The organism is Microbacterium album (genome assembly GCF_014643695.1).
In the GTDB taxonomy this organism is placed as follows: domain Bacteria; phylum Actinomycetota; class Actinomycetes; order Actinomycetales; family Microbacteriaceae; genus Microbacterium; species Microbacterium album.
Map to the genome: position 1 here is coordinate 1 of NZ_BMJY01000022.1, position 45978 is coordinate 45978.

Consider the following 45978-nt stretch of genomic DNA (forward strand, 5'->3'; position numbering starts at 1 on the left):
CGTCTACTACGCTGACCTCGAAACGCCATCCCACCCGGTGCTGGCACCCGCATAGGAGCGGCAGAGAACCGGGGACGGTTCACAGAGCCGCCGAGTCATCGATGTCCTCGGCTGACGGGCCCCCACCCCTGCGGGGCGACGGGTTCGCTCAGGATGGATCGGCGACCACTGACACGCCCGACCCCATCCACTCTTTTTGGCCGACAAGCCTCCCACGGTGTTACCACGATGTCTGATGCACGTACGACGAAACCCCCGCGATCCCAGTGTTTCCAAGGGTTCTGCGGGGGTTTCGGATGGCGGTGACGGTGGGATTTGAACCCACGGTACGGGGTTACCGTACACACGACTTCCAATCGTGCTCCTTCGGCCGCTCGGACACGTCACCCGGGAACAACCTGGCCATCCTATCCGATGGCCGACACCCCCTCGGCACGGGACTGCGGCGAGCGATCTCCCTGAACGCAGACGCGCCGGTTGTGTCGGGCGATCGCCGCGGCTCCGACGAGGACGAGCGCGACGAGGACAACCGCCCCCCAGTATCCGAACTCGCGCGCGCCGTAAGCCGCCCCGAAGACCAGCGCGCCGGCGCCCGCGGCGCGCAGCGCCACCGAGCCGCGGGGGATCGTCGGGGCGTTCCTCCAGAACGGGACGGTCGCATCCGCGTTCGCGCGAAGCGTCATGATGAGCGACGCCGCCTGCAAGCCGGCTCCGAGGAAGATCAGGACCGCGCAGAGGATTGCCACGCGGACAGTCGAACAGGTTCCTGACGCTTCGTCAACCGCATCCACGCCACCCGACCGAGCGGACCGGCTTGCCTACCCCGGTTACCTATCTTCATCGGGACTTTTGTCACGGAGTGCAACAGGATGTGCGGGCCGCCCGCGCACCTCTCTAGCGTGAACGGCGCACCCATCCGACAGAGGAGAGCCCGTGACGGAGATCCAGACCACGACATCCGGCAGCCTGCCCCGCACCGCGGCACTCATCGAGGCGAACGCGGCCCGTCCGCTCGCGGAGGACGGCTTCACGCTCGGATCGACGCCGGAGTTCGACGCACTGGTCGGGGAAGCCGTCGCCGAGCTGGTGGAGCGCCAGCGTGAGGCGGGCATCACCCTGCCGGGCGATGGCGAGTTCGGCAAGGCCATGTCGAGTGCGGTCGACTACGGAGCGTGGTGGAGCTACTCGTTCCAGCGCGTGAACGGGCTGTCGCTCACCGAGGTCAACGTGTTCAACGAGCCGCCTCGACGCTCCGAGCCGGGCAAGCCCGTGCTGACGAGCTTCCTGGACCGTCGTGACCGCCACCTGTTCGCCGACGCGTACTCCGACCCGGACTCGGGCATCGCGACCGGACGCACCGCGACCGCGTTCCCCACGACGACCGGACCCCTCGCGTACCGCGGGCAGGATGCCGTCGCCTCCGACATCGCGCACCTCACCGCCGCGCTGCGCGACGGCGAGCAGGGCTTCCTCACCGCGATCGCGCCCGGATCGGCCGCGCGCGTGCGCAACGAGTTCTACGCGGACGACGAGGAGCACATCGACGCATGGGCGGATGCTCTGCGGGAGGAGTATCGCGCGATCGTCGACGCGGGCCTCATCGTGCAGCTCGACGACCCGTCGCTGGCGGAGAACTGGGATCAGATCAATCCCGAGCCGACGATCGAGGAGTACCAGGAGTTCACACGGATCCGCGTGGAGGCGATCAACCGGGCGATCGAGGGCCTGCCGAAGGAGCGGCTGCGCCTGCACCTGTGCTGGGGCTCGTGGCACGGGCCACACGTCACGGACATCGAGGTGAGGCACATCCTGCCCGTCGTGCTGCAGGCTCGAGTCGGCTCCATCTCGTTCGAGGCCGCGAACGCGCGGCACGAGCACGAGTGGGAGCAGTGGGCGGACGCGGCCGAGCGCGGGCTGATCCCCGATGACCTGGTGCTGGTTCCCGGGGTCGTGGGCCACTCGACGAACCTGGTCGAGCATCCCGATCTCGTCGCGCAGCGCATCGAGCGCTTCGCGCGCATCGTGGGCCCCGACCGCGTCATCGCCTCGACGGACTGCGGCCTCGGGGGCCGCGTCCACCCCCAGATCGCGTGGGCGAAGCTCGAAGCCCTCGGCGAGGGCGCCCGCCGCGCGGCTCGGCGCGTGTAGCCCCGCGGGATAGCGTGAGGACATGTCCTTCTCGCCTCGACGCGTCCTCTCCGACCTCGCCGATTCCCGCACCGTCGCGCACGGCGCGACGATCACCGCCCTCAGCGCGGCGCTCACACTCGTCGACCACCGGAGCCTGCGGCCGGGCGCGCGTTTCGCGTACCGCGCGGCGAGCGCCGTGGTCGCGGCGTGGATCCTGTGGGCGGATCTGCGCACCACCTCGCGGGAGACGGTCGCACCCGCCACGCGCGCAGGGCTGACAGCGGCTGCGGCCGGCCTGACGCTCGGCGTCGCGGAGGCCGCCGAGACCGTGGACGGCCGCATGCAGGATGCTCTGCAGCGCAACGGCCTGCGCCGGCCGCGCCTGCTCATGGCGGCGGCCGGGGCGGCCCTTACCGCCGGGTCGTGGTGGCTCGGACGTCGCGCGGCTGGATCCGACGCTGCCCCCGACGGACCGGCAGACGAGGAGTACGCGGAGGAGATCATCGACCTGCCCGACGATGTCCGTGCCCTCACTGCCGCGTTGCTGACGGCCACCGACGCATACGGCGCGCCGGAGCTGCGCGCCCAGCTGGAGCAGGCGCGGGCGGTGCTGTACGAGGGGCCGGTGGAAGGCAGCTTCTGGCCCGGCATCGGGTTCCACGTGCCGGAGGATCTGCCGCGCGCCGTACCGGGAGACGCGAACTTCCCGGTGCTGGGCCGCTACTCGGCGCTCGGCGGACGCACTTTCGACGTCTACCTGTCCGTCCTGGAGGGGCGTCTCGGAAGCCTGTCGATCAGCGAGGCGAGCGACTGGAGCGAAGCCGATCACGTCGCCTGGTTCGACGCCGGCCGAGGCGTCCACGAGCTGCCGGGATGGCCGGATGTTACGGAGCTGACGCTCCTGCAGGAAACACCCGCCGGCCTGCAGCCCGCCGCCTCACCCCGCGACTGACGCGCCACAGCGTAGGAGACATCCACGAATTCGGAGCGTTTCCGCGACGGTCCTCCGAATCCGTGGATTCCTCCGCGCGGCATGGTTCGAGGCACGCAGACGCAGCGCGCGGCGGCCCTCTAACCGGCGTCGGCGCGGCGACCGGCAGCCCGGTCGAAGTCCTCCGTCACGAGGGCCATGTTGACCTCGATGCCGGTCGTCGCGCCGAAGCTGACGCAGGCGGGGACGTTCGCCGCCGGGCGCACGACGTTGCCCACGGCCCAGATGCGATCGACGCTCGTCCTGCCCGCGGTGTCGACGGCGAGGAAGCTCCCCATGCGCGTCTGGGCGCGCTCGATGCCGAGGTGGGACAAGAAACCGTCGTGCGGCTCGGCGTGCGGGATCGTGAAGATCGCCTCCACGGTTTCCTCGGCCCCGTCCGCGGTCCGCACGGTCGCGATGTCGTCGCCCTCGCCGGCGACCTCGACGACGGGCGACGTGACGACGTCGACGCCCCGCGCGCGCAGCCGGCGTTCCACGTCGGGCTCCAGGGTGCCGAGCTCCGCGGCGAAGAAGACCACGCGATCGCTCCACTGCCGCACGAGCTCCGCCTGATGGAGCGCGAGCTCGGACGTCGCTAGCACGCCGATGCGCCGGTCCCGCACCTCCCAGCCGTGGCAGTACGGGCAGTGCAGCACGCTCTTGCCCCAGCGGCTTCCGAGGCCATCCACCTCGGGCAGACGGTCGGTCATGCCCGAGGCCACGACGACGGCCCGGGCCGGCAGGGCGTCCCCGTCCTCGGTCCGCACCGTCGCCGTGTCGCGGTCGACGTCGACCCGTTCCACCCGGCCGGCTCGGAACCGCGCCCCGTACTTCGCCGCCTCGGCGCGTCCGCGCCGTCGCAGCTCGTCCGGCGCCGTGCCCTCCGCACCGAGCACGCCGTGCATGTGCGCGGCGAACCGGTTCCGGGGCTGTCCCGCATCGACGACCAGCACGGCGCGCCGTGCCCTGCCCAGCATGAGCGCGGCCGACAGTCCCGCCATCCCGCCGCCGATCACGATCGCATCCCACCGCTCCCCCATGTCCCCAGTCCACGTGGGCGGGCCGGGCGCGGCAAGGCGGTTGCGGAATCCCGCGCGGGATGGAGAATCAGCCCAGCCGGGCGTAGTGGTTCGCCGCCTCGGCGACCTGCAGGTTGTACTCGATCGTGTCGTTGTAGGCGGCGATGGCGGCGATCCATCGGCTCGGCACGGTGAGGTCGCCGCCCGCCTCACAGAGGTACCGGGCTGCGCTGAGCGCGGCGTCGTCGATGTTCTGCGGGTCGGCCATGCCGTCTCCGTTGCCGTCGGCGCCCCACTCGGCCCAGGTGGAGGGGATGAACTGCATGGGGCCCACCGCCCGGTCCCACACGGAGTCCCCGTCCAGGGCGCCGCCGTCCGTGTCGCGGATCACCTCGCTGGCGGTACCGTCCAGTGCGATGCCGATGATCGGCACGACCGCGTCGCCGTCCGCGTCGATCCAGGAGCCCCCGATCGTGCCGTGCGCGGACTCGACGCGGCCGATGGCCGCGAGCGTGTTCCAGCCCAGCCCGCACTCGGGCCGTTCGACGGCCAGGTGGGCCGCCGCGCCGGTATACGCCCGCAGGGGCCGGAACGGGATCCCGGTGCGCGCCGACAGCTCGGCGACCCAGACCCGGTCGACGAGCTCGGAGATCCGCAGCGGCGCTGGGCTGGACTCCGCCGCAGCGGACGGGGATGGCGCCACGGGCGGTGCGACCGCGGCAGGCGGCGCGACGGCGTCGTCCGCCGCGGCGGGGCTCGGCGCCTGAGCGCCGCGAGGGAGCATCGGCCCCGCGGCGATCGCGACGACGCCGACCAGGACGGCGCCGATGGATCCGGCCAACCAGCCGCGCCCCTTCTGTCGGGCGGCGGGAATGAGCGCGCGGTCCGCGGGAGCGTCGCCGGTGGCGCGGAGGAGCGCGTCGAATCCGTCGCCGCCCTCGACCGCGCCCGGATCCGGCGCGCCGCTCGGGTGCGCACCGGAATCCACCTCCTCACGACGCACTCGCCGCATTCGCGCCGCTCGTCGCCGCCCTCAGGCGGCGCAGGTACCAGACCGTCGCCCCGGCGATGCCCGCCACGGCCAGCACGCCGCCGCCCACGACGAGCCCGAGCGCGACCGGATCGGTGCCCTCGCCGATCAGCAGCGCGAGCGGACTGTCCGCCTCGTCGCGCTCGGTATCCGCGCGCGCGCCCTTCGCCTTATCCGAGTCCGAATCCTCGGCACGGGCCTCGGCCTCCTCGATCTCACGGGCCTGGTCGGCGGCCATGGCCGCCGCCGCGGCCGCCGCGACAGCGGCCTGCACCTCCGCACCGACCGCCGCGCCGGTCGCGGCGAGCCCGCACAGGGAGTCGCCGAGCGGCACGTCGCCGACCTGGAAGGTGTAGGTGTGAGACCCGGTGGTGAGCGTCGTACCGGTCCGCGGGTCGGTCGCCACGGCGTGCGCCGTCAGCTTGTAGATGCCCTTCTCGGTGAACACCCACTGGGCGTGCGTGTGGGCCGGCACCGGCTCGCGGATCGTTCCGGGCAGCGTGTATCCCCCGTCGGTGAGGAGGGAACGCAGCCCGCCGAACGGCTGCTGGCTGTAGAGGTGGATCCGGCCCGGCCCGTCCACGCCGGTGATGTGGATCGAGACGTCGGTGTGCCCGCTGGGCGAGGTGCGGTTCGTGTCCCAGCCCGGCCAGATGAGGTTCGGGTCCTGTGTGAGGGGCAGCACGTAGCCGCTCGGCGCACCCGGCGTGCCCGCGGGGATGTTCGAGCGGAACGCGGACTCCTTCACGCGCAACAGCACCGTCTCGGCCTCGCGGATCACCTGGTGCCCCGTGACGTCCTCCTTCAGCTGCAGCACGGCCTTCCCGTTGGCCGCGGACACGTTGAAGGCATCGATGTGCCCGTTGTCGAGCACCAGCCCGGGCGTGCACTGCTGTGGCGCGGCGGCGGGGGCGCGCGCGGGCGGGGGGCTCTGACCGGTGCCTCCCGCGGGCGGTGGCGGGACGGAGCCGCCGCCCCCCGCGCTCGCCGGGCGCGCGATCATCACGCGATCCCAGCCGATGAGCGATCCCTCGCGGTCCTTCACCACGATGCGCGCCTCCCCGGCGGGCGTGCCCGCGGGGATGTCGATGCTGAGGGCGCCGCGCAGGTCGGCCTGGACCCATCCCTGCCACGCCGGACGGGGAGCGTGCAGCCACACCGACACCCATTCGCCCGCGTGCCGCGTGGGACCGATCCGCAGCCCCACCGTGCCGCCCGCGGTCACCCGGCCGCCGGTCGTGACCTGAACCGCGGTTCCCGGGGATGCGGTGCCGAGCTGTACGTCCGACACCGGGAGGGTGTCGTCCGCGTCCGGCCGCTGCGCGACCTCGCCGCTCACGCTGACGGGTACGGGCGGGGAGGCGGAGCGCGTGAAGTCGTTGGACCACGTCGGCACGAACTCGGCGACGATCCGATGCTCCCCCGGCACGAGCGCGTCGGCGCGGAACGAGGCGCGTCCGTCACGCACCGGCGTGTGTCCGAGCACGACGTTGGTCGTGGTGTCGCGAAACTGGATCGCGCCCTCGGCGGACGGCGACACCCGCGCCGTGAACAGGAAGGGCTCGCCGGTTGCCGCCTCGCGCCGGTCGACGGTGAGGCTCGTCGACGTCTCGCGGGTGTGCGCGGCGAGATCGCCGACGACGAAGACATAGTCGTTGCGGGCCGTCTGCTGCCGCCCGTCGACGGTGCCGCTCATCTCGAAGGTCAGCCGGTAGGTGCCGGGCCGGCTGAACGCCCAGTTCATGTGGACGTGCTGCGGCACGCCGATCGTCCATGGCGGCAGACTGGTCCGCGAGCTGAAGGTGCGCTCGGGGGAGCCCGTGCCGAGGAACAGCTCGACGTCCCCGGGACCCTCCGCGCCGACGAGCCGCACAGTGAGGCGGTTCCCGTCGACCTTTCCGCGCAGGTTCGGATCCTCCGTGCTGAAGCCGGGCCAGATCAACGCGTGATTCTGGATCTGCGGAGCGAGCCATACGGTCTGCCCGGGCGCCCCGATGAACCGGAACGCCGGATCGGCGGGCAGCTCCACGCGCCCGACGTCCGAGAGATGGAAGAGCGTCTCCCGCGGATCGATCCGCGTGCCGACGTCGACGACGCCGTCGCCGTTCGCGTCGAAGTCGGCCTTGCTCGACAGCACGAACGTGGAGCCGTCCAGGTACGCGGAGACGGTGTCCGTGTGGATGTTCTCCACGACACGCTTCTGCGAGCTGGGGGGTGCGGGGCCGGCGGCCTGGCCCGGCGGATGCGACGGCAGCGTCGGCGTCGGGCCGGGGCTCGGGGAGGACGTCGGGGAGGGTGTCGGAGACGCGCTCGGGGTCGCCGACGGCTCGGGGGCGGGACTCGCAGTGGACGAGGGCTCCGGAACGGGCGGCGGTGTATCCCTCGGCTCGGGCTCTGGCGTCTCCTCGCCAGGCGGGGTCGGCGTCGGCAGCGGATCGGGTGCGTCCGTCGCCGCCGGGGCGGGCGTCCCCGAGACGGCGGTTTCGACGTCACTCGGAGCCCCCGCGGGTCCGTTCGTGGCGGACGCCGGGAGCGGCGCCGCGGTCAGGACGAGCAGGGCCACGAACGCGACGCCCGCACGGGCGGCGCTTCTCATACGCGTGAACGGTCGGGTCATCGCAGTGCGCTCTCCAGGACGGGGGTGGCAGGCGCGAGGGCGCCCCGGTCGCTGTGGTCCTCGTCGTCCTCGCCCTCGATGGGCCGGGCCCGGCGGCGGAGGTAGCGGATCAGCAGCCCGTGGCGCGGGGCGAGGAACCAGGCCAGCAGGAACACGAGCGTCGCGATCAGGACGATCGTGCCGCCGACCGGCAGATCGAGGCTCCACGACAGGTACAGCCCGACGAGCGCGGATCCGCCGCCGATGATCGGGCCGAGCAGCATCATCATCGCGAGACGGTCGGTGAGCAGTCGGGCGGCGGCGGCCGGCGTGATGAGCAGGGCCAGCACGAGGATGTTGCCGATCGTCTGGATCGAGATGACGATCGCCACAGCCACCATCACGTACAGCACGAGGTCGAGCGCGAAGACGGGAATGCCCGTGGAGCGGGCCATCTCGCGGTCCAGCGTGACGGAGACGAACTCCTTGTGGAACAGGAAGGCGACGATCAGCAGCACGAGACCCGTGATCGCCACGGTGAAGATGTCCTCGTCCGGGATGCCCGTGATCGAGCCGAACAGGAATTGCTGCAAGGAACCGGCGTATCCCGGAGCGCGGGAGATGATCACGATGCCGAGGGCGAATGCCGCCACGAAGAACACGCCGATGATGCTGTCCTCCTTGATGCGCCGGTTCTGCGAGAACACGGCGACGAGGATGGCGGTCAGCACTCCGGCCACGGCGCCGCCCAGCACGAGGTTGCCCTGGATGACGAAGGCGACCGCGAGCCCGGGGAAGACGGCGTGGGCGACGGCATCGCCGATGAAGGCCATGCCGCGCAGCACCACGTAGCACCCGACCACGCCGCACACGATGCTCGACATCACGGCAATGACGAGCGCCTTGGGCAGGAAGCGCAGGTCCGGGTTCATCAGGTCCTGGATGAAATCGATCGGGCTGAGCATCAGGCGGCCACTCCGATCGTCCTCAGGAGCGGGTTGGTGGCCTTCACGTTGAACGTCTCCATCCAGATCGCGGGATCAGTCAGCTGCTCCGGTGCCGCGTCCGCGACGATCGTGCGGTTCACCAGGCACAGGCGCGAGCAGTCGTGCAGCGCACCGATGAGGTCGTGCGTGGTCATCACCACCGCCTTGTCCTCGCGCGAGAGCTCCGCGAACAGCTCCATGAGCAGCTCCTGCGTCGGCATGTCCAGGCCCGTGAAGGGTTCGTCGAGGAGCAGCAGGCAAGGCCGGAGCGCCAGGGCACGCGCGACGAGCACGCGCTGTCGCTGTCCGCCCGAGAGCTCTCCGACGGGGCGGGCCGCGAGGTGATCCATGTGCACGCGTTCGAGCGCCTCGGCGACGGCCTCGAAATCGCGCTGGCCCGGCCGGCGGAGCCACCCGATGCGCGCGGTCCTGCCCGTCATGACGGTGTCCTCCACCGTGATCGGGAAGTCCCAGGCGAACTCGTGCCGTTGGGGCACATACCCGACGCGCGCTCGCGCTCGCGCTGGGCTCTCGCCGTCGATGCGCACGTCGCCGCGCTCGGTGCGGATCGTGCCGAGCACGGAGCGCAGGAGCGTCGTCTTGCCGGCGCCGTTCGGCCCGATGATGCCGACGAACTCGCCGGTGTCGATCCGCAGGTTCACGTCGCGGAGCACGCGACGTCCCCCGAGCTGCACGCTGAGACCGCTGACCTGGAGCGCGGGTGCGGTGGAGGGGCTCATCGCTGGTCGTCCCCGCTCCGGGCCGCGCGGGCACGGGCCTTCGCGCGGTTGGTGGCCACGATCACCGCGACGATCGCGATCAGGAGCACGGCCGCCACGATCCCCACGACCATCCCGACGATCGCGCCCAGGCCCGCGGCGGGCTCAGTGTCCTCCGGTGCGGATGCCGCGGTGTCCTCGACATCCTCCGGCCCGGCCGGCTGCTCCTCCAGCTGGCTGTCGTCGAAGGTCGCGGCGAAAGCGTCCTCGGCGGGCGTCTCGTCGCCGACGGCGAAGCGCAGCGAGTCGCGGGCAGAGACCGATGTGCCGTCGCGGAGCTCTCCGGCGAACTCGATCTCGACGAGGTAGATCCCGGGTTCGCTGAAGACCCAGTTCGCGTGCGTGTGGACGTTGACCTCGATCCACGCCTCCTGCGGGAACGGCTGGAGCGTCGACCACAGCGGCTGCGGATCGCCGAAGTTCCCGCTCTGCAGGTACACCGTCACGTCGCCGGGCCCGTCGACGCCGAGGACCCGCAGGGTCGCGCCGAGATTGAGGTTGTCCAGCACGTTCGGCTCCTGGGTGTTCCAGCCGGTCCAGATGACGTCCGGCTCCTGGGTCTGCGGGATCACCCACACCTCCTTGCCCGGTTCCTGGCCGAGGAAGGCGTACTGCTCGTTGTCGGGGATCGGTCGCTTGGCCGCGTCGCTCACCCTCGCCACGACGTCCCTGAGGTGTCGCCAGTACGTGGGAGTGCTGGTGTCGTCATGGATCTGGATGATCCACTCGCCGGTGTTGAGCGTGGGCCCGAAGTCGATGTGGCCGCGGTCGAGCACGACCTGACCGGTGCCCTGGGCCTGGTTCGGGTCGATCACCTGGCCCAGTCCGTCGTCGCCCGTGTCGGCGACCGCGGCGCCGGCGGGTACGAGGACGGCGAGGGCGACGGCGGCGAGCAGGGATCGCCGGAGGCTGCGGGGACGGGGGCTCATTCGTTCTCCTTGACGGGTGCGAGGCAATCGCGGATCGAACGCGCGTTGAAGCGCAGCATCTCCACGTACGTGGTGACCTCTTCGCTGAAGGCGTCGCCGTGGATGGGGCACACGCCGACGCCCTGCTCCCTGGCCACCTCGACGAGAGTGGAGGAACGGGCGGCGAGGTTGGGCTCGAGGAACACCGCGGGGACCTCGAGGTTGCGGATGGTCTGGGTCAGGCGCTTCCGGTCGGCCAGCGACGGCTCGGCGGCGGGGTTCGGCGTCACGAAGCCGGAGATCGACAGGTCGTAGGCGCGCGCAAGGTAGGCGAAGGCGTCGTGCGTGGTGACGAGCGTGCGGCGGTCGCGCGGCACCTCGGCGATCGTGTCGCGCACCTCCTGATCCAGCGCGGCGAGCTCACGGAGATAGGCCGTCGCGTTGCGGGCATACTCCTGGCCCCCCGCCGGGTCCACCTCGATCAGCGTGTCGCGGATGATCTCGACGTACGACATGGCGTTGCGCACGTTCTGCCACAGGTGCGGGTCGATCTCTCCGTGCACGTGCTTTCCGAGCACGGCTTGCGGCAGCTGGTAGACCGGTTCCCCGGCCCGCCCGAGGAAGCGGTACGCCGGGTCGCCCGGGATCTCGTGCAGCGCGTTGTTCGGCACCTCGACGACCACGTCCTCCACGGCGAAGAACTCCTGGTGGACGTCCGAGGTGCCGTGCTCGTGGTCCAGGAGCAGCTCGAAGACGCCGTCGTCGAGGTTCAGCGTGACGTCAGCGTGCCCCGCGCTGAGCACCGTCGCGCCGCTTCGGCCGGGGGCCCGGTACGGGTCCACGCCCACCGCGAACACCAGTTGCCCCGTCGCGATGTCGATGGGCCTCTGGTCGGGTGCGACCTGCAGCTTCCCCTGGACGTCCAGCGTGTAATAGCCGGGCGCGGTGAACGCCCAGCTCAGGTGCGTGTGCGCGTCCGGGGGGATGGTGACCGTGTCGTCCCGGTACCCTCGCGCGGCGTCGAAGCCGTCGGAGGAGTCGAAGTACGTGTCGATGTCGCCGAAGCTGCCGGTGAGGTAGGCGATGAGGTCACCCGGGCCATCGACCCCCGTCGCCGACAGCAGGACGTCCGAGGTGCGGTCGGCGCCGTGGTGAGCGCCATCGCCGGCGACGCGCAGCCCGAGCCAGATGGTGTCGAGCGACATGTCCTCGACGAGCGGGATGATCTCCGCGGCGTACTTGACCGCTTCCTCGGCGAGCGAGATGTTCGGCACCCCGTCGCGCAGATTGGTGTCGAGCGCCTTGATGATGCTCTGCTCCTCGAGCATCAGGTAGTTCGAGAACGCCACGTCGGCGTAAACGATCTCGCGCACATCGCGCAGGGACGGCTCGTAGCTGTGCGGGTCGCCGTGCTCCGGCACCAGCGAGTGCACGTCCACCCGGTCGCCCGCGACGTTGCGCGCGAGATCGGCGAGGATGCCGGTCGTCGTGACGATGCTGAGACGGTCGCTCGCGGCCGAGGCCGAGGGTTCCAGGGGCGCACATGCCGAGAGCGCCACCGTCGCGGTGAGGAGGACGAGGGGGAGGGAGCGTGTGGGGCGCACGAAGGGGCTTTCACTTTTCGGGGCCGGCCCCGGGAGGACGCGTCTTCCGACGCGCCCCCCGGAGCCGGCTCGCTCGGGGTTACTCGGCTGCGGCGATCACTCGGACACGACCGCCCCGGCGCCGGCGCGCCGCGAGCACCACGGCCGCGCCGAGCAGGGCGAGCGCCAGGCCGGACGCGGCCAGGCCGCCGACCTGAGCACCCGTGACCGCGAGTGCGTTGTCGCGCGGCGCCGCGGCCGTGTCGTCGTCCGCGGCGTCGTCACCCGCACCGCCCGTCACGGGCGCGCTGACCTGCAGCGTCTCCCAGCCGACGAGCGTGCCGTCCGCTGCGAAGACCGCGAGCCGGTGCTCGCCGGGCTCCGCGTCGGCGGGGATCGTGACGGCGAAGGCGCCCTGGGCGTTGACCCGCAGCCAGTCGCCGCCCAGCAGCACCGGGTCGGAGAACAACCAGGCCGCGATCCACTCGCCCGCGCGCTCGGCGCCCACCTGGACGGTGATCACCTGACCCGGCGCAGCCGTCGTGTCGGACAGCTGGATGCCGCCGGCGGGAACGCCGTCGAGCGCGGCGCCCGTCTGCGGCGCGGGCGCCTCGGCCGGCTTGGTGGGCTCGGGCTCCTGCCCGCCGGGCACGGCCACGTTCAGCGCCACCGGCTCCGACTCCGCGATCACCGCGTGGTCGTGGTCGTACAGCTTCGCCACGATCAGCGCACCGGCGTCCTCCGCCGTCACCGTGTGCTCCAGCGTCGCCGACAGGGCACCGCGGATCACCGAGTATTCCGCGTCACCGGCACGCTTGATGAACCAGTGGTAGTGATCCTCACCCGTCTCCGGGTCCTGAACCGCCGTCAACGTGGCCGTGTCCCCCACGGCGTACTCGTCCGCGAGCCCCTCCACGATCAGCGTCGTGGCAACCGGCTCCTCGTGGTGATCGTCCAGGGCGATCAGCACGGGAGGCGACTCCACGTAGACCTCGCCGTTGTCGAAGGTGAGCTTGGCGATCACCGCCGCGCCCACCAGCTCCTCGGTCGCCTCGAAGGCGTACGTGCTTCCGTTCTCGCCCTCGATGAGCTCCGGCGCGGTCTGGCCCTGCTTCTGGACGTACCATTCGAAGCGCGTCAGCACCGACGCCGGGTCCACGACCGCCGTGAGCGACACGGTGTCGCCTGTGTGGTAGTGGTCGGCGACGCCCTGGATGGCGATCTTCTGCAGCGGGGCCGCACCGTGGTCGTCGACGTCGATCGTCGCGGCCTGCGACTCCGCGAGCACGGTCTCGCCGTCGACGAGCGAGACCCGCGCGACCGCCCCGTGAAGCGCCTGCTCGGCCGTCAGGCGCACCTCGGCGCCCGTCTGCTCCAGCACGACGGGCGCGTCCTGGTCCGTGCGCTGCAGGGTCCACCGGTACGCGGCGCCCTCCGGAGCGTGCTCGGCCGTCGCCGTCAGTACGATCGGCGAGCCGCTGTGGTAGTGGTGGGCCAGACGGCCGATGGTCACGCTCGGCGTCGGCGCGGCGGGCGCCTGGATGGTGACCGGGGCGGACTCGACGCGCAGCGGCGCCCGTGTCGCATAGTCCATTCCTCCTGCGACGACCGCGCGGTACTGGGCGCCGTCGATCGCCTGCACCGTGATCGACGGCGCGGCGCCCGTGACGCGCTCCCACTGCTCCGAATCGGAGGCGCGCGTGTACCACTCGTAGGTCGGAAAGTCGGCGCCCTCGGGCAGCTGCGCCGCGGTGAGCGTGACCTCCGCACCCGGCTCGACGACGTTCTCGGCGCCGCGGATCTCGACCGCGGTCGGCTCCGGGGCCACGACGAACCGGTAGGTGGCGGTGTTCGTGAGGGTCCTCTGCGTGCCGTCCGCGCTGTTCACGGAGCCCTGCACGGTGAGCGTGTACTCACCGGGCTGCGTGAAGCCCCAGTTCGCGTGGACGTGCGCGCCGAAGGTCTGGTGGATGGTTCCGGGCAGCTTCCACGAGTCCGTCAGGAGCTGCTGGGTGCCGCCGAAGGTGCCCTGCGTCCAGAGGTAGATCTCGCCGGGGCCCTCGACGCTCGTGATGTTGATGTCCGTCGTGGTGCCCGCGCCGTAGAACGAGGCGACGGCCTGGTTGTCCCAGCCCGGCCAGATCAGGCTGTGGTCCTGCGAGAGGGGCAGGTAGTAGAGCTCGCCGGGGGCGCCCGCGGGAACGCCCCCGGCAGGCACGTTCTTCGAGATGGCCTGGCTCTTGACGTACAGCTCGACCGACTCGGGCGTGCGGTGCACGTGATACCCGGTCACGTCCTCCTTCAGCACGAGGCGCGGGCTGCCGTCCGCATCGACCATGAAGTTGAAGGCGTCGATGTGACCCGTCGTGAATCGCTGGGGATCGTCGTACACCACGGGCGTATCGCCCGCGGCATACGCGGCTTGGGGAATCAGCAGCGCCGCTGACACAAGCAGTGCCAGGGCCCCTGCTCCCCGCTTGCGCGTGAGGACCGTCATGGGGTGTCCCTTTCCAGGCGCGGTGCGCCGGTCTGCGGATCACGTCGCCACGCGGCGCGGATCCTGTCTCCTGGGTGAAGCCGTCCGCGCGGATGGGGCGCCCGGACAGTGATAATGATTCTCATTTACGTCGGTGGAGTCAAATCCACCCGAACGCGGACGCGCTACTCGGCCGGGTTTCGTGCGACCACCCACGCCGGAAACGGGTCCGGCAGACAAGCCCACGCGATTGGGCCTGCCGAGAACTCCTCGTCCGTCAGCGATGCCTCATCGAGCGCGGCGGTGAGGGACGCTGCGTCGAGGCCCAGACCGATGAACCCGAGGTCCTGGCCGAACGTCAGCAGCTCGTCCCCCTCCGTGAAGTCGTCGTCCACCGCCAGAGGATCGAACGCGATCGTGCGCCCGGTGTGATCCCATCGCGCAGTGATGTGCGGGCGCGTCGCGAGCCGACAGAACCCGGCGGATCGGACGACCGTGCCGAACTCGCCCGGTTCGATCCGCTCATCCAGCAGGCGTTGCAGCCGGCCCGGATGCAACGGGCGATGCTGCTCATAGCGGAACGCGCTCACACGCGGATCCGTCATGTGGGGACGGAACTCGCCGTTGAGCAGGGCCACCCAGCCGGGGCGGTCCTGCTGCGGCGCGTAGCGGTACTCTCCCAGCGGCGCGGCGTGCCGGAGGGCATCACGCTGCAGCCGCAGGCGCGCGCGCGGCGAGATGTGATTCAGCAGCGCCATGAGGCTCGACAGCTCCGGCGTCGTCAGCCCCGACCAGCCGACCACGAGGATCGTGGACGCGAACTCGAGCTGACTCACGGCGAGGTGCGCTCGCGCGACGTGCAGCGCTCGACCGTCCGGAGCCGAACGCACGATGTCGTCCTCGCGGAAGAGATCCGCGAGGATGTGAGCCGCGTCGACGACGCACACGAGTTCCGAGAGCCGTACACCGCCGAAGGGGTCGGCCAGCGACCCGATCAGCGTCGTGACCGCCGTCTCGGTCGGGAACTCGATCACCGCCGCCTCGCGGCAGGCCAAGAGGGCGACCGCATCGTCGACGGGCGCGGACAGGCCGCTGACCCGATCGGCCGGAACGAGCGGGCGCGCAGTCTGGGCCGCCAGCCGCTCGGCCTGCTCCCGACGCTCCGGCGCGCACGCGCCGACCACAGCGATGACGTCCACCTCGTTCATGTGCCGCCTCCATTCCACGGATGCCCTGCGAGTGTGATTGACTACCGTAACTGATAATCGTTCTCACTAGGAGGTGTCGTATGAAGGTGCGCGCGTCGATCAAGTCCCTCAAGAACCAGCCGGGAGCGCAGGTCGTGCGTCGCCGAGGACGCGTCTACGTCATCAACAAGCTCAACCCGCGGTTCAAGGGCCGTCAGGGCTGAGGCCGCGCGGGGGCCGGCGCGTGTCGGGCGCGCCCGCCCCCGCGCAGCGCTACGGAAGGATGCGCGTCAGTCGCAGGTGGAGCACACGCCGGTCAGCGGCAAGACCTGGAAACATGTGGGGCACACTGCGGCCGGGGGTCGTTCGGGGGCGGAGGGCCTGCGGGGCGGCGCACTGCCGGTCGGCGCATTTCCGGTCGGCGCATTCCCGGTCGGTGCGTTGCGCGCCGACGCGCGGCGCCGGGTCGGCTCGCGGCGGGGCGCCGCGTCCGGGTGCGTGACACCCCAGGCGCCCTGGAACCTGCGGCTGGGCCACCTCTCGGCGTCGCCCGCGAGGCGGGCCGCATCCGCCTCCGAGCGGAACCCGTTGGTGTAGCCGTCGTGGACCTCGAGCGCGGGGCCGCTCCCCCGCTCGATCTTGAAGTACGTGCGGTAGCCGACGAAGCCCGCGACGTCCGCACTCTCGACGATCCGTCGCACGAGAGCCTGGTTGGCGAGGGGAGTCCCGTGCCGCTGGAAGGCCTCGTCCAGGGTCGCGTACCGCCGCGCGCGCCCCTCCTTGCCGTGCTCGATCGGCCGCTCGGGCGTTGTGGGCATGGTCTGATTCTCCCTCACGACCGAGGTCCCCGCGAGCGGGCACGCAAGCCCCTGCCACGGCAGTGGGTCGGGTCTCCGCACCGCCCTGCCACTCGCACGTGAACCCTGCTAACGTGGCCCGCGGCCTTCAGACCCCGAGGAGGAGAACGCCCCATGGCCTCGTACACCGTCAGCCGGTCGGTCATCGTCGACGCCGAGCCGGAGCAGGTGTTCCCGCTGATCACCCGGTTCTCGAACTGGACACGCTGGTCGCCGTTCGAGAACGCCGATCCCGCGCTCGCACGCGAGTATCGCGGGCCGGACGAGGGCACGGGCGCCGTCTACGAATGGTCGGGCAACGACAAGGCCGGCGCGGGCGTGATGACCATCACGGATGTCACCCCCTGCCAGGTGTACGTCGACCTCGAGTTCGTGCGCCCGTTCACGTCCTCGACGCGGCACGTCTTCGCCGTCACCCCGTCGGGCGGTGCGGCGAGCACCGTCACCTGGACGATGCACGGCGAGCACCGCGGCCTGACCGGCCTCGTCACGCGGCTGCTCATGCCCATGGAGAAGGTCATGGGCCCCGAGTTCGAGAAGGGACTCGAGGCCCTCAAGCTCGAGGTCGAGCGCGACGTGGCGGAGGCCGACGCGGCCTGAGGCGGCGCGCCTAGCGGGGCTCGAGATCCTCCACGGCGGGGCCCTCGAGCACGTCTCCGTCGGGCGAGAAGCGGGATCCGTGCAGCGGGCAGTCCCACGACTGCTCTTGGCGGTTCCACTCGAGGATCCCGCCCATGTGCGTGCAGACCGCCGAGACACGGCACATCTCTCCGCCCACGCGTGCCTCGGCGATCGGATGGATGCCGTCGCGCGTGACGCGCCCTTCCCCTTCGGCCGGCTCTCCCGGTTCCGGCCGGACGGCGCGGACGACGCCGGTGACGAGGTTGGCCGCCACGGACGCGTTGGCGGCTACGAGGTCGACGCCGTCACGCACTCCGAGGTCGGGCGAGCGCAGCGCCTCGGCCCACGGCGTCGGCTCGCCGACGATGTCGCCCGCGATCGTCATCGCCGCGGCGACGGCGTTGGTCATCCCCCACTTGTTGAAGCCCGTCGCGGCATGGATCCGGCCGTCGCTTCCCGGCATGGGCCCCGCGAACGGCACGCGAGTGACGGTGCGATAGTCCTGCGCCGCCCACCAGGTCGCGCGCTCGGCACCGGGGAACGCGGCCGTCGTCCAGGCGTCGAGCTCGCGGAGGAGGCGGTCGGTGTCGCGCTCCCGCCCCGGAGTGAACCCGGAGCCCCCGACCAGCAGCAGCTCACGCCCCGCACCATCGCGCGCGGTGCGCAGCGATCGCGTCTCGGGATCCACCGATACGTACATCCCGCGCGGGATCTCGCCCGGCACACGGTAGGCGGCGACGAGGGAGCGCGAGGGCTTCAGCCGCGCGAAGAAGGCGGCGCGGTCGATGACGGGTGAACCGCTCGCGACGACGACCGACCGGGCGTGCACCGTCCCGCGCGTGGTGCGCACGAGCACGTCCTCCGCCTCCACGTCCGCACCGCGCACGCGGCACCCCGACAGCAGCGCGCCCGAGCGCTCGCGCACCTCGGCCGCGAGGCGCGCGAGCAGGCGCATCGGGTGAATCTGCCACTGGTCGCGCATGCGCAGCGCGCTCGTGACGGCGTAGGGCAGGCCGGCATCCTGGCCGGGGCCGAGCAGGTCCACGTCGAGCCCGACGGAGGCGAGTGCGCCGGCCTCCTGGTCGACGGCACGGTCGCCCTCCGGGGTCGTGGCGTAGGTGAGGGCATCCCGCCGATCGAGGGCGTCGGGATCATCCGACAGCTCGGCGCGCACCCACTCCTGCGCGGCCCGGTTCGCCGCGACGTACGCCTCCAGGGCCTCCTGGCCGGCGTGCTCGCGCAGCTGCGACATGACCTGGCCCTGCAGCAGGCTGAGCTTGGCCGTGGTGTTCCCTGTGGCGACCGCACCCGGGTCCCGGGCCTCGAGGACGACGACGCGCCGCCCGCTGCGCGAGAGCAGCACGGCGGTCGTGAGGCCTGCGAGCCCGGCGCCTATGACGACCACGTCGGCGCGCGCGGGTAAGTCCCCATCCGTGTCGATGACGGGCGACGTCAGCCGCCACAGCGACCGCGCGGGATCCGCCATCCGATGATCCGTCACGTGACGCTCACCGATCCGAGGGGCTCACGTGCGTCACCCGGCTCCGGCCGCGGCCACGCGCCGCTCGGGCGTCACGGGTCGCGCGGGCTGGAAGTGCGCGATCTGCTTCGGCCGGCGCGGTCCGGTGCTCGCGCAGGCGGCCAGCACGTCCGCGGCCAACAGCAGAACGCTCTCGATCGAGCCATGCCGAGTGGTGCCGCGCGTGCCCGACACCCAGACCGCTTCGTAGCTCAGCTCGTCCGGTTCGTCTCTCGCGATCTGCTCCACATAGGCGATCACGCTGGCCGCATCGCACGCCGCCACGCTGCGGTCGCACACGCGCCAAGCCCCGTCTCCGAGGGGAACGAGCTCGAGCTGGTGAAAGGTATCCATGGTGAGTCACACCTCCGCATTCAGCCTCCCCGCACACCCCTCCGGGTTCCAGGGGGTTGACACTCCGAACGGCCCCGGGTATCCCGCCTGCGCCCGGTCCGATCGGCTGCGGCGAGCGCTCGCCGTCGCCGACGCCGGCGCCTCGGAATCGGCGTCCCGCGCGGCGTCCTAGGGGCCGCCGACCGGCCCGTCAAGCCCGTTCAGGTCGAGCGGAGCGCGTTCCAGCATGGAGACGGACGACCGATCCGAACACACAGGAGGCGGACCATGAGCATGAACGAGCAGCCCGACACGCAGGGGATGGACCCGGTGGAGGCGGAGCTCGGGGAAGAGGGTCAGGGCGACCTCGCTCCCGAGGACCTGCCGCAGCAGGGCGGCCCCGCCGCCGCGCTCGACGGCTCGATCGTGGACGAGGACGGCGCCGGCGGCGATCCGCTCGACGAGGTCGGATCCACGAACGGCGGCAGCGCGGCTCCCGGACCCGACGACGTCATCTACGGCGGCGACAACGTGGACACCGCTCCCCGCCCCGCCGACGACTTCCGCTCCGAGGAGACGGGACTGCAGACGGACTCGATGGCGTCGCCCGGGGCGACCGGCGACAGCAGTCTGGACACCGAGGCGACGCCGGAGGGTCGCGGCCTGGGCGAGCGCGAGAGCCGCGGCAACCGTGACCGCGCGGACGCGCTCACCGGCAAGGACGAAGTGGGCCAGCGCGAAGCGGCCCCCGCCACGGACGACGACACGGGTTCGGCCGACGGCAGCGTGCCGGCCGGACGCGAGGGCGCGGACGCGGGCGCCGTGGACAGCGTCGACGTGGAGGGCACCGCAAGCCCCGACGTGGAGCGGTCGAGCCAGAACGACTTCGCCGGCGTGGCCCCGGGCGAGGGCACCGACCCCGGAGACGCGGCGCTGGCGCGGGCCTCCCGGGAACAGGCACAGGTCGAGCCCGGGCCCGGCAACGCCGCGGCGGACGCGACGGCGTCGCCCAACGCCGCGGACGACGCGCCCACCGCGCACCGCTCGGACGACCCGTCCATCGCGGGCATCCCCGACGCCGTCGGCCCCGGCGGCGCCGGCCTGCAGACCGGCACGCGCCAGGACCTGAACGACACGAACGTGGACGAGCGCGTGCAGGGCATCCTGGTGCAGGTCCAGGCCGATCTGGGCACGGATCGCCTCGCGGAGTCGGAGGTGCGACCGATGCTGGAGCGGCGCCTCACGGACGCCGGGATCAGCGCGGACGAGGAGCAGATCGAGCGCCTCGTCTCCGAGATCGTCTCGGGCGACGCGCCCGCGGACACCGACCGCGGTCAGCCGGGCGCGCACGCCTGACGGACGCCGCCTCGCCGGCGGCCGGGGGACGCGCCGTAGACTGGAATCCATGTCCCACACCGCCTCCCCGGCCGCCGCGGACGTGCGCCGTCCCCGCATCACCGTCCTCGACGTCCTGCGTCTGCTCACCGAGCTGCTCGCGGTCGGGAGCCTCGCGGCGTGGGGGGCGCTGTCGTGGCCGCTGCCGTGGAACATCGTCGTCGCGATCGCGGCGCCGGCACTGGCGGTCGTCCTGTGGGCCCTGTTCGTCTCCCCCAAGGCCGTGTTCGGCGTGCACCCGTTCGCGCGCGCGCTGGTGGAGCTGCTCGTCTTCCTCTCCGCCACGGTCGCATGGTGGTCTCTCGGCCACCCGTGGATCGGCCTGGCCGTGGGCGCGGTCTGCATCCTCGTGGGCGTCCTGCACGGTCGGCGAGCAGTGTCGTGACCGACTCCCCGGACGTCGTCGCCCTCCTGCGCGCCGAACTCGGCGACCTCGTCGACACCTCGCCCGAGTCGCGGGACGCCGCGCGCGCCGACAAGTCGGGCCACCGGGCCGCGGAGCCGCCGCTCGCGGTCGTCCACGCCGAGCGCGTGGAGCACGTCCAGGCGACCCTGCGCATCGCGAGCGCCACGGGCACGCCGGTCGTCACGCGGGGAGCCGGGACGGGCTGCGCGGGGGGCGCCAACGCCGGCCGGGGCGAGATCGCCCTGTCGGTGCGTCGCATGACGCGCGTGCTCGAGGTGTCGCCCGAGGATCTGCTCGCGGTCGTCGAACCCGGCATCATCAATGCGGAGCTGAACGATCACCTGTCCGCGTACGGCCTGTGGTGGGCGCCCGATCCCGCCAGCCGCGCCGTGTCGACCGTCGGCGGCAACATCGCCACGGGCGCCGGCGGGCTGCTGTGCGCGAAGTACGGCGTCGTGCGCGACGCCGTCCTGGGCGTGGACGTCGTGCTGGCCGACGGACGACTCATCAGGATGGGCCATCGCAGCGTCAAGGGCGTGACCGGGCTCGACCTGACCTCGCTCATGATCGGATCCGAGGGCCGCCTGGGCGTGATCGTGGGGGCGACCCTGAAGCTCCGCCGACTCGTCCCCGGCGACGTGTGCACCCTCACGGCGACCTTCCCGAGCGTGCGGGAGGCGGCCGCGGGATCCGCGGCGGTGACGGCGTCCGGCGCGCAGCCGTCGATCATGGAGCTCATGGACGCGGCCAGCCTCGCCGCGGCCTACGGTCTGCTGGGGCTGGTCCCGCCCACACCGGGCGCCTCCCAGCTGGCCATCCAGACCGACGGACCCGCCGCCGTGGCGGAGGCCGAGGCGATCGCCACCCTGCTGACGTCCCTCGGCGCATCGGTCGCCGTCACGAGCGATCGCGCGGAGGGAGACCGGCTGCTGGCCATCCGCCGCTCGATGCACGCGGCCATGGAATCGCTCGGCCGCTCCCTGATCGAGGACGTCTCCGTGCCGCGCAGCGCCCTGCCCGCGATGTTCGACGAGATCGCCCGCGTCGAGCAGCACTACGGCGTGACCATTCCGACGATCGCGCACGCGGGCGACGGCAACCTGCACCCCAATTTCGTCTTCACGCCCGACCCGGACGCTCCGGACGAGGTTCCCGCGGTGGTGTGGGAGGCCGCGGACGACCTGTTCCGCGCGGCGCTGCGCCTCGGCGGGACACTCACCGGCGAGCACGGTATCGGGCTGCTGAAACGCCGCTGGCTCGCCGACGAACTCGGCGAAGACCAGTGGCGTCTTCAGCGCGACATCGTCCGCGTGTTCGACCCCCGTGGGATCCTGAATCCGGGCAAGGTCTTCGACACCTGAGGCCGACCGGGGGAGAGCGCGTGGACCGGGTGAGCGGTCTTACCGGGATGCTCAGCGCATCGTAGTCAGTTCGTGATCCATGGATCGCCCGCCACGCGGTATAGGGCCCTACTCTATGTTTGACGGCTTCTCTGCCGACTCCAGGGGGTAACCGTGACCGATGTGGCGACCAAGCCCGAGAACGTGATCGACGGTGGCGACGACACTGCCACCACCGCCGTTGCGCTGGGCGACGGCGCGCCCGGCGACCCGCCGCGCCTCGAGTGGGCGCCCGCGGAGCCGAAGCCGCGCAAGAAGCGGCTCGCGCTGTGGCTGGGCATCCCCGGCGGCCTCGTGCTCGCGGGCGCCGTGGTCGCGTCGCTCGTGCTGATCGCTCCCGGCACGGCCGTCGCCGGCACGCCGGTGGGCGGCATGACCCCGGGCATGGCCGCCGAGGCCGTCACCCAACGCCTCGCCACCACGGAGTTCACGATCGGAGACGCCACCCTCACGGGCGAGCAGCTCGGACTCTCCGTCGACGCTCAAGCGGCCGCCGGCGACGCGTTCGAGACGGCGCCCATGTGGAAGCTGAGCGAGTGGGGCCCCACGCACATCGAGGCCCCCGTGACGCTGGACGCCGAGCGCGCGGCCGAGGCTCTCCGCCAGGCGCTCCCCGACCTCTACACGGACTACACGAACGCGCGCGTGGTCTTCGACGGCGAGGCGGGACGCTTCACGGTCGAGCCCTCCGCGCCCGGACAGGGCGTCGACGTGAACGCCCTCGCGGCCGAGCTGACGACGGCTCTCGCGGCGGGGGGCACGTCGGTCGAGCCGACGCTCACGGAGGTGGAGGCGCCCGCCACGACGCAGGATGCCGAGGCGTTCGCCGCCCAGCTCAACGACCAGGCCGACACGGCGGGCTTCTATCTTGAGGATGTCCGCGCCCACGGCGTCGACCTCCCGACCGTCGCATCATGGATGGACATCTCGTCGGATCCCGTCACCGGCGACTTCATCGTCACCGCCGACGAGCAGGCCATCGCCGAGGCCATCAAGGACCTGCCCGAGAAGGTGAACCAGGACGTCATCGACGCGCGCGTCGTCACCAACTCCGCGGGCGACCACCTCCGCACCATCCAGGAGGGCCAGGACGGCTTCGGCATCTCGTCCACCGACGGCGTCGCTGAGGAGGTCACCGCCTCCCTCGCGGCCGGCGACCTGCGCTTCGAGCTGCAGGGCGAGGTCGTCAAGCACAACGTCATCGAGCTGTTCCGCCGCGTCGAGGTGGACAAGAGCGCGGGCATGACCTACCTGTACGAGGGTCCTGAGCCCGGCCAGGAGAAGCTCGTTGCGTCCTACCCGGTCGCGCTCGGCACGGGCGGGCAGTACGAGACGCAGACCGGTCACTTCACCGTGTACGGGCAGCTCACGATCCAGCACATGGGCTCGTGCGACTCGCAGGGCCGGTTCGTGCCCGGCGGCCGGTTCGACTACTGCACCGCGAACGTGCCCTGGGTGACCTACTTCAACGGCGACCAGGGCTTCCACGGCACCTACTGGCACAACAACTTCGGGCCCGGGGCGCGCATGAGCCACGGCTGCGTCAACATGACGAACGCCGCCGCGGAGCACATGTACCGCTTCGCGCAGGTGGGCACCGAGGTCTGGGTCCACGACTGAGCCACGAAACCTCCGCGGAGCGGGCGCGGATGCACCCCCTCCGCGGAGGCGTTAGCCTGTGGCTATGTCGCTGAAACTGGTCGAGCTCTCCGCGGACACGATCGTCGCGGTCAACACCCTGTCGCTCAAGCCCGGCCAGGAGCAGTTCCTCGCGCCCGTGTCGTACGGCATCGCGGCGACCGTGATCAGCCCGCAGACGTCCTGGCAGCGCGTGGTCGTCGACGGCGACGACGTGGTCGGCTTCGTCAGCGCCAGCTTCGACCCGGACGCGCCGACCGAGCACTTCCGCTCTGTGCTGCTGCGCATCAACGTGGACGCCGACGATCAGGGCCGCGGCATCGGTCGCTTCATCGTCGAGGCGCTGGTCGAGGAGGTCCGTCGGCGCGGTCTCGACCACCTCACGGTCATCTACGAGGCCGGCGAGGGCGGCCCCGAGGCGTTCTTCCACCGCGTCGGCTTCAGCCCCGTCGGCGAAACCGAATACGGCGAAGTCGTAGCCGAAATCAAGGTCTGAGGGCGACGGGCTGCTGCCCTCCCCTCCCCCCTCACTGACCGCAACCCGGTGCGAGCGCGAAGCGCGAGCGTGCGGGCGCGAGTGCGCCCGCCAACCAGGCGCGCAGCGCCGGCGCGCGAAGCGAAGCGAAGCGCCTCCCTCGCGGAGCGGCCCCTCGGGGCCCGACGCGTGGGAGAAAAAAGAAAACGGCGCGAAGCGCGAGCGTGCGGGCGCGAGTGCGCCCGCCACCAGGCGCGCAGCGCCGGCGCGCGGAGCAGAGCGAAGCGCCTCCCTCGCGGAGCGGCCCCACCGGGGCCCGACGCGTGGGAGAAAACTAGACGAGAGAGTCGCGCCAGGCCGCGTGGAGCTGGGCGAAGCGGCCGGTGCCGGCGATGAGCTCGTCGGGCGTGCCGTCCTCGACCACGCGGCCGTTCTCCATGACGAGCACGCGGTCGGCGATCGCGACGGTCGACAGGCGGTGCGCGATGATGATCGCGGTCCGCTCGGAGAGGAGCGTCTGCAGCGCCTTCTGCACCATCCGCTCGGAAGGGATGTCGAGCGATGCGGTCGCCTCGTCCAGGATCAGCACGGCCGGGTCGGCGAGGAAGGCGCGCGCGAACGAGATGAGCTGGCGCTGCCCGGCTGAGACGCGGCCGCCGCGCTTGTTGACGTCGGTGTGGTATCCGTCCGGCAGGGAGCGGATGAACGCGTCGGCGCCGACGGCCTCCGCCGCCGCCACGATCTCGTCGAACGTGGCATCGGGCCGGCCGAGCGCGATGTTGTCCGCGACCGTGCCGCTGAACAGGTACGCCTCCTGCGTGACCATCACGATCGCGCGGCGCAGGTCGCGCGGGTGCAGTTCACGCAGGTCGATCCCGTCGAGCGTGATGCGGCCCGCGACCGGGTCGTAGAAGCGCGAGACGAGCTTCGCGAGCGTCGACTTCCCCGCGCCGGTCGTCCCGACGAGAGCCACGGTCTGCCCCGCGGGGATGTCGAGCCCGAAGCGCGGCAGCACGACCGGCGACGCCTGCGCTTCGGCCGATCCGTGCGCGCCGTAGCCGAAGGTCACGTCCTCGAACCGGACGTGCCCGCGCGGGTCGTGCAATGATACCGGCGCGGCCGGGTCGGGCACGGTCGGCTGCTCCTCGAGCACTCCGGACACCTTCTCGAGCGCGGCGGACGCGGACTGGAATGAGTTCAGGAACATCGCCACCTGCTGGAGGGGGCTGAAGAAGTTGCGGACGTACAGCACGGCGGCCAGGAGCAGCCCGACCGAGAACTCGTCGGCCGCGATCCGCACGCCGCCCCACAGCAGGACGGCGCCGAGCGCGAACGCCGAGATCGCCATGAGCCCGGGCTCGAAGATCCCGAAGAGCCGGATCGAACGCACGTTGACGTCTCGGTACTCCCGCGCGAGGCCGCCGAACTCCTCCTCGTTGCGCGGTTCGGTCCGGAACGCCTTGCCCGCACGGATGCCGGTCATGGTCTCGACGAATTTCACGATGACCCGGGCACTCGCGACGCGCGAGACGCGGTACGTCCGCTGCGATGCGCGGGCGAACCAGCGCATGAGCAGCGCCAGGGGGACGGCGGCGACGGCCAGCACGAGCCCCGACCGCCAGTCGACGATGACGAGTGCGACGAACGTGAACACGCCGTACAGCACGCCGTTGACGAGCTGCGGCAGGCCGGATCCGAGCAGCTCCCGGATCGTGTCGAGGTCGCTCGTCTGACGCGAGATGATGCGACCCGAGGTGTACGTCTCGTGGAATTCCAGGCTCAGCAGCTGCGTGTGCCGGAACACGCGCGTGCGCAGGTCCAGCAGCACGTTCTGCGTGACGCGCGCCGCCAACAGGTCGTACCACGCCAGCAGGGCGGCCCCGCCGATGGTGCTCGCGACGTACGCGCCGCCGACGAGCCACGCGGGACCCCAGTCGCCGTGCTCGACGACGGCCGGCAGCGCCGAGGTCAACCCGATCCCGATCAGCGCGGGGCCGAGGACGCGCACGGCGGTCTGGGCGACGACGACGAACGCCACGAGGGCGACCTGTGCGCGCAGCGGGCGCAGCAGCGAGGCCAGCAGCCGCCACGAGCGCTGCCGGATGGCGCGGCTCTCCTCCCGCGTGTAGTCGGACCGGTCCTCGCCCGCGGTGCCGTGGACGCTGTCGCTCATCGGGGCGCCTCCTCATCCGCGCCGGGGCCCGTGGCGTCCCCCGCGCGGGTGTCCTCCCGCTGCACGTCGTCGGGGGCCGTGCCGGCGAGGACGGCGGCGTCGTTCCGCCACGCGCGCTCCTCGCGCTCCTCGCGCTCGAAGCTGGAGATCACGGCGCGGTAGTGCGGGGACGAGGCCATCAGCTCCGCGTGCGTCCCGAGCGCGGTGACCCGGCCCACCTCGAGCAGCGCGACCCGATCCGCGAGGGCCACGGTCGACGGACGGTGCGCGACGACGAGCGCGGTCGTGCCGCGCAGGACGCGCCGCAGCTCCCGTTGCACGCGCTCCTCCGTGTCGACGTCCAGGGCCGAGAGCGGATCGTCCATCACGAGCACACGTGGTCGCGCCGCGACCGCGCGCGCGAGGGCCAGGCGCTGCCGCTGTCCCCCCGAGAGCGACAGTCCCTCCTCGCCGATGAGGGTCTCGACGCCCTGCGGCAGCTCCTCCACGAAGTCGGCCTGAGCGACCGCGAGCGCTTCGCTCAGCACGCGGTCCGCCTCGACGGATCGGGGGTCGAGGTCGTCGCGGCCCAGCAGCACGTTGTCGCGCACCGAGGCCGAGAACAGGGTGGCGTCCTCGAACGCCGTGGCGATGATGCGCCGCAGGTCGACCAGCCGCAGGTCGCGGACATCCACTCCGTCGATCGTCACGCGCCCGCCGGTCACGTCGTACAGCCGTGTCGGCAGCGTCGTGAGCGTGGTCTTGCCCGACCCCGTCAACCCGACGACCGCCAGCGTCTCCCCGGGCCGCAGCGACAGGTCCACGCCGTTGAGCAGGTCCGGCTCGGCGGATCCCGCGTCCTGGTACCGGAAGTGCACGCCCTCGAACGCGAGCTCGCCGCGCGGCTCCTCGATGGCGACGGGACGCTCCGGGTCCCCGATCGTGTTGGGCGCGTCGAGCACCTCGAACACGCGGTCGGTCGCCGTGCGCGCGTCGAGGGTGAACGCGAAGAAGAACCCGATCGACTCGATGGGCCAGCGCAGGATCGTCGCCATCGCGAAGTAGGCGAACAGCTGCGGCACCGTGATCTGGCCGGCCGACGCGAGCCAGATCCCGATCACGAGGCACGCGGCGAAGGCGAGCTCGGGAAGCAGGACGAGCCAGAAGTCGATCGTCGCGATCGAGCGGGCCTTGCGCATCTCCGTGTCGCGGAGACTCTCCGCCTGGCGCGTGAAGCGGCGCAGCGCATGCGGCCCGCGGCCGAAGGCCTTGAGCACGCGGATGCCGTGCACGCTCTCCTCCACGCTCGTGGCGAGGTCGCCCTGCTGGTCCTGGCTGAGCCGCGTGAGCACGCCGTACTCCCGCTCGAACAGGTAGCCCTGGATCCACAGGGGAACGCCCGACAGCACGAACACGGTCGCGAGGGCCCAGTGCCACTGGAACAGCAGGACCGATCCGATCACGACCGTGAGCCCGTTGACGATCAGCAGGATGAGCCCGAAGGCGATCCAGCGGCGGATGAGCCCGAGGTCCTGCATCATCCGGCTGAGCAGCTGACCGGACTGCCAGCGGTCGTGGAACGCGACGGGAAGCTGCTGCAGCCGGTTGTAGAACGTGCGCCGGATCTCGAACTCGACGGTCGTGCCCGGCCCCAGCACCAGCCAGCGTCGCAGATACACCAGTCCCGCCTCCAACAGCGCCAGTGCGAGCACCGCGGCGGCTCCCCACGCGATCGCGCGGGTCTCCCCCGATGCGATCGGCCCGGCCACGACCCGCTCGAGGGCGAGCGGGATCATGAGCGAGACCACCGCGGCGGCCAGCGCGCTCAGTCCGCCGCACGCCAGCCGCGGCAGCACGGGACGCGCGAACGCCAGCAGCCGCGCCAGGGCGCGCGGCGTGGACAGGCGCGATGTCGTGGTGGTCATGGTCCTCGATGGAGAGCGGGGGCTGCCGAGACGGGCAAGCCGTCCAGCCTATGCCCGGTGCGGGGGTGCGGCAATCGACACGGCCGACGCCGTGCCGATACGTGAAGGAGGGGTGAGCCGCGCGTGCGACTCACCCCCAGGGGCGAACGATCCGGTGCTTAGTGCGAGTGGCCCTCGGCGAGCTTGAAGGCCAGTCGGCCGTGCGCGAAACCGCCGCCCGCGCGGATCGCGGTGGCGACCCAGGCCGTCTCCGCGAGCTCGGTCTCGGTCGCGCCCGCAGCCTTCGCCTTGTTGGCGTGCGCGTCGATGCAGTACACGCACTGGGTGGTGATGCCGACCGCGAGCGCGATCAGCTCGCGGTACTTGAGCGGGATCTCGCGGCCCTCGGAGGCGAACACCGCCGCGTCGAACTGCGTGAACGCGGTCAGGATGTCGGGCGTCGTCTCCTTGTAGACCTTGGTGTAGGCGCGGTCGCCCTCGCGGTCGAAGAACTCAGTCATGGAACGAACGTACCGCGCTCCGGGGCATGCCGGCTCACGCGGGCGCGACCTCGCGCGCCAGCAGAGAACGCTTGACGTCGATCCCCCACGCGAATCCGCCGAGACTGCCGTCTCCCCGCAGCACGCGGTGGCAGGGCACGAACAGCGCCGGCGCGTTGCGTGCGCAGATCGACGCGGCGGCCCGCACGGCGCGGGGCGAGCCCAGCGCGGCGGCGAACCCCGTGTAGGTGAGGGGGCTGCCCGGTCGCACGCGCCGCAGGGCCGCCCAGCCTGCGCGCTGCAGCTCGGTGCCGTGCTGCCGCACCGGTACGGCGTCGATCGCGTCGAGGTGGCCGGAGTAGTAGGCCGCCACGGCCTCGGCGGCCTCCGCGCGGCCCTTCCGGACCTCCGCGGGGCGCAGGTTTGGATGGATGCGCGCCAGCATCGCGTCGCGGTCGGCGGTCCAGCCCGACGCGAGCACGGCGCCGTCCGCGTCGGCGACGAGCGTGAAGGGCCCGTCGGGGGTGTCGAGGGTGTGCAGGATCGCGGTCATGGCGTGCCTCTCACAGGGCGGATGGGACGGGGGACTGCTCGTGCGGCTGATGCGGCGCCGGATCGGCGGCAGGGCCTGTGAGCGGGACGGCGGGGGTCGGCGTGGCCGCAGGTGCGGGCGCAGCCGCGCCGGTTGCGGCGGCCGCTGGGGTCCGTGCGGCCTGCGCGGACAGCCGCCACAGGTGCATCGAGGCGTACGAGCGCCAGGGCGCGAGACGCTGGGCCCAGGCGCCGAGCTCGCGTGCGGAGGCGGGGATGCCGGCGAGCGCGGCACCGGCGCGCAACGCGACGTCTCCCGTGAGCAGCACGTCCGGATCCCCCGTCACGCGCATGCGCACGTAGTCCGCGGTCCAGGGCCCGATGCCGGGGAGGGCCAGGAGGGCAGTGCGCTGATCGGCGGCGTCGTCGCCCGGGGTGAGCTCGAGCTCGCCGGACGCGAGCGCCGCCGCGGCGCCCGTGATGGCCCGGATTCGTGCTGCGGGACCGCGCAGCACCTCGCCGCCGTGCTCGGCGATGGCGGCCATCGTGGGGAACAGCAGCCGGGTCTGCCCGCCGAGCTCGACCCGCTCCCCCAGCGCCTCGGCGAGGCGGGTGAGGTGGGTGCGGGCTGCGGCGACCGAGATCTGCTGTCCGACCATCGCGCGGATGAGCAGCTCGTGCGGATCCGCGGTTCCCGGCAGCCGGATGCCGGGAACGGCCGCGATGTGGGGCGCGAGCTCGGGGTGCCGCGAGAGGGCGGCGTCGATCGCGACCGGGTCGGCGTCGAGATCGAACAGCCGCCGTGCGCGGGCGACGAGCACGGACAGGTCGGCGACGCTTTCCAGGCGCGCCTCCAGGCGCAGCCGGTCGCGCTCGACGCGCAGGCGGAACCACGCCGCGCGGCCCGTCCCGTCGTGCCCCGGCATCCGCAGCGCCCGGGCGAAGGACGCCGGGCCGCCCTCCTCGACGCCGGGGAGGGTGCGCACGTGCATCCACTCGAACAGGCCGGTCGCATCGAACGGCGCGCGGAAGGGCAGGGCGAGGTCGATCACGCCGGCCGGGGCGGGGGCGTCCGCCGTGCGGCGGCGGGAGCGCAGCGCGGTGGGCGTGAGGCCGAACACCTCCCGCACGGTGTCGTTGAACTGCCGCACGCTCGAGAAGCCCGCCGAGAACGCCACGTCCGCGACCGGCAGGTCGGTCTCGACCAGCAGCAGGCGCGCGGTGTGGGCGCGGTGCGCGCGGGCGAGGGCCAGGGGACCGGCGCCCAGCTCGGCGGCGAGGACGCGCGTGAGGTGGCGGGAGGAGTACCCGAGCCTGGCGGCCAGGCCGGCCACGCCCTCGCGCTCGATCACGCCGTCGGCGATGAGCCGCATCGCGCGGGCCGCGACATCGCCGCGGAGATTCCACTCGGGCGATCCCGGCGCCGCGTCGGGCAGGCACCGCTTGCATGCGCGGTACCCGGCCTCGTGGGCCGCGGCGCTCGTCGGGTAGAACGTGACGTTCGACTCGCGCGGCGTGCGCGCGGGGCACGACGGCCGGCAGTAGATGCCCGTGGAGCGCACCGCCGTGACGAACTGCCCGTCGAAACGGGCGTCGCGCGCCGAGATCGCGCGATAGCGCTCGGCGAAGGTCATGGCAACGCTCATGCCCCCAGCCTCACACGTTCACCGCCCCCGGACTGGCGGTTTTCGGACAACGCAGTGCGGGTGGCAGAACCGGTACCGTTTCCGCCCGCGGGGTCGCCCCCGGCTTCGCCTCCGCCGCTCCCGCGGCTCCGCTCAGCCCGTTTCGACTCCGCGGCTCCGCCGCTCCGCTCAACGACCGGGGGGAGCCCCCCTTACCGCTACCCACCCACCTCAACCCACCCACTTCAACCCTGTGCGAGCGCGCAGCGCGAGCGTGCGGGCGCGAGTGCGCCCGCCAACCAGGCGCGAAGCGCCGGCGCGCTGAAGCGAAGCGCAAGCGCCTCCCTCGCGGAGCGGCCCCTCGGGGCCCGACGCGTGGGAGAAAAAAGAAAAAGGAGAAAAAAGAAACGGCTCCGCCGCTCCGCTCAACGACCACGAAAGAGCCACCCCGCTCGTTGAGGACAACCGGAGACGCCGAACCCCGCTCGTTGAGCGGAGCGGAGCGGAGTCGAAACGGGTTGAGCGAGCGAAGCGAGTCGAAACCGAGCTGCACCCCTCCCCGGCTTCGACTCCGCCGCTACACGGCTCCGCTCAGCCCGTTTCGACTCCGCGGCTCCGCCGCTCCGCTCAACGAGCAACCACAAGCCCTCTACCCCCATTCGCCCACCTCAACCCGGTGCGAGCGAAGCGAGCGTGCGGGCGCGAGTGCGCCCGCCAACCAGGCGCGAAGCGCCGGCGCGCGAAGCAACGCGAAGCGCCTCCCTCGCGGAGCGGCCCCTCGGGGCCCGACGCGTGGGGGAAAAAGAAAAGGAGAAAAGCGACTCAGTGGAAGAAGTGCCGCTCGTCCGTGAAGAACATCGTCACGCCGCGCTCGCGCGCGAGCGCGATGGTCTCCTCGTCGCGCACCGAGCCGCCGGGCTGGATGATGACCTTCACGCCAGCGTTCATCAGCACCTCCGGCCCGTCCGAGAAGGGGAAGAAGGCGTCCGAGGCGGCGATCGATCCGACGACGCGGTCGCCCGCGCGCTCGACCGCCAGGCGGCACGAGTCGAGGCGGTTGACCTGGCCCATGCCGATGCCGACGGTCGCGGAGTTGCGGGCGAGCACGATCGCGTTGGACTTGACGGCGCGGCACGACTTCCATGCGAAGACGAGATCCTGCGTGGTCACGTCGTCGGGCAGCTCGCCGCACACCATGCGCCAGTTCGCGGCGACCGACTCGAAGTCGTCGTCGGGGAAGCGGTCGGCGTCCTGCAGGAGCAGACCACCGGAGACGAGGCGCACGTCCATGCGCTCCTGGCGCCAGTCGTCCGGGAGCTTCAGCAGGCGCAGGTTCTTCTTGTCCTTGAAAAGCTCCAGCGCGGCCGGCTCGAAGTCGGGCGCGACGATGACCTCGGTGAAGATGTCGCGGAGGTTCTCGGCCATCTTGAGCGTGACGGGCCGGTTCGCGGCGATGACGCCGCCGAATGCCGAGACGGGGTCGCACTCGTGGGCGCGCAGGTGCGCGCTCGCGATGGGGTCGAGCGCGTTCGGGGCGCTGACGGCGATGCCGCAGGGGTTGGCGTGCTTGATGATCGCGACGGCGGGCAGCACCATGTCGTACGCGGCGCGCAGTGCGGCGTCGGCGTCGACGTAGTTGTTGTAGGACATCTCCTTGCCCTGCAGCTGCGTGGCCTGCGCGATGCCGTGGCCGCCGACGCGGCTGTAGATGGCTGCGCGCTGGTGGGCGTTCTCGCCGTAGCGGAGGTTGGAGAGCTTCTCGGCCTGGATCGTCAGGTGGTCGGGGAGGGCGGCTCCGCCCGACATCGTCTCCTCGGCGAACCACTGCGCCACGGCCGTGTCGTAGGCGGCGGTGTGGGCGAAGGCCCGTGCGGCGAGCTCGCGGCGCTGCACGAGCGATGTCCCGCCCGCGCTCACGGCTTCGATGATCCCGGGGTACGACTCGGGGGAGACGACGATCGCGACGTTGGCGAAGTTCTTCGCCGACGCCCGCACCATCGCGGGGCCGCCGATGTCGATCTGCTCGACGACGGCGTCGCTCTCGGCGCCCGAGCGCACGGTCTCGACGAACGGGTACAGGTTGACGACGACGAGCTCGAACGGGGCGATGCCGAGGTCGCCGAGCTGGTCCTCGTGGTGCTCCAGCCGGAGGTCGGCCAGCAGGCCCGCGTGCACGCCCGGGTGCAGGGTCTTCACGCGGCCGTCGAGTGACTCGGGGAAGCCCGTCACGTCCGCCACGTCCGTCACGGCGAAGCCGGCGTCGCGGATGGTCGCTGCGGTGGAGCCCGTGGAGACGATCTCGACGCCCGCGCCGGCGAGGGCCTCGGCGAGGGCGACCAGGTTGGTCTTGTCGCTGACCGAGACGAGCGCGCGCCGGATCGGCACCACATCGCGATCGCGGTACAGCGAGGGGTCGTGACGGGGGCCGGCCATGGGAGCTCCTTCGGTCTGGCGGTTCGGGATTCGGTTCGGGCGCAGCGCGCCGGGTCAGGTGTGCGCGGGGGCGGCGAGGTCGAGCTCGCCGGTGGCGATGCGACGCACGACGTCGATCAGCAGGCGGCGCTCGACGGGCTTGATGCGGGCGTGCAGCGAGTCCTCGGTGTCGTCGGGGAGCACGGGCACGCGCTCCTGCGCGAGGATCGGGCCCGTGTCCACGCCGTCGTCGACGACGATGACACTCGCGCCCGTCTGCGAGACTCCCGCGGCGAGCGCGTCGCGCACGCCGTGCGCGCCCGGGAACTCGGGGAGGTACGCGGGGTGCGTGTTCAGGATCCGGGGGGACCACCGCGCGACCAGCGCGGGAGGCAGCAGCCGCATCAGGCCGCTGAGCACGATCAGGCCGGGCGCGATGTCGTCCAGGCGCCTGCCCAGCTCCTCGGCCCATGCCTCGCGCGAGGGGTGGTCGCGGAAGGGGACGACGAAGGTCGGCACGCCGAAGTCACGCGCGTGCGCGAGGCCGTCCGCGTCGCGGTCGGCGCCGACGGCGACGATCCTCGCCGGGAAACCGGGCTCGCTCGCGGCCTCGAGGAGGGCACGGAGATTGGAGCCGGTGCCCGAGATGAGGACGGCGACCGAGAGGGCGGGCCTGGTGAGCACGACGGCTAGTCTAGCGGCGCGCTGCGCCCGCGCCCGTCGGCGTCCGCGACGTCCCGCGCCGCGTCGCCCCCGGCGACTGCCTCCGCCTCGTCGACGTCCCGCCGCGGCAGGAATCGCTGCAGGCGCGTCTCGGCGGCGCGCGGTCCGAGCAGCGTGATCGCCGCCCCGAGGAGAACCTCCAGGCCGAGCGCGAGGGCGACGGCGCCGGGCTCCGGCCCCGCCTCGACGAAGCGGCCGGGGCCGAGCGCGCCGGAGGTCAGCACGGCCAGCAGGGCGCCGCCCGTGCCGGCGGCCACGCCGATCCCGAGCGCGATCACGGCTCGAGGGACGCTCGGCTCCTCGCGATCGCCGAGCGGCCCGAGCTCGTGCCGCAACGCCATCCGCATGCCCCATCCGGCGAGGGCGCCCGCGAGGACGGGACCGAGCACCCACAGCACGAGCAGGGGCGACCCGTGCTCGGGCAGCAGGCCGAGGACCGGGATGCCGGGAAGCACGCCGAGCTGCGTGCCCGCCGGGGTGACGGCGGTCGCCGTTCCGAGCGCGAAGCCGGGGCCCGCGATCCAGGCGACCGTCCATCCGATGAGTGTCGGCAGGTAGGCGAACTGAGCGAGCGTGACCAGGATGACGCCCAGTGCGTCGACCTGGGAGGCCTGATAGAGGGCGATCATGTCGCCGCCGCGCAGGAGCACGGACACCGCCACCGCGAGCGCGGCGAAGCCCACGACGGCGACGAGCGCGAGGGCGCCGCCCCGGACGATAAGCGACGGGACCTCGCGCCAGGCGGCCGGCAGGCGGTCGAGGGCGTCGTGGACGCGGTCGACGATGCCCGCGTCGCCGTCGCTCCAGGCTGCCGAGATCGCTCCGGCGAGCGCGGGCAGCGCGTACACCGCGGTGGGCAGCAGGAGGGCGGGCAGTGCGTCGGCATGGGCGACGGGATTGCCCGCGGTGACGTTGACCAGCGCCGCGGCGCCGAGCGTGACGAGCGTGCCGCTGGCTACGCCCGTGAACCAGCGCCCTGCGCGCTGAGCACGCCGGCCCGAGCGGACCGCGAACAGCGCCACGCCCACGGCGAAGGCGAGGGGCGCGATGGACACGGCGAAGGACCCCGCCTCCTCCGGCAGGGCGAGCTCGGCCAGGAGCGTCGGATCGAGCTCGATCGTCAGCGGCACCAGGTTGCCGAGCTGCCAGATGCGCGCGCTCGCGGGCCACAGTGCGGGCCAGTCCGCGACCCCGCCCAGCGTGAACACCCACATCAGGGTGAGCGGCGCGAGAGCCGCCGCGATGCCCACTCCCGCCGCCACGGCGGCGTCCAGGGCGGCGAGCAGAGCGACGAGCAGACGGGGCATCGGCTCGACCCTACTTCGCCCGGCCGCTCCGGCCCCTCACGGCGCTCCGCGTCATCCGGATCCTCCGCCGCCCCGTGCGGAGCGGGCCGCGCGGGGCGCTCAGTCCGCGAGCGGCTCGAGGAGGAAGACCGCGATCTTGCGGTCGGTCTTCTTCTGGTACTCGTCGTAGTCAGGCCAGACGGCGGCCGCGCGCGCCCACCACTCGTCGTACTCTGCGCCGTCGAGCTCGCGGGCGGTGTAGTCGCGCTTCACGGCGCCGTCCTGCAGCTCGACGTGTGGGTTCTTGCGGATGTTCCAGTACCACTGCGGCGGCTCCGGCGCCCCGCCCTTGGAGGCCACGACGGCGTAGCGCCCCTCGTGCTCGACGCGCATCAGCGCCGTCTTGCGCAGTCCGCCGGTCTTGGCCCCCACGGTCGTGAGCACGATCACGGGAACACCCCGCAGGGTGTTCGCCTCGGCCCCGCCCGTCGCCTCGTACGTCTCGGCCTGCGTGCGCGCCCATTCGGCGGTGCTCGGCAGATATTCCCCGGTGAGTGGCATGCGACAAGGCTATGACGGATCGGCCTCTCGCGGGAGGCCTCTCGCTCAGCGCCAGGAGCCGACGGCGGGCGCGTCCGCGAACGGGTCGCGGGCAGGGTAGGTTCTCGGGGGAGGTTTTCCCGATGACAACTGCGCCCGCCGATTCCGGCACCCCGTCGACGACCGCGCCCCGCAACGCGATCGACCGCTTCTTCTCCGTCACGGCCCGCGGCTCGACCTTCGGGGCCGAGATCCGGGGAGGCCTGGTCACGTTCGTCACGATGGCGTACATCGTGATCCTGAACCCGATCATCCTGTCGGGCTCTGCGGACATCGACGGCAACACCCTCGCGTTCCCCGCGGTCGGCGCCGCGACGGCCCTGGCCGCCGGCGTCATGACGATCGTCTTCGGCCTGGTCACGCGCCTGCCCTTCGGCTTCGCGTCGGGGCTGGGCATCAACGCGTTCCTCGCGTTCTCGGTCGTCGGTCAGGTCACGTGGCCCGAGGCGATGGCTCTCGTGGTGATCAACGGCCTCGTGATCGTGCTGCTCGCGGCGACCGGGCTACGGAAGATGATCTTCGACGCCGTGCCGCTCCAGCTCAAGCTCGCGATCACCGTCGGCATCGGCCTGTTCATCGCGTTCATCGGCTTCGTCAACTCCGGCTTCGTGACCGCGACGGGCGAGGCGTCCCCGCCGGTCGGGCTGGGCGCGGGCGGCTCGGTCGCGACGGTCCCGACGCTGCTGTTCGTCGTGACGCTCGTACTGACCGGCATCCTCGTCGCCCTGCGCGTGAAGGGCGGGCTGCTAATCGGCCTCGTCACCGGCACGCTGCTCGCGGTGATCGCCGAGGCGGTGTGGCACCTCGGCGCCGCCGCGGACGGGCGCGCCGGCGGCTGGGGACTCACGGTGCCCGCCCTGACCGGCTCGCCGTTCGCGCTGCCCGATCTGAGCCTCATCGGCGCCGTGGACTTCGGCTTCGACCTCGGGCGCGTGAGCGTGGTGGCCCTCGTGATGATCGTCTTCACGCTCGTGTTCTCGAACTTCTTCGACGCGATGGGCACCATGACGGGCCTGGCCAAGGAGGCCGGCCTGGCCGACGAGAAGGGCGACTTCCCGCGCATCAAGCCGGCGCTGATCGTCGAGGGTGTGGGGGCCGTCGTCGGCGGCGCGACCTCGTCGTCCTCCAACACGGTGTTCATCGAGTCCGGGGCAGGCATCGGCGAGGGCGCGCGCACGGGCCTGGCGAACATGGTCACGGGCGTGATGTTCCTGCTGGCGATGTTCCTCACGCCGCTCACCTCGATCGTGCCCACGGAGATCGCGGCCGCCGCGCTCGTCATCGTGGGCGCCATGATGATGGCGCAGATCGCGCACATCGACCTGACCGACTTCCGGGTGTTGCTGCCCGTGTTCCTCACGGCGACCGTGATGCCGCTCACGTACTCGATCGCGAACGGGATCGGCGCGGGCTTCGTCAGCTGGGTCGTGATCCAGGCCTTCTCCGGGCGCGCGAAGCAGATCAGCCCGCTGCTGTGGATCGTCGCGGGCGGCTTCCTGATCTTCTTCGCACGCGGCCCGATCCAGGCGCTCATCGGCGCCTGACCGGCGGGGCGTCCCGCTTCCCGTCGGGTGTCCCACTTTGCGTCGGCGGATGTCCCACTTCCCGTCGGCGGATGTCCCACTTCCCGTCGTCGGATGTCCCACTTCCTGTCGACCGATGTCCCACTTCCTGTCGACCGATGTCCCACTTCCTGTCGGTATAGCGCCCCGAAACCGACCTGAACTGGGACATCGGGAGCGGGACGGCCGGCGCCAGGCGGTGCGCGAGGGGAGGCTGGGCAATACGCTGGCGACATGGCCGGCAGCTACAAGACCACTCCCGCGCGCCGCGCGGTCGACCGGATCATCGCCGCCCTCGGGCGGCGCGGGATCGCGCCCGGAGGGATCGCGTCGCTGACGGTGGTCGGGCGGCGCAGCGGAACGCCGCGGACCGTCCCGGTGACCCCGGTCGTCGTCGACGGCCGCCGGTACCTCGTCGCGCCGTACGGCCCGGTCGGCTGGGTCCGGAACCTGCGCGCGGCGGGTGAGGCGACGCTCCAGCGCGGCAGGCGCCGGGAGCGCATCGCGGTCGAGGAGGTAGCGCCGGAGGCGGCTGCCCCCGTGCTCAAGCACTACGTGCAGCGGATCGCCATCGTCCGCCCCCACGTGGCGGCGTCCCCGGATGCGGAGCTGTCGGAGTTCATCCGCATCGCGCACCGGCATCCGGTGTTCGCCATCCGCGCGGACCCTGACCGCCCCGCCGGCGAGGGGTAGCACTCGGTTTCGACTCCGCGCTCCGCGCTCCGCTCAACCCGTTTCGACTTCGCGGCTCCGCCGCTCCGCTCAACGAGCAGGCGAGAAAGCCCCCTGCCCCACCCACCGACCTCAACCCGGTGCGAGCGCAAAGCGCGAGCGTGCGGGCGCGAGTGCGCCCGCCAACCAGGCGCGCAGCGCCGGCGCGCTGGAGCGCAGCGAAAGCGCCTCCCTCGCGGAGCGGCCCCTCGGGGCCCGACGCGTGGGAGAAAAAAGAAGAACGCGTGGGAGAAAAAGAAGAACGTGTGGGAGAAAAAGAAAACGGAAAAAGAACCGTGCGGATGAAAAGCACGACGCCCCCGTCCTTCGTAGGACGGGGGCACCGGGGAGTGATCAGAGCGACTGGATGATCTCGCGCATCAGGGCGGCGGTCTCGCTCGGCGTCTTGCCGACCTTGACGCCGGCGGCCTCGAGGGCCTCCTTCTTCGCCTGCGCGGTGCCGGCGGAGCCGGACACGATCGCGCCCGCGTGTCCCATCGTCTTGCCCTCGGGGGCGGTGAAGCCGGCGACGTAGCCGACGACGGGCTTGGTGACGTTGGCCTTGATGAACTCGGCCGCACGCTCCTCCGCGTCGCCGCCGATCTCGCCGATCATCACGATCGCCTTGGTCTCGGGGTCAGCCTCGAACGCCTCGAGGGCGTCGATGTGCGTCGTGCCGATGATCGGGTCGCCGCCGATGCCGATGGCGGTCGAGAAGCCGAGGTCGCGCAGCTCGAACATCATCTGGTAGGTCAGGGTGCCCGACTTCGACACGAGGCCGATCGGGCCCTTGCCCGTGATGTTCGCGGGCGTGATGCCCACGAGCGCCTCGTCCGGCGTGATGATGCCGGGGCAGTTCGGGCCGATGATGCGGGTCTTGTTGCCCTTCGACTTCGCGTAGGCCCACGCCTCCGCCGTCTCGCCGACGGGCACGCCCTCGGTGATCACGACGAGCAGCGGGATCTCGGCGTCGATGGCCTCGATCATCGCGTCCTTCGTGAACGCCGGCGGCACGAACGCGATCGACACGTCGGCGCCGGTCTTCTCGATGGCCTCGGCGACCGAGGCGAAGACGGGCAGCGCCACCTCGCCCTCACCGGGCTTCTCGTGCGTGACGGTCGTGCCGGCCTTGCGGGCGTTCACGCCGCCGACGACGTTCGTGCCGGCCTTCAGCATCAGGGCGGTGTGCTTGGTGCCCTCGCCGCCGGTGATGCCCTGGACGATGACCTTGGAGTCCTTGTTGAGGTAGATCGACATCTTCCTGGTTCCTTATCCGATCCGTGCGGCTCAGGCGTTCGCCAGCTCGGCGGCCTTGTCGGCACCCTCGTCCATGCCTGCGGCAAGGGTGACGAGCGGGTGGTTGGCGGAGGCGAGGATGGCGCGGCCCTCCTCGACCTGGTTGCCGTCGAGGCGCACGACGAGCGGCTTGGTCGCCGAGTCGCCGAGGATCTCGAGGGCCTTCACGATGCCCTCCGCGACGGCCACGCAGGAGGTGATGCCGCCGAAGACGTTGACGAACACGCTCTTGACCTGCGAGTCGCCCAGGATCACGTCGAGGCCGTTGGCCATCACCTGCGCGTTGGCGCCGCCGCCGATGTCGAGGAAGTTGGCGGGCTTCACGCCCCCGTGCTTCTCGCCGGCGTACGCGACGACGTCGAGGGTCGACATGACCAGGCCCGCGCCGTTGCCGATGATGCCGACCTGGCCGTCCAGCTTGACGTAGTTGAGGCCGGTGGCCTTCGCCTTCGCCTCGAGCGGGTCGGCGGCCTCCTTGTCCTCGAGGTCCGCGTGCTCGGGGTGACGCACCTCGCTCGCGTTCTCGTCGAGCGTGACCTTGCCGTCGAGCGCGATGATCTCGCCGGCACCGGTCTGGACGAGCGGGTTGACCTCGACGAGCGTCGCGCCCTCGCCCTTGTAGACGTCGTACAGCTTGACGAAGACGTCCGCGACCTTGTCGATCAGGTCGTCGTCGAAGTTCGCGGCCTTCGCGATCTCGACGGCCTTGATGCGGTCGATGCCGGTGAGCGGGTCCACCTCGATGCGGGCGAGCGCCTCGGGCTTCTCGACCGCGAGCTGCTCGATCTCCACGCCGCCCTCGACGCTGCACAGCGACAGGTAGGACCGGTTGGCGCGGTCGAGCAGCACCGAGAAGTAGAACTCGCGGGCGATGTCCGCGCCCTGCGCGACCATCACCCGCTTGACGATGTGGCCCTTGATGTCGAGGCCGAGGATCGACTTCGCCGCCTCGTACGCCTCGTCCGGGGTCTTGGCGATCTTCACGCCGCCGGCCTTGCCGCGCCCGCCGGTCTTGACCTGGGCCTTGACGACCACGACGCCGCCGATCTTCTCGGCCGCTGCCTTCACCTCCTCGGGGGTGTCGGCGACGATGCCGGCGAGCACCGGCACCTCGTACTTCTCAAAAAGGTCTCGAGCCTGGTACTCGTACAGGTCCACGTTGCATTCCTTCGAATGGGGCCACGGGAGGAGACGCTGGACGTCTCGACGTCGAGAGATCTCGACCGAGATCTCAGCCTACTACCGCAACCCGAGAGCCCCGATCCGCCCGGATGCCGCCCGCAGACAGCTCCCGGAAACGCGAATCGCGACCCGCCGGGAGCGGCGGATCGCGATCGGGAAGAGTCTCGGCGACTACCGGGACGTCTTGCTGAAGTGCATCGGGAGCGCCATCGCGAGGCAGATGGCGAGGATGCCCGCCGTGAACACGAGGCCCTGGAACGCCTCGAGGTTGAGCGCCACGCCGAACAGCGCCATGCCGCCAAGGAACAGCAGCAGCGAAATGATGAACATCTGAACCTCCGTGCCTGAGAACGTCCCAGAAGGCTGGCCGTCGGGGTACTCCGCCCTCAAGCTTAGCCGCACGTCGCCCTCCACCTCGAACCGGGGCGAGCACGGCCGACAATCCGCCCCTTCGCCGACAATCCCCCTCCGCGCCGACAATGCGTGCGAGCCGCGCATTGTCGGCGCGTGAACGGATTCTCGCGTTGGCGGGGTCCGACAAACGACCGCCGCCACGTCCGCGGACCGTCCTACCCTGTTCGGCATGGCACCGGAGCTCCTCCCCGGAGAGAACATCCTCTCCTACGACGTGACATCCCCGCTCGACACGGACTATTACGCGGCGTTCGCGGACGTCGGGGGCGCCGACCGGGAGCAGTGGTCGCGCGCCCGCGAGGTCGGTGAGCGCCTCGCCCCACGGATGGCGGAGGCCTGGGACCGCGCCGAGTACCCGCTCGAGGTGCTCGGGATCCTCGGCGAGGCGGACCTGTTCGTCGACGGTATCGAGCATCCGCGGCTGACGACGATGTCGCCCCTCGCGGCCGGCCTGGTCAACATGGAGCTGTCGCGGGCAGACGGATCGCTGGGCACGGTCGTGGCCGTCCAGGGCGGGCTCGCGCTGCGCACCCTGGCGCTGTTCGGCAGCCCCGAGCAGCAGGAACGCTGGCTCGAGCCGATCGCCCGCGGCGAGGTTCCCGGCGCCTTCGCCCTCACCGAGCCCGACCACGGCTCCGACTCGACCTCGCTCGAGACCGCGGCCCGCTTCGACCCCGAGACCGACGAGTGGGTGCTGCGCGGCGCGAAGAAGTGGATCGGCAACGGCGCCTCGGGCGGCGTGACGTTCGTGTGGGCGCGCGTCGACCGGGAGGGCGACCCCGACCACGGGCAGGTGCGCTGCTTCCTCGTGGAGCAGTCGACGCCGGGCTACGTGGGCACGGTCATCACCGGCAAGCTGTCGCTGCGCGGCATCCACCAGGCGCACATCCGCCTCGAGGACGTACGCGTGCCCGCCTCCGCGGTCCTGCCCGGCGCGCACTCGTTCAAGGACACCTCGACGGTGCTGTTCGCCACGCGGTCCGGGGTGGCGTGGTCGGCGCTCGGGCACGCGACCGCCTGCTACGAGGCGGCCCTGTCGTACGCGACCCAGCGCGTGCAGTTCGGCAAGCCGCTCGCGAGGTTCCAGATGGTGCAGGAACGGCTGACGCGGATGCTGTCGCAGCTGACGGCGATGCAGCTGTACTGCCGTCGACTGGCCGAGCTCGAGAAGGCCGGGGCGCTGCGCCCCACGCAGGCGTCGCTGGCGAAATACCACAACACCCGCACGGCACGCGACATCGCGCGCACCGCCCGGGACCTGCTGGGAGGCAACGGCATCCTGCTCGAGAACCGGGTGATGCAGCACCTCGCCGACATCGAGGCCATCCACACCTACGAGGGCACTGAGAGCGTGCAGGCTCTCATCATCGGCCGCGACATCACCGGCGTGGGCGCGTTCGTCTGACGCCTGCGTCCCGGCTTCGACTCGCTGCGCTCGCTCAGCCCGTTTCGACTCCGCGGCTCCGCCGCTCCGCTCAACGAGCAACCACAAGCCCCCTACCCCTACCCCTACCCCTACCCCTACCCCTACCCCTACCCACCTCAACCCGGTGCGAGCGCGCAGCGCGAGCGTGCGGGCGCGAGTGCGCCCGCCAACCAGGCGCGAAGCGCCGGCGCGCTGAAGCGAAGCGCAAGCGCCTCCCTCGCGGAGCGGCCCCACCGGGGCCCGACGCGTGGGAGAAGAAAGAACAGAGCGCGTAGCGCGAGCGTGCGGGCGCGAGTGCGCCCGCCAACCAGGCGCGAAGCGCCGGCGCGCGAAGCAAAGCGAAGCGCCTCCCTCGCGGAGCGGCCCCACCGGGGCCCGAGCGCGTGGGAGAAAAAGAAGAGAGCGCGAGTGCGCCCGCCAACCAGGCGCGAAGCGCCGGCGCGCGAAGCGCCGGCGCGCGAAGCGAAGCGAAGCGCCTCCCTCGCAGAGCGGCCCCTCGGGGCCCGACGCGTGGGAGGAAAAAGAAAAGAGCATAAGAACCTGGAAGACTGGCTCCATGACGCGCGCGACGGTGATCGGAAGCGGGCCGAACGGTCTTGCCGCCGCTGTCGCGCTCGCGCGCGCCGGTTATGACGTCACCGTGCTGGAGGCGGCGCGGTCGATCGGCGGCGGCACGCGCACCGCGGAGCTGACGCTGCCGGGGTTCCGGCACGACGTGTGCTCCGCCGTGCATCCCGCGGCGCTCACGTCAGGGTTCTTCCGGGCGTTCGGGCTGCACGAGCGGATCGGCTGGGTCGTGCCCGACGCGTCGTTCGCGCAGCCGCTGGACGGCGGCCGTGCCGCGATCGCGTGGCGCGATATCGAGCGCACCGCGGCGGAGCTCGGAGCGGACGAGCGCGCGTGGCTCGCGATGCTGCGGCCGCTCGCACGTCACGCCGACGGCGTGCTCGACTTCACGGGAAATCAGCTGCTGCGGATCCCGCGCCACCCCGTCACCGCGGTGCGCTTCGGCCTGCGCGTGCTGGAGACGGCCAGCGCGCTGTCGCGCCGCACCTTCCGCACGGAGGAGGCCGCGGCACTGCTGAGCGGCGTGATCGCGCACGCCAACACCCCGCTGCCCTCGCTCGCGTCGGCGGGCGCAGGCCTCATGCTCGCCTCGCTCGCGCACACCGAGGGCGGCTGGGCGTACCCGATCGGCGGGGCGCAGGCGATCGCGGACGCCCTCGCCGACGACCTCCGCGCGCACGGAGGCCGGATCGAGACGGGCCAGTACGTCACCGACCTGTCCTCTCTCGACTGGGGCGACCCGGACGCCGGCGACCTGCTGCTGCTCGACACCTCGCCGCGGCTCGCCCTGACGCATCCGGACATCCCCGACCGCTACGCGGCGGCCATCCGGCGCTACCGGTACGGCCCGGCCGCGGCGAAGGTCGACTTCGCGCTCGACGGCCCCGTGCCGTGGGAGAACCCGGACGTGCGACGCTCCCCCACGGTGCACGTGGGCGGTACGCGTGCCGAGGTGGAGGCGAGCGAGAACGCCGTCGCGCGCGGGCACGTCGTGGATCGTCCGTATGTGCTCGCCGTGCAGCCGTCGATCCTGGATCCGTCGCGCGCACCGGCCGGCAAGGCGGTGCTCTGGACGTACATGCACGTGCCCCACGGCTCGACGCTCGATCCGACCGAGCACATCACGCGGCAGATCGAGCGCTTCGCGCCGGGATTCCGCGATCGCATCCTCGCGGCGCACGCCGTTCCGGCCTCCGCCCGCGAGGCCGAGAACCCCGCCGAGATCGGCGGCGACGTGCTGGGCGGGGACTTCACGCTGCTGCAGTCGCTCCGCAGGCCCGTCGTGTCGACCGCGCCGTGGCGCACGCCGATGAAGGGCGTCTACCTCGCATCCTCCGCGACCCCGCCCGGCCCGGGCGTCAACGGCATGGCCGGCTGGCACGCAGCCCGCACGGCTCTACGCGACGCCGGCGAACCCGCGCGCCTGTCCGACCTGTTTGGCTGACCCGCCCGCCACCGCGTAAGAGAAATCCACCCCTTCGGGCCGGATCCCGCGTTCGGCTCCGATTCGGTGGACATCTCCGATTCCGCGGCGGCCGGGATGGCGGTCTCCGCAAGGGGGATGCGGGGCAGGGCCTCGAGGGGCAGGATGAGGCCATGCCCCACGACATCCCCGCGCCGATGCTCGCCAAGGCCGTGGCGAAGATCCCGGATCCCGCCAAGCACGCCGGCGGGCTCGTGTTCGAGCCGAAGTGGGACGGCTTCCGCGTGCTGGCGTCGTGGGACGGCGAGACGGTCGAGCTCGGCTCACGCGGCGCGAAGCCGCTGACGCCGTACTTCCCCGAGCTGGTGGAGGCGCTCGCCCGGCTTCTGCCTGAGCCGTGCCTGATCGACGGGGAGATCGTCGTCGCGACGGGCGATCCGGGATCGCAGCGTCTGTCATGGGACGCGCTGTCGCAGCGGATCCATCCGGCCGCGTCGCGCATCCAGAAGCTCTCAGTCGAGACGCCGGCCATGCTGGTCGCGTTCGACCTGCTCGCGGTGGGAGACGAATCGCTGCTCGAGCAGCCCTTCCGACAGCGGCGGGAGCGCCTGGAGGAGCTGCTGCGGGATGTCCCCCACCCGCTGCACCTGACGCGCACGACGGACGATCCCGAACTCGCCCGGCAGTGGCTCGACCGCTTCGAGGGCGCGGGCCTGGACGGCGTCGTCGCCAAACCGGCGGACGCCCCGTACGCACCGGGCAAGCGCACGATGCTCAAGATCAAGCACGCCCGCACGGCGGACGTGGTCGCGGTCGGCTACCGGATCCACAAGAGCGGTCGCGGCGTCGGCTCGCTGCTGGTCGGCCTGTACGGCGAGGACGACGTGCTGCACAACGTCGGCGGGGTATCGGCGTTCAGCGACAAGCGTCGGCTCGAGCTGCTCGACGAGCTGGAGCCGCTCGTCGAGCGCGACGCGTCGGGCGAGGCGGCCCGCGGCGAGACGGAGCGCTCGCGGTTCTCGTCCAACAAGGACGTGTCGTTCGTGGCGCTGCGCCCCGAGCGCGTGCTGGAGGTGCGGTACGACCAGCTCGAGGGCAGCCGCTTCCGCCACACGGTCCAGTTCGAGCGCTGGCGTCCCGACCGCGACCCGACGTCCTGCCGCTTCGAGCAGCTCGAGGTGCCGGCCGCGTACGACCTGGCCGACGTCCTCGACTAGCCCCGGTGCTGTTTACTAGCGCTCCCCGCGCTAGTAAACAGCACGACGGCTAGTTGTACTTCCCCGTGAGGTTGTGAACGCGGGAGGCTGGGGTCTGGCCGCCGAGGGCGGTGTGGGGTCGGTGGTGATTGTAGTG

39 protein-coding genes and 1 tRNA gene are annotated in these 45978 nt (G+C 71.9%); 14 read left to right on the plus strand and 26 right to left on the minus strand.

Annotated elements, in window-relative coordinates:
- Nucleotides 1-297: 297 nt before the first annotated feature.
- Nucleotides 298-388, minus strand: a tRNA-Ser gene (locus tag IEX37_RS14870).
- Nucleotides 389-407: 19 nt separating this feature from the next.
- On the minus strand, nucleotides 408-746 hold the full coding sequence (locus IEX37_RS14875; RefSeq protein ID WP_188757160.1) for a hypothetical protein: 339 nt from the start codon (nucleotides 744-746) through the stop codon (nucleotides 408-410).
- A gap of 187 nt (nucleotides 747-933) precedes the next feature.
- On the opposite strand from IEX37_RS14875, the gene IEX37_RS14880 reads away from it, so the two are divergent.
- Together IEX37_RS14880 and IEX37_RS14885 are read left to right on the plus strand one after the other, a co-directional pair.
- Complete coding sequence (locus IEX37_RS14880; protein ID WP_188757161.1) at nucleotides 934-2148, plus strand: cobalamin-independent methionine synthase II family protein; 1215 nt, start codon at nucleotides 934-936, stop codon at nucleotides 2146-2148.
- A 22-nt stretch (nucleotides 2149-2170) separates the two neighbouring features.
- Complete coding sequence (locus IEX37_RS14885; RefSeq protein WP_188757162.1) at nucleotides 2171-3082, plus strand: hypothetical protein; 912 nt, start codon at nucleotides 2171-2173, stop codon at nucleotides 3080-3082.
- 119 nt (nucleotides 3083-3201) lie between these two features.
- Here IEX37_RS14885 and IEX37_RS14890 read toward each other — a convergent pair whose 3' ends face one another.
- The 9 genes from IEX37_RS14890 to IEX37_RS14930 all read right to left on the minus strand — a co-directional run bounded on the left by IEX37_RS14890 (nucleotide 3202) and on the right by IEX37_RS14930 (nucleotide 15688).
- Nucleotides 3202-4143: an NAD(P)/FAD-dependent oxidoreductase gene (locus tag IEX37_RS14890; RefSeq protein ID WP_188757163.1), complete on the minus strand. Its 942-nt coding sequence runs from the start codon at nucleotides 4141-4143 to the stop codon at nucleotides 3202-3204.
- Nucleotides 4144-4210: 67 nt separating this feature from the next.
- On the minus strand, nucleotides 4211-5134 hold the full coding sequence (locus tag IEX37_RS14895) for a lytic transglycosylase domain-containing protein (RefSeq protein ID WP_229663304.1): 924 nt from the start codon (nucleotides 5132-5134) through the stop codon (nucleotides 4211-4213).
- Entirely contained in the window at nucleotides 5115-7343 is a 2229-nt protein-coding gene (locus tag IEX37_RS14900) for a choice-of-anchor M domain-containing protein (RefSeq protein WP_188757164.1), read from the minus strand. Before IEX37_RS14900 ends, IEX37_RS14895 begins: the two co-directional genes overlap by 20 nt.
- 422 nt (nucleotides 7344-7765) lie before the next feature.
- Nucleotides 7766-8713, minus strand: a complete 948-nt coding sequence (locus tag IEX37_RS14905; RefSeq protein WP_188757165.1) for an anchored repeat-type ABC transporter permease subunit — start codon at nucleotides 8711-8713, stop codon at nucleotides 7766-7768.
- Nucleotides 8713-9474, minus strand: a complete 762-nt coding sequence (locus IEX37_RS14910; RefSeq protein WP_188757166.1) for an anchored repeat-type ABC transporter ATP-binding subunit — start codon at nucleotides 9472-9474, stop codon at nucleotides 8713-8715. The genes IEX37_RS14905 and IEX37_RS14910 overlap by 1 nt, the downstream gene beginning before the upstream one ends.
- Complete coding sequence (locus IEX37_RS14915) at nucleotides 9471-10442, minus strand: choice-of-anchor M domain-containing protein (protein WP_188757167.1); 972 nt, start codon at nucleotides 10440-10442, stop codon at nucleotides 9471-9473. Before IEX37_RS14915 ends, IEX37_RS14910 begins: the two co-directional genes overlap by 4 nt.
- Nucleotides 10439-12025, minus strand: coding sequence for an anchored repeat ABC transporter, substrate-binding protein (locus IEX37_RS14920; RefSeq protein ID WP_188757168.1), 1587 nt, complete (start codon nucleotides 12023-12025; stop codon nucleotides 10439-10441). Before IEX37_RS14920 ends, IEX37_RS14915 begins: the two co-directional genes overlap by 4 nt.
- Nucleotides 12026-12104: 79 nt before the next feature.
- On the minus strand, nucleotides 12105-14501 hold the full coding sequence (locus tag IEX37_RS14925; RefSeq protein WP_188757169.1) for a choice-of-anchor M domain-containing protein: 2397 nt from the start codon (nucleotides 14499-14501) through the stop codon (nucleotides 12105-12107).
- Between the two features lie 164 nt (nucleotides 14502-14665).
- Nucleotides 14666-15688 carry a GTP-binding protein gene (locus IEX37_RS14930; protein WP_188757170.1) on the minus strand — a complete coding sequence of 341 codons (1023 nt, stop codon included), beginning with the start codon at nucleotides 15686-15688 and terminating at the stop codon, nucleotides 14666-14668.
- Between the two features lie 80 nt (nucleotides 15689-15768).
- Here IEX37_RS14930 and ykgO point away from each other — a divergent pair, with 80 nt between their 5' ends.
- Nucleotides 15769-15891 (plus strand): type B 50S ribosomal protein L36, encoded by a 123-nt coding sequence (ykgO, locus tag IEX37_RS14935; RefSeq protein ID WP_023951906.1) that lies wholly within the window; start codon nucleotides 15769-15771, stop codon nucleotides 15889-15891.
- Between the two features lie 66 nt (nucleotides 15892-15957).
- Here ykgO and IEX37_RS14940 read toward each other — a convergent pair whose 3' ends face one another.
- A complete protein-coding gene (locus IEX37_RS14940; RefSeq protein ID WP_188757171.1) occupies nucleotides 15958-16485 on the minus strand; it encodes a hypothetical protein in 528 nt (175 codons plus the stop codon).
- A gap of 153 nt (nucleotides 16486-16638) precedes the next feature.
- On the opposite strand from IEX37_RS14940, the gene IEX37_RS14945 reads away from it, so the two are divergent.
- The gene (locus IEX37_RS14945) at nucleotides 16639-17124 is read left to right on the plus strand and encodes an SRPBCC family protein (RefSeq protein WP_188757172.1); all 486 of its coding nucleotides are present in this window, start codon (nucleotides 16639-16641) and stop codon (nucleotides 17122-17124) included.
- A gap of 10 nt (nucleotides 17125-17134) precedes the next feature.
- On the opposite strand, the gene IEX37_RS14950 is transcribed toward IEX37_RS14945, so the two are convergent.
- Both IEX37_RS14950 and IEX37_RS14955 read right to left on the minus strand, forming a co-directional pair.
- Nucleotides 17135-18631 carry an FAD-dependent oxidoreductase gene (locus tag IEX37_RS14950; protein ID WP_229663305.1) on the minus strand — a complete coding sequence of 499 codons (1497 nt, stop codon included), beginning with the start codon at nucleotides 18629-18631 and terminating at the stop codon, nucleotides 17135-17137.
- A 48-nt stretch (nucleotides 18632-18679) separates the two neighbouring features.
- Nucleotides 18680-19018 carry a hypothetical protein gene (locus IEX37_RS14955; RefSeq protein ID WP_188757173.1) on the minus strand — a complete coding sequence of 113 codons (339 nt, stop codon included), beginning with the start codon at nucleotides 19016-19018 and terminating at the stop codon, nucleotides 18680-18682.
- A gap of 267 nt (nucleotides 19019-19285) precedes the next feature.
- Here IEX37_RS14955 and IEX37_RS14960 point away from each other — a divergent pair, with 267 nt between their 5' ends.
- The 5 genes from IEX37_RS14960 (at nucleotide 19286) to IEX37_RS14980 (ending at nucleotide 24332) form a co-directional block, all read left to right on the plus strand.
- Nucleotides 19286-20353: a prolipoprotein diacylglyceryl transferase gene (locus tag IEX37_RS14960; protein ID WP_188757174.1), complete on the plus strand. Its 1068-nt coding sequence runs from the start codon at nucleotides 19286-19288 to the stop codon at nucleotides 20351-20353.
- Nucleotides 20354-20402: 49 nt separating this feature from the next.
- Entirely contained in the window at nucleotides 20403-20777 is a 375-nt protein-coding gene (locus tag IEX37_RS14965) for a YrdB family protein (RefSeq protein ID WP_188757175.1), read from the plus strand.
- Nucleotides 20774-22159: an FAD-binding oxidoreductase gene (locus IEX37_RS14970; protein WP_229663306.1), complete on the plus strand. Its 1386-nt coding sequence runs from the start codon at nucleotides 20774-20776 to the stop codon at nucleotides 22157-22159. Before IEX37_RS14965 ends, IEX37_RS14970 begins: the two co-directional genes overlap by 4 nt.
- Nucleotides 22160-22312: 153 nt before the next feature.
- Nucleotides 22313-23818: a L,D-transpeptidase family protein gene (locus IEX37_RS14975; protein ID WP_188757177.1), complete on the plus strand. Its 1506-nt coding sequence runs from the start codon at nucleotides 22313-22315 to the stop codon at nucleotides 23816-23818.
- A 64-nt stretch (nucleotides 23819-23882) separates the two neighbouring features.
- Nucleotides 23883-24332, plus strand: coding sequence for a GNAT family N-acetyltransferase (locus IEX37_RS14980; protein ID WP_188757178.1), 450 nt, complete (start codon nucleotides 23883-23885; stop codon nucleotides 24330-24332).
- Between the two features lie 313 nt (nucleotides 24333-24645).
- Here the strand turns inward: IEX37_RS14980 and IEX37_RS14985 are convergent, their stop codons facing one another.
- From IEX37_RS14985 to IEX37_RS15025, 9 genes are all read right to left on the minus strand, one after another.
- Nucleotides 24646-26484 carry an ABC transporter ATP-binding protein gene (locus IEX37_RS14985; protein ID WP_188757179.1) on the minus strand — a complete coding sequence of 613 codons (1839 nt, stop codon included), beginning with the start codon at nucleotides 26482-26484 and terminating at the stop codon, nucleotides 24646-24648.
- Nucleotides 26481-28388: an ABC transporter ATP-binding protein gene (locus tag IEX37_RS14990; protein WP_188757180.1), complete on the minus strand. Its 1908-nt coding sequence runs from the start codon at nucleotides 28386-28388 to the stop codon at nucleotides 26481-26483. Before IEX37_RS14990 ends, IEX37_RS14985 begins: the two co-directional genes overlap by 4 nt.
- A gap of 158 nt (nucleotides 28389-28546) precedes the next feature.
- Nucleotides 28547-28888: a carboxymuconolactone decarboxylase family protein gene (locus IEX37_RS14995; RefSeq protein WP_188757181.1), complete on the minus strand. Its 342-nt coding sequence runs from the start codon at nucleotides 28886-28888 to the stop codon at nucleotides 28547-28549.
- A 34-nt stretch (nucleotides 28889-28922) separates the two neighbouring features.
- A complete protein-coding gene (locus IEX37_RS15000; RefSeq protein WP_188757182.1) occupies nucleotides 28923-29420 on the minus strand; it encodes a methylated-DNA--[protein]-cysteine S-methyltransferase in 498 nt (165 codons plus the stop codon).
- A gap of 10 nt (nucleotides 29421-29430) precedes the next feature.
- A complete protein-coding gene (locus tag IEX37_RS15005) occupies nucleotides 29431-31044 on the minus strand; it encodes an Ada metal-binding domain-containing protein (RefSeq protein ID WP_188757183.1) in 1614 nt (537 codons plus the stop codon).
- An 801-nt stretch (nucleotides 31045-31845) separates the two neighbouring features.
- Nucleotides 31846-33456 (minus strand): bifunctional phosphoribosylaminoimidazolecarboxamide formyltransferase/IMP cyclohydrolase, encoded by a 1611-nt coding sequence (gene purH / locus IEX37_RS15010; RefSeq protein WP_188757184.1) that lies wholly within the window; start codon nucleotides 33454-33456, stop codon nucleotides 31846-31848.
- Nucleotides 33457-33510: 54 nt separating this feature from the next.
- Nucleotides 33511-34119 (minus strand): phosphoribosylglycinamide formyltransferase, encoded by a 609-nt coding sequence (gene purN / locus IEX37_RS15015; protein WP_188757185.1) that lies wholly within the window; start codon nucleotides 34117-34119, stop codon nucleotides 33511-33513.
- 5 nt (nucleotides 34120-34124) lie between these two features.
- On the minus strand, nucleotides 34125-35465 hold the full coding sequence (locus tag IEX37_RS15020; RefSeq protein WP_188757186.1) for a cell division protein PerM: 1341 nt from the start codon (nucleotides 35463-35465) through the stop codon (nucleotides 34125-34127).
- Nucleotides 35466-35564: 99 nt separating this feature from the next.
- Nucleotides 35565-36005 carry a nitroreductase family deazaflavin-dependent oxidoreductase gene (locus tag IEX37_RS15025; protein WP_188757187.1) on the minus strand — a complete coding sequence of 147 codons (441 nt, stop codon included), beginning with the start codon at nucleotides 36003-36005 and terminating at the stop codon, nucleotides 35565-35567.
- A 122-nt stretch (nucleotides 36006-36127) separates the two neighbouring features.
- Here IEX37_RS15025 and IEX37_RS15030 point away from each other — a divergent pair, with 122 nt between their 5' ends.
- Nucleotides 36128-37588, plus strand: a complete 1461-nt coding sequence (locus IEX37_RS15030; protein ID WP_188757188.1) for an NCS2 family permease — start codon at nucleotides 36128-36130, stop codon at nucleotides 37586-37588.
- Nucleotides 37589-37840: 252 nt separating this feature from the next.
- Complete coding sequence (locus IEX37_RS15035; protein ID WP_188757189.1) at nucleotides 37841-38299, plus strand: nitroreductase family deazaflavin-dependent oxidoreductase; 459 nt, start codon at nucleotides 37841-37843, stop codon at nucleotides 38297-38299.
- Between the two features lie 372 nt (nucleotides 38300-38671).
- On the opposite strand, the gene sucD is transcribed toward IEX37_RS15035, so the two are convergent.
- The 3 genes from sucD to IEX37_RS15050 form a co-directional block, all read right to left on the minus strand.
- Entirely contained in the window at nucleotides 38672-39574 is a 903-nt protein-coding gene (gene sucD / locus IEX37_RS15040; RefSeq protein WP_188757190.1) for a succinate--CoA ligase subunit alpha, read from the minus strand.
- Nucleotides 39575-39604: 30 nt separating this feature from the next.
- On the minus strand, nucleotides 39605-40771 hold the full coding sequence (sucC, locus tag IEX37_RS15045; protein ID WP_188757191.1) for an ADP-forming succinate--CoA ligase subunit beta: 1167 nt from the start codon (nucleotides 40769-40771) through the stop codon (nucleotides 39605-39607).
- A 195-nt stretch (nucleotides 40772-40966) separates the two neighbouring features.
- Nucleotides 40967-41125 carry a hypothetical protein gene (locus IEX37_RS15050; RefSeq protein ID WP_188757192.1) on the minus strand — a complete coding sequence of 53 codons (159 nt, stop codon included), beginning with the start codon at nucleotides 41123-41125 and terminating at the stop codon, nucleotides 40967-40969.
- A 253-nt stretch (nucleotides 41126-41378) separates the two neighbouring features.
- Between IEX37_RS15050 and IEX37_RS15055 the strand changes: the two genes are divergently transcribed.
- From IEX37_RS15055 to IEX37_RS15065, 3 genes are all read left to right on the plus strand, one after another.
- A complete protein-coding gene (locus IEX37_RS15055) occupies nucleotides 41379-42614 on the plus strand; it encodes an acyl-CoA dehydrogenase family protein (RefSeq protein ID WP_188757193.1) in 1236 nt (411 codons plus the stop codon).
- A 577-nt stretch (nucleotides 42615-43191) separates the two neighbouring features.
- A complete protein-coding gene (locus IEX37_RS15060) occupies nucleotides 43192-44646 on the plus strand; it encodes a phytoene desaturase family protein (RefSeq protein WP_188757194.1) in 1455 nt (484 codons plus the stop codon).
- A 152-nt stretch (nucleotides 44647-44798) separates the two neighbouring features.
- Nucleotides 44799-45842, plus strand: coding sequence for an ATP-dependent DNA ligase (locus IEX37_RS15065; protein ID WP_188757195.1), 1044 nt, complete (start codon nucleotides 44799-44801; stop codon nucleotides 45840-45842).
- The last annotated feature ends 136 nt before the right edge of the window (nucleotides 45843-45978 follow it).

Coding starts and splice junctions, on each gene's coding strand:
- IEX37_RS14950 (WP_229663305.1), bottom strand. CDS start 18,631: ATGGCGGATCCCGCGCGGTCGCTGTGGCGGCTGACGTCGCCCGTCATC.
- IEX37_RS15005 (WP_188757183.1), bottom strand. CDS start 31,044: ATGAGCGTTGCCATGACCTTCGCCGAGCGCTATCGCGCGATCTCGGCG.
- IEX37_RS14930 (WP_188757170.1), bottom strand. CDS start 15,688: ATGAACGAGGTGGACGTCATCGCTGTGGTCGGCGCGTGCGCGCCGGAG.
- IEX37_RS14990 (WP_188757180.1), bottom strand. CDS start 28,388: ATGACCACCACGACATCGCGCCTGTCCACGCCGCGCGCCCTGGCGCGG.
- IEX37_RS15060 (WP_188757194.1), top strand. CDS start 43,192: ATGACGCGCGCGACGGTGATCGGAAGCGGGCCGAACGGTCTTGCCGCC.
- IEX37_RS15055 (WP_188757193.1), top strand. CDS start 41,379: ATGGCACCGGAGCTCCTCCCCGGAGAGAACATCCTCTCCTACGACGTG.
- IEX37_RS14940 (WP_188757171.1), bottom strand. CDS start 16,485: ATGCCCACAACGCCCGAGCGGCCGATCGAGCACGGCAAGGAGGGGCGC.
- IEX37_RS14980 (WP_188757178.1), top strand. CDS start 23,883: ATGTCGCTGAAACTGGTCGAGCTCTCCGCGGACACGATCGTCGCGGTC.
- IEX37_RS14910 (WP_188757166.1), bottom strand. CDS start 9,474: ATGAGCCCCTCCACCGCACCCGCGCTCCAGGTCAGCGGTCTCAGCGTG.
- IEX37_RS14955 (WP_188757173.1), bottom strand. CDS start 19,018: ATGGATACCTTTCACCAGCTCGAGCTCGTTCCCCTCGGAGACGGGGCT.
- sucD (WP_188757190.1), bottom strand. CDS start 39,574: ATGTCGATCTACCTCAACAAGGACTCCAAGGTCATCGTCCAGGGCATC.
- ykgO (WP_023951906.1), top strand. CDS start 15,769: ATGAAGGTGCGCGCGTCGATCAAGTCCCTCAAGAACCAGCCGGGAGCG.
- IEX37_RS15025 (WP_188757187.1), bottom strand. CDS start 36,005: ATGCCACTCACCGGGGAATATCTGCCGAGCACCGCCGAATGGGCGCGC.
- IEX37_RS15030 (WP_188757188.1), top strand. CDS start 36,128: ATGACAACTGCGCCCGCCGATTCCGGCACCCCGTCGACGACCGCGCCC.
- IEX37_RS14945 (WP_188757172.1), top strand. CDS start 16,639: ATGGCCTCGTACACCGTCAGCCGGTCGGTCATCGTCGACGCCGAGCCG.
- IEX37_RS15050 (WP_188757192.1), bottom strand. CDS start 41,125: ATGTTCATCATTTCGCTGCTGCTGTTCCTTGGCGGCATGGCGCTGTTC.
- IEX37_RS15035 (WP_188757189.1), top strand. CDS start 37,841: ATGGCCGGCAGCTACAAGACCACTCCCGCGCGCCGCGCGGTCGACCGG.
- IEX37_RS14905 (WP_188757165.1), bottom strand. CDS start 8,713: ATGCTCAGCCCGATCGATTTCATCCAGGACCTGATGAACCCGGACCTG.
- IEX37_RS14895 (WP_229663304.1), bottom strand. CDS start 5,134: ATGCGGCGAGTGCGTCGTGAGGAGGTGGATTCCGGTGCGCACCCGAGC.
- IEX37_RS15065 (WP_188757195.1), top strand. CDS start 44,799: ATGCCCCACGACATCCCCGCGCCGATGCTCGCCAAGGCCGTGGCGAAG.
- IEX37_RS14985 (WP_188757179.1), bottom strand. CDS start 26,484: ATGAGCGACAGCGTCCACGGCACCGCGGGCGAGGACCGGTCCGACTAC.
- IEX37_RS14995 (WP_188757181.1), bottom strand. CDS start 28,888: ATGACTGAGTTCTTCGACCGCGAGGGCGACCGCGCCTACACCAAGGTC.
- IEX37_RS14885 (WP_188757162.1), top strand. CDS start 2,171: ATGTCCTTCTCGCCTCGACGCGTCCTCTCCGACCTCGCCGATTCCCGC.
- IEX37_RS14915 (WP_188757167.1), bottom strand. CDS start 10,442: ATGAGCCCCCGTCCCCGCAGCCTCCGGCGATCCCTGCTCGCCGCCGTC.
- purH (WP_188757184.1), bottom strand. CDS start 33,456: ATGGCCGGCCCCCGTCACGACCCCTCGCTGTACCGCGATCGCGATGTG.
- IEX37_RS14960 (WP_188757174.1), top strand. CDS start 19,286: ATGAGCATGAACGAGCAGCCCGACACGCAGGGGATGGACCCGGTGGAG.
- IEX37_RS15000 (WP_188757182.1), bottom strand. CDS start 29,420: ATGACCGCGATCCTGCACACCCTCGACACCCCCGACGGGCCCTTCACG.
- IEX37_RS14925 (WP_188757169.1), bottom strand. CDS start 14,501: ATGACGGTCCTCACGCGCAAGCGGGGAGCAGGGGCCCTGGCACTGCTT.
- IEX37_RS14890 (WP_188757163.1), bottom strand. CDS start 4,143: ATGGGGGAGCGGTGGGATGCGATCGTGATCGGCGGCGGGATGGCGGGA.
- IEX37_RS14965 (WP_188757175.1), top strand. CDS start 20,403: ATGTCCCACACCGCCTCCCCGGCCGCCGCGGACGTGCGCCGTCCCCGC.
- IEX37_RS15020 (WP_188757186.1), bottom strand. CDS start 35,465: ATGCCCCGTCTGCTCGTCGCTCTGCTCGCCGCCCTGGACGCCGCCGTG.